The sequence below is a fragment of the Pseudomonas sp. NPDC077451 genome, assembly GCF_044543345.1.
In the GTDB taxonomy this organism is placed as follows: Bacteria; Pseudomonadota; Gammaproteobacteria; order Pseudomonadales; family Pseudomonadaceae; genus Stutzerimonas.
Genome location: NZ_JBITVX010000012.1, coordinates 1 through 54,883, shown reverse-complemented (window position 1 = coordinate 54,883; position 54,883 = coordinate 1). Strand labels below are relative to the sequence as shown.

Annotated in this window: 57 protein-coding genes and 1 riboswitch (1 of these 58 cut by a window edge); of the genes, 29 read left to right on the top strand and 28 right to left on the bottom strand. The window is 60.4% G+C overall.

What is annotated here, in order from left to right:
* On the top strand, positions 1–191 hold the 3' portion of the coding sequence (locus ACIGHL_RS17600; protein ID WP_446697706.1) for a hypothetical protein. 88 nt of this gene lie to the left of the window's left edge; only the last 191 of its 279 coding nucleotides appear in the window; its start codon lies off the left edge, out of view; its stop codon occupies positions 189–191.
* A 25-nt stretch (positions 192–216) separates the two neighbouring features.
* Here ACIGHL_RS17600 and ACIGHL_RS17595 read toward each other — a convergent pair whose 3' ends face one another.
* Positions 217–1,383, bottom strand: coding sequence for a 1-acyl-sn-glycerol-3-phosphate acyltransferase (locus ACIGHL_RS17595; protein ID WP_128121022.1), 1,167 nt, complete (start codon positions 1,381–1,383; stop codon positions 217–219).
* A 197-nt stretch (positions 1,384–1,580) separates the two neighbouring features.
* On the opposite strand from ACIGHL_RS17595, the gene ACIGHL_RS17590 reads away from it, so the two are divergent.
* From ACIGHL_RS17590 to ACIGHL_RS17575, 4 genes are all read left to right on the top strand, one after another.
* The gene (locus ACIGHL_RS17590) at positions 1,581–1,763 is read left to right on the top strand and encodes a CPXCG motif-containing cysteine-rich protein (protein ID WP_128121023.1); all 183 of its coding nucleotides are present in this window, start codon (positions 1,581–1,583) and stop codon (positions 1,761–1,763) included.
* Positions 1,764–2,024, top strand: coding sequence for a putative signal transducing protein (locus tag ACIGHL_RS17585; protein WP_128121024.1), 261 nt, complete (start codon positions 1,764–1,766; stop codon positions 2,022–2,024).
* 62 nt (positions 2,025–2,086) lie between these two features.
* Positions 2,087–2,707, top strand: a complete 621-nt coding sequence (locus tag ACIGHL_RS17580; protein WP_128121025.1) for an SOS response-associated peptidase — start codon at positions 2,087–2,089, stop codon at positions 2,705–2,707.
* 132 nt (positions 2,708–2,839) lie between these two features.
* Positions 2,840–3,649, top strand: coding sequence for a M48 family metallopeptidase (locus ACIGHL_RS17575; protein ID WP_128121067.1), 810 nt, complete (start codon positions 2,840–2,842; stop codon positions 3,647–3,649).
* A 20-nt stretch (positions 3,650–3,669) separates the two neighbouring features.
* Here the strand turns inward: ACIGHL_RS17575 and ACIGHL_RS17570 are convergent, their stop codons facing one another.
* The 4 genes from ACIGHL_RS17570 to ACIGHL_RS17555 form a co-directional block, all read right to left on the bottom strand.
* Entirely contained in the window at positions 3,670–4,113 is a 444-nt protein-coding gene (locus ACIGHL_RS17570) for an ester cyclase (protein WP_128121026.1), read from the bottom strand.
* An 84-nt stretch (positions 4,114–4,197) separates the two neighbouring features.
* Positions 4,198–4,785 carry a TMEM165/GDT1 family protein gene (locus ACIGHL_RS17565; RefSeq protein ID WP_128121027.1) on the bottom strand — a complete coding sequence of 196 codons (588 nt, stop codon included), beginning with the start codon at positions 4,783–4,785 and terminating at the stop codon, positions 4,198–4,200.
* Positions 4,786–4,893: 108 nt separating this feature from the next.
* A riboswitch (yybP-ykoY riboswitch) is annotated at positions 4,894–5,000 on the bottom strand.
* Positions 5,001–5,035: 35 nt separating this feature from the next.
* The gene (locus tag ACIGHL_RS17560) at positions 5,036–6,034 is read right to left on the bottom strand and encodes a methyltransferase (protein WP_128121028.1); all 999 of its coding nucleotides are present in this window, start codon (positions 6,032–6,034) and stop codon (positions 5,036–5,038) included.
* 57 nt (positions 6,035–6,091) lie between these two features.
* On the bottom strand, positions 6,092–7,054 hold the full coding sequence (locus tag ACIGHL_RS17555; RefSeq protein ID WP_128121029.1) for a 2-hydroxyacid dehydrogenase: 963 nt from the start codon (positions 7,052–7,054) through the stop codon (positions 6,092–6,094).
* Positions 7,055–7,114: 60 nt separating this feature from the next.
* On the opposite strand from ACIGHL_RS17555, the gene ACIGHL_RS17550 reads away from it, so the two are divergent.
* The 5 genes from ACIGHL_RS17550 to ACIGHL_RS17530 all read left to right on the top strand — a co-directional run bounded on the left by ACIGHL_RS17550 (position 7,115) and on the right by ACIGHL_RS17530 (position 16,515).
* Positions 7,115–7,744 carry a LysE family translocator gene (locus tag ACIGHL_RS17550; protein ID WP_128121030.1) on the top strand — a complete coding sequence of 210 codons (630 nt, stop codon included), beginning with the start codon at positions 7,115–7,117 and terminating at the stop codon, positions 7,742–7,744.
* Between the two features lie 153 nt (positions 7,745–7,897).
* Positions 7,898–9,580, top strand: a complete 1,683-nt coding sequence (locus ACIGHL_RS17545) for a fatty acid--CoA ligase (RefSeq protein ID WP_128121031.1) — start codon at positions 7,898–7,900, stop codon at positions 9,578–9,580.
* Between the two features lie 186 nt (positions 9,581–9,766).
* Entirely contained in the window at positions 9,767–10,423 is a 657-nt protein-coding gene (locus tag ACIGHL_RS17540) for a YiaD family glycine zipper/OmpA-like lipoprotein (protein ID WP_045429589.1), read from the top strand.
* 152 nt (positions 10,424–10,575) lie between these two features.
* Positions 10,576–14,280, top strand: coding sequence for a CHASE domain-containing protein (locus ACIGHL_RS17535; protein ID WP_216706951.1), 3,705 nt, complete (start codon positions 10,576–10,578; stop codon positions 14,278–14,280).
* A 93-nt stretch (positions 14,281–14,373) separates the two neighbouring features.
* On the top strand, positions 14,374–16,515 hold the full coding sequence (locus tag ACIGHL_RS17530) for a putative bifunctional diguanylate cyclase/phosphodiesterase (RefSeq protein WP_128121032.1): 2,142 nt from the start codon (positions 14,374–14,376) through the stop codon (positions 16,513–16,515).
* 15 nt (positions 16,516–16,530) lie between these two features.
* On the opposite strand, the gene yihG is transcribed toward ACIGHL_RS17530, so the two are convergent.
* The 3 genes from yihG to ACIGHL_RS17515 form a co-directional block, all read right to left on the bottom strand.
* Positions 16,531–17,451, bottom strand: a complete 921-nt coding sequence (yihG, locus tag ACIGHL_RS17525; RefSeq protein ID WP_064481673.1) for a 1-acylglycerol-3-phosphate O-acyltransferase, YihG family — start codon at positions 17,449–17,451, stop codon at positions 16,531–16,533.
* A 125-nt stretch (positions 17,452–17,576) separates the two neighbouring features.
* On the bottom strand, positions 17,577–19,673 hold the full coding sequence (pta, locus tag ACIGHL_RS17520; RefSeq protein ID WP_128121033.1) for a phosphate acetyltransferase: 2,097 nt from the start codon (positions 19,671–19,673) through the stop codon (positions 17,577–17,579).
* A 100-nt stretch (positions 19,674–19,773) separates the two neighbouring features.
* Complete coding sequence (locus ACIGHL_RS17515) at positions 19,774–20,961, bottom strand: acetate kinase (protein ID WP_128121034.1); 1,188 nt, start codon at positions 20,959–20,961, stop codon at positions 19,774–19,776.
* A 241-nt stretch (positions 20,962–21,202) separates the two neighbouring features.
* Here ACIGHL_RS17515 and ACIGHL_RS17510 point away from each other — a divergent pair, with 241 nt between their 5' ends.
* From ACIGHL_RS17510 to ACIGHL_RS17495, 4 genes are all read left to right on the top strand, one after another.
* Positions 21,203–21,688, top strand: coding sequence for an FKBP-type peptidyl-prolyl cis-trans isomerase (locus tag ACIGHL_RS17510; RefSeq protein ID WP_045429574.1), 486 nt, complete (start codon positions 21,203–21,205; stop codon positions 21,686–21,688).
* Between the two features lie 102 nt (positions 21,689–21,790).
* A complete protein-coding gene (locus ACIGHL_RS17505; RefSeq protein WP_128121035.1) occupies positions 21,791–22,273 on the top strand; it encodes a glutathione peroxidase in 483 nt (160 codons plus the stop codon).
* Positions 22,274–22,407: 134 nt separating this feature from the next.
* Entirely contained in the window at positions 22,408–23,004 is a 597-nt protein-coding gene (locus ACIGHL_RS17500; RefSeq protein WP_181690023.1) for a TetR/AcrR family transcriptional regulator, read from the top strand.
* Between the two features lie 60 nt (positions 23,005–23,064).
* Positions 23,065–24,174 carry an NADH:flavin oxidoreductase gene (locus ACIGHL_RS17495; protein ID WP_128121037.1) on the top strand — a complete coding sequence of 370 codons (1,110 nt, stop codon included), beginning with the start codon at positions 23,065–23,067 and terminating at the stop codon, positions 24,172–24,174.
* Between the two features lie 62 nt (positions 24,175–24,236).
* Here ACIGHL_RS17495 and ACIGHL_RS17490 read toward each other — a convergent pair whose 3' ends face one another.
* The 4 genes from ACIGHL_RS17490 to ACIGHL_RS17475 all read right to left on the bottom strand — a co-directional run bounded on the left by ACIGHL_RS17490 (position 24,237) and on the right by ACIGHL_RS17475 (position 26,522).
* The gene (locus ACIGHL_RS17490) at positions 24,237–24,848 is read right to left on the bottom strand and encodes a flavodoxin family protein (protein ID WP_128121038.1); all 612 of its coding nucleotides are present in this window, start codon (positions 24,846–24,848) and stop codon (positions 24,237–24,239) included.
* Between the two features lie 54 nt (positions 24,849–24,902).
* Positions 24,903–25,661, bottom strand: a complete 759-nt coding sequence (gene cysZ, locus ACIGHL_RS17485) for a sulfate transporter CysZ (RefSeq protein WP_046162779.1) — start codon at positions 25,659–25,661, stop codon at positions 24,903–24,905.
* 211 nt (positions 25,662–25,872) lie between these two features.
* Positions 25,873–26,232, bottom strand: a complete 360-nt coding sequence (locus ACIGHL_RS17480) for a HopJ type III effector protein (protein WP_128121039.1) — start codon at positions 26,230–26,232, stop codon at positions 25,873–25,875.
* Positions 26,229–26,522, bottom strand: coding sequence for a DUF1244 domain-containing protein (locus ACIGHL_RS17475; RefSeq protein ID WP_045432104.1), 294 nt, complete (start codon positions 26,520–26,522; stop codon positions 26,229–26,231). Before ACIGHL_RS17475 ends, ACIGHL_RS17480 begins: the two co-directional genes overlap by 4 nt.
* 148 nt (positions 26,523–26,670) lie before the next feature.
* Here ACIGHL_RS17475 and ACIGHL_RS17470 point away from each other — a divergent pair, with 148 nt between their 5' ends.
* On the top strand, positions 26,671–27,042 hold the full coding sequence (locus ACIGHL_RS17470) for a sensory rhodopsin transducer (protein WP_206606872.1): 372 nt from the start codon (positions 26,671–26,673) through the stop codon (positions 27,040–27,042).
* A gap of 10 nt (positions 27,043–27,052) precedes the next feature.
* Here the strand turns inward: ACIGHL_RS17470 and folX are convergent, their stop codons facing one another.
* The 3 genes from folX to ACIGHL_RS17455 form a co-directional block, all read right to left on the bottom strand.
* Positions 27,053–27,427 carry a dihydroneopterin triphosphate 2'-epimerase gene (gene folX, locus ACIGHL_RS17465; RefSeq protein ID WP_128121041.1) on the bottom strand — a complete coding sequence of 125 codons (375 nt, stop codon included), beginning with the start codon at positions 27,425–27,427 and terminating at the stop codon, positions 27,053–27,055.
* Positions 27,428–27,443: 16 nt separating this feature from the next.
* A complete protein-coding gene (gene folM / locus ACIGHL_RS17460; protein WP_128121042.1) occupies positions 27,444–28,154 on the bottom strand; it encodes a dihydromonapterin reductase in 711 nt (236 codons plus the stop codon).
* 138 nt (positions 28,155–28,292) lie between these two features.
* Positions 28,293–28,940: a PilZ domain-containing protein gene (locus ACIGHL_RS17455; RefSeq protein ID WP_128121043.1), complete on the bottom strand. Its 648-nt coding sequence runs from the start codon at positions 28,938–28,940 to the stop codon at positions 28,293–28,295.
* Between the two features lie 232 nt (positions 28,941–29,172).
* Between ACIGHL_RS17455 and ACIGHL_RS17450 the strand changes: the two genes are divergently transcribed.
* Positions 29,173–29,625, top strand: coding sequence for a flavodoxin (locus tag ACIGHL_RS17450; RefSeq protein ID WP_045429547.1), 453 nt, complete (start codon positions 29,173–29,175; stop codon positions 29,623–29,625).
* 34 nt (positions 29,626–29,659) lie between these two features.
* Here ACIGHL_RS17450 and ACIGHL_RS17445 read toward each other — a convergent pair whose 3' ends face one another.
* From ACIGHL_RS17445 to olsB, 3 genes are read right to left on the bottom strand one after another with little or no spacing between them, the layout of a single operon-like run.
* Positions 29,660–30,232: an acyl carrier protein phosphodiesterase gene (locus ACIGHL_RS17445; protein ID WP_127838587.1), complete on the bottom strand. Its 573-nt coding sequence runs from the start codon at positions 30,230–30,232 to the stop codon at positions 29,660–29,662.
* A 39-nt stretch (positions 30,233–30,271) separates the two neighbouring features.
* The gene (locus tag ACIGHL_RS17440) at positions 30,272–31,048 is read right to left on the bottom strand and encodes a lysophospholipid acyltransferase family protein (protein WP_128121044.1); all 777 of its coding nucleotides are present in this window, start codon (positions 31,046–31,048) and stop codon (positions 30,272–30,274) included.
* Positions 31,049–31,795 carry an L-ornithine N(alpha)-acyltransferase gene (olsB, locus tag ACIGHL_RS17435; protein ID WP_128121045.1) on the bottom strand — a complete coding sequence of 249 codons (747 nt, stop codon included), beginning with the start codon at positions 31,793–31,795 and terminating at the stop codon, positions 31,049–31,051.
* 186 nt (positions 31,796–31,981) lie between these two features.
* Here olsB and ACIGHL_RS17430 point away from each other — a divergent pair, with 186 nt between their 5' ends.
* The 4 genes from ACIGHL_RS17430 to ACIGHL_RS17415 all read left to right on the top strand — a co-directional run bounded on the left by ACIGHL_RS17430 (position 31,982) and on the right by ACIGHL_RS17415 (position 35,192).
* The gene (locus ACIGHL_RS17430) at positions 31,982–32,884 is read left to right on the top strand and encodes an acyl-CoA dehydrogenase (protein ID WP_128121046.1); all 903 of its coding nucleotides are present in this window, start codon (positions 31,982–31,984) and stop codon (positions 32,882–32,884) included.
* A gap of 204 nt (positions 32,885–33,088) precedes the next feature.
* Positions 33,089–34,249 carry a phospholipase D-like domain-containing protein gene (locus tag ACIGHL_RS17425; protein WP_128121068.1) on the top strand — a complete coding sequence of 387 codons (1,161 nt, stop codon included), beginning with the start codon at positions 33,089–33,091 and terminating at the stop codon, positions 34,247–34,249.
* A gap of 51 nt (positions 34,250–34,300) precedes the next feature.
* Entirely contained in the window at positions 34,301–34,885 is a 585-nt protein-coding gene (locus ACIGHL_RS17420) for a DJ-1/PfpI family protein (RefSeq protein WP_177327086.1), read from the top strand.
* An 82-nt stretch (positions 34,886–34,967) separates the two neighbouring features.
* Positions 34,968–35,192, top strand: a complete 225-nt coding sequence (locus ACIGHL_RS17415) for a VF530 family protein (RefSeq protein ID WP_045429526.1) — start codon at positions 34,968–34,970, stop codon at positions 35,190–35,192.
* A 78-nt stretch (positions 35,193–35,270) separates the two neighbouring features.
* On the opposite strand, the gene ACIGHL_RS17410 is transcribed toward ACIGHL_RS17415, so the two are convergent.
* Positions 35,271–36,794, bottom strand: coding sequence for a fumarate hydratase (locus tag ACIGHL_RS17410; protein ID WP_128121048.1), 1,524 nt, complete (start codon positions 36,792–36,794; stop codon positions 35,271–35,273).
* A 326-nt stretch (positions 36,795–37,120) separates the two neighbouring features.
* Between ACIGHL_RS17410 and ACIGHL_RS17405 the strand changes: the two genes are divergently transcribed.
* Both ACIGHL_RS17405 and ACIGHL_RS17400 read left to right on the top strand, forming a co-directional pair.
* Complete coding sequence (locus ACIGHL_RS17405; protein ID WP_128121049.1) at positions 37,121–38,251, top strand: GGDEF domain-containing protein; 1,131 nt, start codon at positions 37,121–37,123, stop codon at positions 38,249–38,251.
* Entirely contained in the window at positions 38,244–39,185 is a 942-nt protein-coding gene (locus ACIGHL_RS17400; RefSeq protein WP_128121050.1) for an iron-sulfur-binding ferredoxin reductase, read from the top strand. The genes ACIGHL_RS17405 and ACIGHL_RS17400 overlap by 8 nt, the downstream gene beginning before the upstream one ends.
* 68 nt (positions 39,186–39,253) lie before the next feature.
* Here the strand turns inward: ACIGHL_RS17400 and pyk are convergent, their stop codons facing one another.
* Positions 39,254–40,705 (bottom strand): pyruvate kinase, encoded by a 1,452-nt coding sequence (pyk, locus tag ACIGHL_RS17395; RefSeq protein WP_128121051.1) that lies wholly within the window; start codon positions 40,703–40,705, stop codon positions 39,254–39,256.
* A 177-nt stretch (positions 40,706–40,882) separates the two neighbouring features.
* Here pyk and ACIGHL_RS17390 point away from each other — a divergent pair, with 177 nt between their 5' ends.
* Genes ACIGHL_RS17390 through ACIGHL_RS17380 form a run of 3 tightly spaced genes read left to right on the top strand, consistent with a single transcriptional unit; the run spans position 40,883 to position 42,208 of the window.
* Positions 40,883–41,260, top strand: a complete 378-nt coding sequence (locus tag ACIGHL_RS17390; RefSeq protein WP_128121052.1) for a tetratricopeptide repeat protein — start codon at positions 40,883–40,885, stop codon at positions 41,258–41,260.
* A gap of 37 nt (positions 41,261–41,297) precedes the next feature.
* Positions 41,298–41,723, top strand: a complete 426-nt coding sequence (locus tag ACIGHL_RS17385) for a DUF4124 domain-containing protein (protein WP_128121053.1) — start codon at positions 41,298–41,300, stop codon at positions 41,721–41,723.
* Positions 41,724–41,773: 50 nt separating this feature from the next.
* The gene (locus ACIGHL_RS17380) at positions 41,774–42,208 is read left to right on the top strand and encodes a PilZ domain-containing protein (RefSeq protein ID WP_128121054.1); all 435 of its coding nucleotides are present in this window, start codon (positions 41,774–41,776) and stop codon (positions 42,206–42,208) included.
* Between the two features lie 69 nt (positions 42,209–42,277).
* Here ACIGHL_RS17380 and ACIGHL_RS17375 read toward each other — a convergent pair whose 3' ends face one another.
* The 6 genes from ACIGHL_RS17375 to ACIGHL_RS17350 are packed head-to-tail and all read right to left on the bottom strand — an operon-like array spanning position 42,278 to position 49,055.
* Positions 42,278–43,609, bottom strand: coding sequence for a DUF58 domain-containing protein (locus ACIGHL_RS17375; protein ID WP_128121055.1), 1,332 nt, complete (start codon positions 43,607–43,609; stop codon positions 42,278–42,280).
* A gap of 25 nt (positions 43,610–43,634) precedes the next feature.
* On the bottom strand, positions 43,635–44,648 hold the full coding sequence (locus ACIGHL_RS17370; RefSeq protein WP_128121056.1) for an AAA family ATPase: 1,014 nt from the start codon (positions 44,646–44,648) through the stop codon (positions 43,635–43,637).
* Positions 44,645–45,820 (bottom strand): DUF4350 domain-containing protein, encoded by a 1,176-nt coding sequence (locus ACIGHL_RS17365; RefSeq protein WP_128121057.1) that lies wholly within the window; start codon positions 45,818–45,820, stop codon positions 44,645–44,647. Before ACIGHL_RS17365 ends, ACIGHL_RS17370 begins: the two co-directional genes overlap by 4 nt.
* Positions 45,813–47,378, bottom strand: coding sequence for a DUF4129 domain-containing protein (locus tag ACIGHL_RS17360; RefSeq protein WP_128121058.1), 1,566 nt, complete (start codon positions 47,376–47,378; stop codon positions 45,813–45,815). Before ACIGHL_RS17360 ends, ACIGHL_RS17365 begins: the two co-directional genes overlap by 8 nt.
* A complete protein-coding gene (locus ACIGHL_RS17355) occupies positions 47,365–48,348 on the bottom strand; it encodes a stage II sporulation protein M (RefSeq protein ID WP_128121059.1) in 984 nt (327 codons plus the stop codon). The genes ACIGHL_RS17360 and ACIGHL_RS17355 overlap by 14 nt, the downstream gene beginning before the upstream one ends.
* On the bottom strand, positions 48,345–49,055 hold the full coding sequence (locus ACIGHL_RS17350) for an RDD family protein (protein WP_128121060.1): 711 nt from the start codon (positions 49,053–49,055) through the stop codon (positions 48,345–48,347). Before ACIGHL_RS17350 ends, ACIGHL_RS17355 begins: the two co-directional genes overlap by 4 nt.
* A 252-nt stretch (positions 49,056–49,307) precedes the next feature.
* On the opposite strand from ACIGHL_RS17350, the gene sbcB reads away from it, so the two are divergent.
* A complete protein-coding gene (gene sbcB / locus ACIGHL_RS17345) occupies positions 49,308–50,732 on the top strand; it encodes an exodeoxyribonuclease I (RefSeq protein WP_128121061.1) in 1,425 nt (474 codons plus the stop codon).
* 76 nt (positions 50,733–50,808) lie between these two features.
* Here sbcB and mvaT read toward each other — a convergent pair whose 3' ends face one another.
* Complete coding sequence (gene mvaT, locus ACIGHL_RS17340) at positions 50,809–51,186, bottom strand: histone-like nucleoid-structuring protein MvaT (protein WP_045429487.1); 378 nt, start codon at positions 51,184–51,186, stop codon at positions 50,809–50,811.
* A gap of 466 nt (positions 51,187–51,652) precedes the next feature.
* On the opposite strand from mvaT, the gene purU reads away from it, so the two are divergent.
* Genes purU through ACIGHL_RS17325 form a run of 3 tightly spaced genes read left to right on the top strand, consistent with a single transcriptional unit; the run spans position 51,653 to position 54,254 of the window.
* A complete protein-coding gene (purU, locus tag ACIGHL_RS17335; RefSeq protein ID WP_128121062.1) occupies positions 51,653–52,504 on the top strand; it encodes a formyltetrahydrofolate deformylase in 852 nt (283 codons plus the stop codon).
* 27 nt (positions 52,505–52,531) lie between these two features.
* Positions 52,532–52,750, top strand: a complete 219-nt coding sequence (locus tag ACIGHL_RS17330) for a hypothetical protein (RefSeq protein WP_128121063.1) — start codon at positions 52,532–52,534, stop codon at positions 52,748–52,750.
* Between the two features lie 37 nt (positions 52,751–52,787).
* Positions 52,788–54,254 (top strand): helicase HerA-like domain-containing protein, encoded by a 1,467-nt coding sequence (locus ACIGHL_RS17325; RefSeq protein WP_128121064.1) that lies wholly within the window; start codon positions 52,788–52,790, stop codon positions 54,252–54,254.
* A gap of 77 nt (positions 54,255–54,331) precedes the next feature.
* Here the strand turns inward: ACIGHL_RS17325 and ACIGHL_RS17320 are convergent, their stop codons facing one another.
* Positions 54,332–54,541, bottom strand: a complete 210-nt coding sequence (locus ACIGHL_RS17320; RefSeq protein WP_128121065.1) for a hypothetical protein — start codon at positions 54,539–54,541, stop codon at positions 54,332–54,334.
* Positions 54,542–54,883: the final 342 nt, after the last annotated feature.

The window sequence follows — 54,883 nt, the reverse complement described above, 5'->3', positions numbered from 1 at the left end:
GGCTGCTACTGGCGACGCGCTGGCGTCGGCAGCTGTCGAGGGCCGAGACCTCCCTTGCAGGTGCTCGTCTCTCTGCTGCTGAGCAGGGTGGCTTGGCAGCTAGCCGGCGTCTTGACCGGTTTTTCTATGGCTTTGGATTCAGCAGTCTGGGACTGGCGTGCCTGCTTTCGTCGCTAACCCGGCTGACCTGACGGCCAGTCGGGTTTGTGTTGAGTCTTAGAGACTCAAGCCAGCTTTCAATCGATACTGGTTACGCACCGGCATGGCGTATTGCTGGATGAGGTAGGGCTGCTGCACGCTTGGGCATGCCGCGAGGCGCTTGCCCCATTCGGCCTCGGCGCGTTCGATTTCCGCACGGCTGAACAGCTCGCTGAGCTCGGGTATCTCAAGCGCCGGGTCGCGATGCTCCCACATCCGATGCGCCAGGAAATTCACCGGAAACAGACGGTAGTCCGTCAGGATTTGCCGGTCGATATCGGCCGCCAGCTGCTTTGCATCCTCGGGTACCTCGCTGATGGGTGTACCGAAGCTGACATGCACCCGACCTTTGTAGCCGGTGATGCCGAGGGCGATGCTGGTGTCATCCTCGCCAGGCGCCTTGGTGTAGCTACCGGTGCTGGCCCGAATGTAGAGCTCGCGTGCCTTGGCCTGATCGCAGGGGTCGTACTCATAGCTGATCGACACCGGCGTCGGACGCAGGGTCGCCAATGTGTCGGAGAAGGATTCTTCCTTGCGGCTCATGTGCAGCATTTTCAGAATCGCCGAATCGGTACGATCGTTACCGTCCTTGGCCCGCCCTTCGGCCTGGGCAATCCATATTGATTCACCGTCGGTGCGGATCGAGTGGTTGATGTAGGCGGACAGCAGCTGGTACGCCGCAAGCTTTTCACGTCTACCAGTGACCGAGCGGCGCACGATGAAGCTTTTGTTGAGCCGCATCAGATCGCTGACGAAGGGTCGCTGCAGCAGATTGTCGCCAATGGCGATCCGCGGCGTGCGCATCTTGGCTTGAAATACCGCATAGTTGACGAAAGCCGGGTCCATCACGATATCGCGATGGTTGGCGATGAACAGATACGCGCAGCCCGGCCGTAGTTTTTCCAGCCCTGAATAGGTAATGCCATCCGTGGCGCGCTCGATGGTGCGGTCGAGGTACATCTCGATTCGCGCCTGCAGCGTGTCGATCGAATGGATAGTGGCGAATTCGCGTCGCAGTCGTTGCGCTATGAGGGGTTTGAGCATCCAGCCCATTGGGCCGGCCAGCCGCGGGAAGCGGAAGTGCGCCAGAATATCGAGGAATTCCCGGTCGGCGAACAGCCGCGCCATGACAGCAGGGACCTCGGCATCGGCGTAGGGTCGGATGGCTTCGAATTCGTCCATCATGTTCTCTGTAAGGGTAACAACTGAATAAACCCAGTTACTCAAGGGTCAAAGTTAGGTCTGTGGATGCTTAGTCGCGATCACTGCAGGCTTGGATAAAGCCATGTTGCACCGGTCGGGCCCGCGCATAAATGCGCACTGGAGGCATCTCTACAGAATCCGGACGGCGATTATAGCGGCAAGTCACGCAGGAGACGCTGATGCTGGAAACACAGGACTACCAATGCCCATATTGCGGCGAAGGGGTGGAGGCGCTACTCGATCTGAGCGGTGGCGATCAGCAGTACATCGAAGACTGCTCAGTCTGTTGCCGGCCGATCGTGTTCGATCTGCGTACCGACGGCAGCGATTGGCAGCTCGATGTTCGGCGGGAGGATGAGTAGATGCAGCGGATATACGAGCCGCGTGATCTGCTCGAGGCGGAGATGCTACGCGGCATGCTGCTCGCCGAAGGTATCGACGTGCATCTGAATGGGCGACATCTGATCGGCGCGGTCGGCGAGTTGCCTGTGTCCGGTTTGCTCGGGCTGATGGTCGCCGATGGTGAGGCTGATCGCGCGATGCAGTTGATCGCTGCGTACAATGGCGCCGAACCGTTGCCCGGCGACGAGCCGGAAAGCTATCCGGGTGAGCTCATCTGCTGAATGCGGACCGAGTAACGTCGCGGTAGCTGCCTTGATCCTTTTTCCCATCGAGTCCTTTGTTCATGTGTGGCCGCTATGCCCTGTTTCGCTGGAGTCCCGCCTTTGCCGCGCTGCCCGGTTTTCCGTCTGATCAGCAACCGCATTGGAGCCTGGCGCCTGGCGCCTCGGTACTGCTGCTGCGGCAGGTCGAAGATGCGCTGCAGCTGAGTCGCGTGCGCTGGGGGCTGACCCCGGCGTGGCTGAGCGATTTTACCCGCACGCCGGCACAGGCCCGGGCGGAAACGCTGGCCGAGCAGCCGATGTTTCGAGACGCCTTTCGCCTGCGCCGAGGCGTACTGCCAGCGAACGGTTTCTACGAGTGGAGGGGAACTGCACGTAAGCGACCCTACTGGATGACAACGGAAGACTCGCTGATGTATTTCGCCGCGATCTGGGAGGCTTATCCGGTTGAGGGCCACAGCTACCTCAGTGCGGCGGTGGTGACGCGTCAAGTAGCGAACCAGCGGCGCCCGCTGATGCTGGACCAGGCCGGCATGACCGCCTGGCTCGACCCGCAGACCCCGCTTGAAGTGCTGCAGGTGTTGCTGACCGGACCTCAACCGGCGCTGCGCGAACGGCCCTTGGCGACGTTCGTCAATGATCCCAAGCTGGACGCGCCTGAGTGCCTGACACCAGTGAACTAGGCATTGGCCGCTGCCATCGAAAGGGGACTCAACACTCTTATCAGGCGGGCGACGAGGCGGTGGGCTGTTAGTCGGTTGCCCGGTGCGCTGGCACGCTCTAGCATACGGCGCAGAATTCACGGGAGACGCGACATGTTCAAGCTGCATTCACTCAGCCTTTTTCTGGCGGCCGCCGCGCTTGCCGGTTGTCAGGCCGTCAACACCACCAGCAGCGGTGCTGTTGGCGTCGATCGCAAGCAATACATGTTCAGCATGTTGTCGACCGAACAGGTCAATCAGATGTATGCGCAGTCTTATCAGCAAACTGTGTCGGAAGCGAAGAGCAAGGGTGTGCTCAAAAATAACTCGCCGGTGGCTCAGCGAGTCAATCGAATCGCCAGCAAGCTGATCGCCGAGGTCAAGGCCTTCCGGCCCGACGCAGCCGAATGGGATTGGGATGTGAATGTGATCGACAGTCCGGAACTGAATGCCAACGCCGGCCCAGGCGGGAAGATCATTTTCTATACCGGTCTGATCGAAAAGCTAAACCTGACCGACGACGAGATCGCGGCGGTCATGGGGCATGAGATAGCCCATGCGTTGCGTGAGCACGGCCGCGAAGCCATGTCCAAGGCCTACGGTGTGCAGATGGCAACCCAGATTGGCTCAGCAGTCGGGATTGGCGACGGCAGCCTGCAGCTCGCCAATATGGGGGTGCAGTATCTGATGACGCTGCCCAACAGCCGCAGCAACGAAAACGAGGCTGACCTGATCGGTCTGGAACTGGCTGCGCGGGCTGGGTACAACCCGAATGCCGCGGTCAGTCTGTGGCAGAAGATGGCCGCGGCCGGCGGCTCCGCTCCGCCGGAATTCCTCAGCACCCATCCCTCGTCAGGCAGCCGTACGCAGGCGCTGCAGGAAACTATTCCGAAGGTGATGCCACTGTATAAACAGGGCCGCTGATGCAAATGCCGCTGGCGCTTTCAGGTCGGCGGCAGCTTGATGGGAAGTGGGCTTTCCAGGCCTAGCTGGCTACGGGCACTTTCCAGGTCAAAGAGGGTAGTGATTTCCTCTATGTCGCCGCTCGGATTGAGCGTCCATATCGACATCGCGGCGACCGTGAGGATCTTGCCGCTCGGTGCGAGGCCAAACACGGGTTTCTCCAGCGTTCCGAACAGGGTGCTGGAGGTCACGACGCGGTTACCTTCGCTGAGGCACTCGTCTACCGCGACCTCCAGGTCCGGAATGGCTTGGCGGATCTCTCGCACGATCAGACCGAAACCGGCACTGTTGACCGGCTGCGAGATGAACGAACTTCTGTAGCTGAAGTAGCGGCTCTGAAGCTGTTCAGCTAATGCCAGTCGACCTTTGCTCCAGCTCAGGTCGATATGCTGCCGAACCCGCCGTTTTCGTTCCTCCGGTGACATGCCGCCTGCTCCCCTCGAGTGCCGCCAGAATGCGGTGAATACGCACTCTAACAGTACCCGTAGTGTGGCAATTTGCGCTGCGTATCAGACTGGAAGCATGCCGCTCAAGCTCAGCGCCTGATACACGGCGTACAGTGCCAAGCCGGCAAATCCGATGGCGGCGATTCGGCGGATCAGCGTGAGCGGCATGCGATCAGCGGCGAAATTGCCGGCCAGTACCACCGGCACATTGGCGATCAGCATGCCCAGGGTGGTGCCGATGATCACCAGGATGAAGTCGGGATACTGGGCTGCAAGCATGACGGTCGCAACCTGCGTCTTATCGCCCATTTCGGCGAGGAAGAACGCGATCAGCGTCGCCACGAAGGGGCCGAAGCGTCGCCCGCGAGAAGCTTCTTCTTCCTCGAGTTTGTCGGGGACCAGCGTCCACAATGCGACGGCGGCGAAGGATGCGGCGAGAACCCAGCTGAGTATGGCGGGTGAGACCATCGATGAAACCCAGTTGCCGACGGCTCCGGCAGCCGCATGATTGACCAGCGTGGCCACCACGATGCCCCAGATGATGGGTAGCGGTCGCCGGTAGCGGGCAGCCAGCAATAGCGCGAGCAACTGCGTTTTGTCGCCGATCTCGGCGAGCGCGACGATCAGGGTGGGGATGTAGAACGATTCCAACGGACTTCCTTGCGGGGGCGGGTCGACTAATCACCATGACACGCACCGCCTGCCCGCCCCGGGTCAGGTGTACGTGTCATGGGTCTTGTCAAACCGAGCGCTGCTGCCGAAGCAGCCTGCGCGGGTCGCGTGCGCCATGGTCTGTGGACCAAGTATGTTGACGCATGCCGGGCGGGCTGGGTGCTCGCCGGAGACTACTCCCCCAGGACGGGCGCGAGTTTGCCCGCGCATGGCGCGTTGTGCAAGTCGGTCAGGCACGCTGCGCGCGGTAAATGCGGAAGCCGTCGGCAGTGATCAGCGTTTCGCAGCGGCCCAGATGAGCTTCGATCAGCGGCGGATACTTCAAAAATGCATTGGCCACCAGCCTTAGCTCACCACCGGGCCGGATGTGGCTGGCAGCGCGTTGCAGCAATGCTTCGCTGGCCTCGTAGTGGGTGTGTACACCCTGGTGAAACGGCGGGTTGCTGATGATCGCCGCGCAGTCTTCTGGAGCAGCGTCGATACCGTCGCCAGCAATCACCTGAGCCTGTAGCCCATTAGCGGCGAGGGTCATGCGACTGCTTTCGACAGCGAACGCATCGACATCCAGCATCACCACTTCGCTCTCTGGATAACGTTTTTTCAGGGAGGCGCCAACGATGCCCGCGCCGCAGCCGAAATCCAGCAGCTTACCGGCGGGCAGTCCATCGAGTTGATCCAGCAGCAGCGCGGTCCCGCGATCGAGACGACCATGGCTGAACACGCCAGGCAAGCTGATGATCTGCAGCGGTCCGTCCGCAAGCGAGAGTTCGAAGCGTTGAGCCAGGGTCGGCAGTTCTGGAGCCGGCGGGCTGTTTGTAACCTTGACCTGCCAGAGCTGGCAGTGCCGCGCACTATCGAGCTTCCGCGCTTCGCCGAATGGGGTCAGTTGCTTCGCGGCGCGCTCCACGCCAGCACGTTTCTCACCCACTAGATACAGCAAACGGCCCGGCAATCTGGCAGCCAGTGCATTCAGCAGGAAATCGGTCAGTTCTCGTGACTTGGGCAGAAACAGAACGGCACTATCGAATGGGGCCGTGGGCGGCTCGACACCAAATGTGCAACGACCGGCGAAACGAGTCTGCAGGCTGTGCTGTACTCCGGCGTGCCAACTCCAGCCGACTGCGCCCGGTAACTGTCCAAGCAGATCGTCAGCCGGTAGCCCGGCGAGCAGCAGGTCACCACTGAACAGTTCAGCCTGGCGCAGCAGTACTTCGCTTCGAGGATCCATGATGCCTCCGGACAAAAGCTGGCGAGCTTACCAGCCTTGGCCCCGGCTGCAGAAGCGTCAGCCCACCTGGCGCTTTGGAGTACCAGCGAAGAAGGCTTCGGCATTCTCACGCAGCTGGCCCACGATGCGCTGTCTGGCTTCGCGACTTCCCCAGGCACTGTGGGGCGTCACGATCAGGCGCGGTACGTCTGCAGCCAGCAGCGGGTTATCGTTGCTGGGGGGTTCGTTGATCAGCACATCGGTGGCGGCGCCGCCCAGGTGGCCACTACGCAGGGTGTCGGCCAGTGCTTGCTCATCAATAAGGCCGCCACGGGCGGTATTGATGACGAACGCCGCGGGTTTCATCAGTTGCAGTTCGCGAGCCCCGATGAGGTTGCGTGTCTGCTCGGTGAGCGGGCAGTGCAGCGTCAGCGCGTCAATCTGCGGTAGCAACTCGTCCAGCTCCAGCCGGTCCGGGCGAGGCGGGCGCCCGGGCAGGTTGCCGGTCAGCACGCGCATGCCCAGCGCTTCGGCGAGCTTAGCCACCGCGCCGCCCAGCTCACCGTGGCCGAGTACGCCGAGGGTCTTGCCGGCCAACTCGATAATGGGAAAATCTAGCAGGCAGAACTGCCCGCTTTCCTGCCAGCGGCCACGGGCGACGGCGGCCTGATAATCGGGTAGTCGCGTAGCCAGCGCAAGCAGTAGCATCAAGGTGTGCTGCGCCACGGTGGCCGTGCCGTAAGCCTGGCAGTTGCAGACGGCGATCCCTCGCTGTTTGGCAGCAACCAGATCGATGTTGTTGACACCGGTCGCCGCTACCAGAATCAATTTCAGGTCCGGGCAGGCGGCGAGCGTGGCATCGCTCAAGGCGACCTTGTTGACGATGGCGATTTCAGCGCCCTGCAGCCGAGCGACGATTTGCGTTTCGCTGGTCTGCGTATGACAGATCAACTCAGCAAAGGCAGACTGCAAGGGGGTCAGGTCAAGGTCGCCCTGGTCGAGCGGTGATAGATCAAGGAATACAGCGCGGTACTTGCTCATGGACTTTACTCGTATGAATCAGCGGGCGGACGTCCCGCCCCGGAATAACGGAGTCGCTAGATGTACTGGATGGAGTTTCTCACTGTGGCGCTGGTTCACTTGCTTGCTGTCGCCAGTCCCGGGCCCGACTTCGCGGTGGTCGTGCGGGAAAGCGTCGCCCGTGGTCAGCGCAGCGGCAGCTGGACGGCCATCGGAGTAGGCAGCGGCATTTTGGTCCACGTGGTTTATTCGCTGCTCGGGATTGGCTTGATCGTCTCGCAGTCGATCATGTTATTCAATCTTTTCAAATGGTTAGCGGCCGGCTACCTGTTCTATCTCGGTTTTCAGGCACTGCGCGCCAAACCCGTCGCAGTGGATAATCTTGAATCATCCGCGCCCAGTGCTGCGATTAGTCCACGGCGCGCTTTTACCGTTGGGTTCGTTACCAACGGCTTGAATCCCAAGGCGACGTTGTTCTTTTTGTCCCTATTCACCGTGGTTATCGACCCCCATACCCCGCTCGCCGTTCAGGCGGCCTATGGGTTATATCTGGCATGCGCCACTGGGTTGTGGTTCTGCCTGGTGGCCTGGTTGTTCAGCCGCGAGCGCGTACGGGCCGGTTTTGCTCGCATGGGGCACTGGTTCGACCGCGTCACGGGCGCGGTATTGATTGGTCTTGGCGTTCGGCTGGCGGCAAGCGAGATCGCCTGATCGGCCGCGCCTGTCCTTGCGTGGAGTTTGTCTCCGCAGGTTGAACAACTGTGCAGCCAGATGTCCGAAGAGGACAGCGGTACGGCCAGGTCGCGTAAACGGCCCGCGCCAACAGCTAGCGAGCGTCTCATAACATCAATAACAGGAAGCCCTATGTTGCAGACACGAGTGATCAAACCCGCCGCCAACGCCTACCAGTACCCCCTGTTGATCAAAAGCCTGCTGTTGTCGGGGCAGCGCTACGAGCGCACCCGTGAGATCGTCTATCGCGATCAACTGCGTTTCGACTATCGCACCCTGGGCGAGCGCATTGCCCGGCTTGCCAACGTGCTGACCAACGCGGGGGTAAAGGCGGGCGACACGGTGGCGGTGATGGATTGGGACAGCCATCGCTACCTCGAATGCATGTTTGCGATTCCGATGATCGGGGCGGTGGTGCATACCATCAACGTGCGGCTATCGCCCGAGCAGATTCTTTACACCATGAATCATGCTGAAGACCGCTTTGTTCTCGTCAATAGCGAGTTCGCGCCGCTGTACCACGCAATCGCCGGGCAGCTGACAACGGTCGACAAGACACTGCTGATCACCGATGCCGACGACAAGCAGTGCGATTTGCCGAACTGCATCGGTGAATACGAGAGCTTACTGGCGGCCGCCGAGGCCAAGTACGACTTCCCGGACTTTGACGAAAATTCGGTGGCGACCACGTTCTACACGACCGGTACCACCGGTGACCCCAAGGGCGTCTATTTCACGCACCGTCAGCTGGTCCTGCACACGCTGGCCGGTGCGGTGACGGTCGGCTGTCGCGAGAACCCTCAGCTGATGGCAGCGGGCGACGTGTATATGCCGATTACGCCGATGTTCCATGTACACGCCTGGGGCTTGCCCTATGTGGCGACGATGTTGGGCCTCAAGCAGGTTTATCCGGGGCGCTATGATCCGGAGCTGCTGATCGAGCTCTGGCGTCGAGAGAAGGTCACCTTTTCTCATTGCGTACCGACCATCGTGCAGATGCTGCTAAAAGCCAAGGCGGCGCAGGGCACCGACTTCGGCGGCTGGAAGATCACCATCGGCGGCAGTGCGCTTACCCGTGGCCTTTACGAGTCGGCTCGGGCATGTGGCATGCAATTGGTGGCGGCCTACGGGATGTCGGAAACCTGTCCATTGATTTCCGGTGCCCATATCAACGACGAGCTGCGCAACGCCAGTGAAGACGAACAGACCACCTACCGCCTCAAGGCCGGGATCCCGGTGGTGCTGGTCGACGCCGCAATCCAGGCGGCTGACGGCAGTTTTCTTCCGGCCGATGGCGTGTCCCAAGGTGAGCTGGTGCTTCGGGCCCCCTGGCTGACGCAGGGCTATGCGGGCAATCCGGAGAAGAGCGAAGAACTGTGGGCAGGCGGTTGGCTGCATACTGGTGACGTCGCCACTCTCGACGAAATGGGCAACATCGACATTCGTGACCGCATCAAGGACGTCATAAAGACGGGCGGTGAGTGGATTTCATCCTTGGCGCTGGAAGGTCTGATCAGTCGGCACGATGCCGTGCGCGACGTGGCGGTGGTAGGCGTGCCAGATGAGCGCTGGGGCGAACGACCCTTCGCCTTGCTGGTGCTCTGTGAAGGCAAGCAGCTAGACGCGCTCGCATTGCAAGCGTTCCTTGAGCCAGCAGTGGAGCAGGGGCAGCTCAACAAATGGGCGATTCCGCAGCAGATCGCCGTCGTTGAGGATATTCCCAAGACCAGCGTCGGTAAGCTTGATAAAAAGCGTATCCGTTTGGACATTGCAGGTTGGTTGGAAGAAGGCAGCAGCGCCATCTCTTCGGTGTAGGTTTGGCTGTTCTGGCTCGACTAGCGTCGCCTCGGGGTGAAACGCGGTCGAGTTGGCTTCCTGTGCTTGAGCTCACGGCTTCGTCGGGACGTTCCGGTTCTGCGGGCGGACGGGGTGTTACCCTAGCGAGGAATTTTCAGCCTGTGCGTTCGGCAGGTTGGCGTCCCGTAGATGAAGGAAGTAAACATGAAATCGATCAGTAACCTAACCGCACTTGCCGCCACCCTTGCGCTGCTGGTTGGCTGTACCAACAATCCTTATACCGGTGAGCGCGAAGCTGGTAAGGCCGGTATTTACGGCGGCATCGGTGCGGTCAGTGGTGCGGTAATCGGCGCAGCAACCTCCAGCAAAAAGGACCGTGCCAAAGGCGCATTGATCGGAGCCACCGTCGGTGGGGCCGCTGGCGGCGGCTATGGTTACTACGTCGATACCCAGGAAGCCAAGTTGCGCCAGACGTTGCAGGGCACAGGCGTACAAGTGCAGCGCCAAGGCGATAACCTGACGCTGATCATGCCCGGCAACATTACCTTTGCAAGCAATTCAGCTGACATTTCCAGTAGCTTCTATCCAACGCTTAATTCATTGGTTCAAGTATTCAAAGAGTTCAATAAGAACGGTGTCGACATCATCGGCCATACCGACAGTACCGGCTCGCAGCAACTGAATCAGGACCTTTCAAATCGCCGCGCGCGTAGCGTTGCCAATTATCTGGAAGGCAACGGCGTGCCCGGTTCACGTATCTCATCTTATGGTGCCGGCTCGAGCCAACCGATAGCCAGCAACGATACCGCTGCCGGGCGCGCACAGAACCGTCGTGTAGAGATCAATCTGCGCCCGCTGTAAGCGGCTAAGCGCAAGCGAGACTGCCAGGGCTCGCTTGCGTCATTCGGGTGGCGTCAGCTTTACGGCTGATTTTCGCTTCTATTGAACCTCTGAACGATCTACGACTCTGAAGCTTGTGACAGCGAGCCATGTAGTGGCACTGAGGAGGTCGAATGGATGATCGTTCCGCTCTCCATTCTCGTAAGCCTTGGCTGCCATTGGTAGTGACGCTGGCCCTGATGGTAGGGCTCGGAGGATGGGTTGGCTGGCAATGGCATGTTCAGGAAATGCGGGTGCGCGCTGAGCAGGCCCAGCGATTCAATCTGGCGGTCAATGACGTTGAAAGCACTCTGCGTGAGCGTATGCGCGCGTACGAGATGGTTTTACGAGGTCTGGCGGGGCTTTTCGTCGGGAGTGATGCAGTCAGCCTTCAGGACTGGAATCGGGCTTCCGATCAGCTTCAGCTCCAGGATTTCTACCCCGGCATCCAAGCCATTGCTCTGGCCCGCTATGCGCGCGCAGAGAACCTGAGCGTTCTGCTCGCGAAGATTCGCGAGGGAGGGCGTGATTTCCGCATCTATCCCCGGGGTGAGCGCGGCGAGTACCTGATCGTGGATTACATCCATCCGCTTGATTGGCGTAACCGTCGAGTGCTGGGTTTTGACATGCTAAGTGAGGAAACGCGCAGGCAAGCCGTCATGGCGGCGCGCAACATCGGCACTCCGATGCTCACCGGCCCGTTGCGGCTCAAGCAGGAAACCGAGCAGAACGCGCAAGTAGGCATTCTGTTGTATCTCCCTCTTTACCGGGCCGGCGCCCCCATCACCACGTTGGAAGAACGCCAGGAAGCCTTTGCCGGAACCCTTCACGGTGCCTTCCGGCTAACCGACTTAATGGAGGGGGTGCTGGGTTCGCGTAGCAAGCTGTTCCAGTTGCAGCTGTTCGACGCCGCCGCCCCAGACGAGCCCTTGCTGGTCGGACGAGCGCCGGTGAGTAGCGACGCCAGCTTCCATCGCACCCGCAATATCTACATGTACGGCCGTAGCTGGCAGCTGGAAGTTGCCAGCACACCAGAATACGAAGCCATCCTCAACCGGGTGGGCCGGGCCTTTAATCTGGTTGCTGCGCTGACTGCTGCTGTGCTGTTTTCGCTGTTGATTGGCGGCTATCTATATTTGCGTGAACGGGCTTTGCGCAACAGCCAGACGCTTGGGGCGCAACTTCAGGAGCGCGAGGCATGGTTTCGACAGCTGATTGAGCAGCTGCCAGTGGCCACTGTGCTTTGCAGTGATAAAGGGCGGATCGAACTGGCCAACCAGAGTGCCGCTACGCTGCTTGGTAGCAGTGCTGGCCTGCTCGCTGGCGAGCGTCTCAGTCGCTACGTTCCGGGGGCGCTTGACGAGACCGCGAGCGGGCCACAACTTGAAGCCGATCAGCGGGAAAGCCAAGCGTTGCGCGAAGATGGCTCGCCGGTCCCGGTTTCGCTCAGCCTGACCAGTTTCAAGCGCGACAAGTCCGTTCACCATCTGCTCAATCTGGTCGACCTGCAGCAACGCAAGCGGGACGAAGAGCGTTTTCGTAATGTGGTCGAAGCCTCGCCAAACGCCTTTGTGCTGTTCGATCATGACGGCCGAATCGTGATGGTCAACCGCCAGACTGAGTTGCTGTTTGGTTACAACCGGCAGGAGCTGCTAGACCAGCCAGTCGAGATGCTGATTCCGGAGTCGATGCGCAAGACCTACCTCGAAGTACGGCATCGTTTCGGTCAATCCCCTGAGTCGCGTCGGTTGGGTGAAAACCGCGAGCTTTTCGGACGCCACCGGGATGGTCATCTCGTGCCTGTTGAAGTTGGCTTGTCGCCGCTGCGTAGCGGGGATGAGCATCTGGTGCAAGCTGTGGTGACCGATATCGCTCATCGCAAAGCTGCAGAGCGGCGACTGCGCGATCAGGCTAACGAGTTGATGGTCGCCAATCGCTACAAGTCCGAATTCCTCGCCAACATGTCGCACGAGCTGCGCACCCCGCTGAACAGCATTCTTATCCTCAGTGATCAGCTGAGGCAGAACGCTGCGAGCAACCTGACCGAGAAGCAGGTCCGCCATGCCGACATCATTCATCGGGCCGGTCACGATCTGTTGCAGCTGATCAACGATGTACTCGATCTGGCCAAGATCGAGGCTGGGCATATGCAGATTAAGTCGGAGCCGCTGGACCTCGGCGAGTTGCTGGCGGAGCTGGTTGCGAACCTCGAGCCTATGGCCGCCCAGAACGGGCTGACCCTCAAGGCCCGGATAGACGAGGGAGTTCCTGCTTCGCTGGTTAGTGACCGGGCCCGGCTTCAGCAGATTTTGCGAAACCTGATTACCAATGCTCTGAAGTTCACCGAACACGGTTCCGTTGATATTCACGTGTCCAGCCAGCAGGCTGAAAGCGCTGTCGATACAGAAATGCTGCAGATCTGCGTAACCGACACCGGCATCGGTATTGCCGAGGATCAGCACGAACGAATCTTCCAGGCGTTCCAGCAGATCGACGGCTCCATCAGTCGGCAATACGGCGGCACCGGGCTGGGGCTGGCCATAGCGCGTCAGCTTGCAGAAGTGCTCGGTGGTGGAATCCGGCTTAAAAGCGCGCCAGGCCAGGGCTCGAGTTTTACGGTCGAACTGCCCTTGAAAGTTGCCGCAACTCCAGAAATCCGCACGCTGCGGCCGCTGCAGCGGCGTGGCCAGGGTGGCGGTCTGCTGATTGTCGAGGACGACGCCGATTTCGCCTCGGTAGTGGCCGAGGTGGCCCAGTCCCACGGATTCTCCAGCGTTGTCTGCGGGACCGGACAAGAAGGGCTGGATGCGCTAGCTCGGGACCATTTCGCAGCGGTGATTCTGGATGTCCTGCTGCCTGATATCAGCGGTTGGCAGGTCCACCGGGTGCTGCGAGCCGACCCCAGGCACCAGGACACGCCGGTGTACATCATTTCCTGCGTGCCACAGCCGCAGGGCTGGTCGGATGACGGTTCACGCTACCTGGTCAAACCCGTGGCTCAGTCGGAACTGGAGCGCCTGTTTGTCGATCTGTCGCAGCAGGAAGGTAATTCGACGCGGCTTCTGCTGGTGGAAACCGAGCCGGATCGGCGCCGTCAGCTGCGGGAGCATTTCGAGCGGCTCGGCTACCGGGTCAGCGAATGCCAGCGCAGTGAAGAGGCCCGGCTGGCCTATGCTGAGCACAGCTACGCGGTGCTGATCGTCGACTTCGACCTCCCCGGCGAAGACGGGCTCGACCTGCTGGACGCACTGGACCGCCTGCGGCCCCTGAAAGACGTCAGGGTGATCTTGACCAGTCGCGAGGCGTTATCGGAAAAGAATCTGCAGCGGCTTAAGCGTTATTCATCAGTTGCGTTGTCGAAAACAGAAGGAATGGAGCATATGGAAGATGCACTGAAGCCCGACGGGGTAGAAGCTGCAACGTGGGCAAGGGAAGAACTGGAGCATCCCCTTTTGGGGCAGCGGGTACTATTGGTCGATTCGGATGTGCGGGCGATTTATGCCATCAGCGCCATGCTTGATGAGCAGGGGCTGCAGGTGGTGCCAGTCACGACCGGTTCCGAGGCGCTAGAACGCTTCGATCATGATGCCTTTGATCTTGCGCTGGTGGACCTGTCCATGCCGGATAATGGCGGTCCCGAACTGATCCGTCAGCTCAGAAACGACTATGGTTGTCAGGTGCCGATTGTGGCAATGGCGGTCGGCTCTGACACGGCTTCTGCAGAACAGAACCTCCCGGCCGGTGCTGACGATATCCTGTTCAAACCGGTCGACGGCACCAGACTGGCCGAGCTGCTTCGGCGTCTGGAACGTACTGATGGCCCTCATGCAAGTCCGTAAGGAGAAGTGTGTGACGCATCGTTCAAGCCGAACTGACGTCCCTGCCGACGTCGGTAGCGCAAGCCAAATCATGCTGTGTTGGGGGCTCGGCTGATGGCATGGTCGCAACCCCAATCAAAGCCTCGGACCCGGACATTGTTGGTCGTCGATGATCGCGAGGCGAACCTGGTAGCCATGGAGGCCCTGCTCGGCGACGGCGACTGGCAGGTCCATACGGTTAATTCTGGTGAAGCCGCGTTGCAGGCGTTGCTCGATCTGGACGTCGAACTGGTGTTGCTGGACGTCCAGATGCCAGGCATGGACGGATTCGAAGTGGCGCGCCTGATGCGCGGCAGTCCGCACGCGCGCTACACGCCGATCATCTTCGTATCGGCCATTGCGCATACGCGTGAGTCGGTTTTGCGTGGTTACGCGACGGGTGCGGTGGATTTTATTCTTAAGCCGTTCGATCCGCAGGTGCTCAAACACAAGATCAATACATTGCTCAGCCATGAGCATAATCGGCGTGACTTGCAGCTGCTCAGCCAGCAGCTCGACAGTGCAAGGGCGTTTAACGCTTCCGTACTCAACAACGCTGCCGAAGGCATTCTGGTGGTAGGTGAGGACGGATTCATCAACTTCGCCAACCCGGCGATCGCCAAAATGCTGCACGCCAGCGTCGATGATCTGCAAGGTACCGCGCTGATCAAGCATCTGGCCTCGCCGCAGATGCCGATGGCCTGGCGCGATACCGATTTCTACCAACATTGGCGTAGCGGCAATACCTATCGTCTTCATGAGGCGCAGCTGTTCACCGCCAACGGAGACACGCTGCCAGTGGCACTGTCTTCATCGCCGCTGCCTCGTCAGCAGCGCTCAATGGTCGTGATCGCCCTGGACATGTCGGTGGTGCGCAGCCTGCACGTGCAGCTGGAAACCCAAGCGGTAACCGATTCGCTCACGGGCCTGCTCAATCGTCGCGGTTTTCATCAGGCGCTGGATTCGGCTTTGGCGCGGGTCGATCGCAACGGCAAGCGCATGGCCATCCTCTATATCGACCTTGATGGTTTCAAGCGCATCAACGATTCGCTGGGGCACGATGCCGGCGACGAGATTCTCTGTCGCGTAGCGCGCGTATTGGAAGCCTGCATGCGTCCATACGACATCATCGCCCGAATGGGAGGTGACGAGTTCACTGCGTTGCTGGACTCTCTGGATCATCCGGAAGATGCCGCCAGGGTGGCGGAAAAGCTCATCGAGTTGATTTCGGTTCGACATACCATCGACGGCACGGATGTCACGCTCGGTGCCAGTATTGGCATTGCGAATTTTCCGGATTGCGGCCAGAGCGTCGAAGAGTTGCTTCGCTCGGCGGACATGGCCATGTACGAGGCCAAACGCAACGGCCGGCAGCAATATCGCTTCTTCTCCGGTGAGATGAACGGGCGGGCCCACGCGCGCCTGATGATGGAAGAAAACTTGCGTAGCACCATCGAGCGCAATGGTTTCGCTTTGGCCTATCAGCCGCAGGTCGTGCTCGAGACCGGTGAGCTGCGTGGGTTCGAGGCCTTGCTGCGCTGGAATTACGCAGGGCGCGGTTCGGTGGAGCCGAGTGTATTCATCCCCTTGCTGGAAGAAACCCGGCTAATTGACCGGGTCGGCGAATGGGCGCTGCGCGAAGGCCTGGCCCAGTGCCGCGACTGGCGTGAGCGATTCGGCGACAAGCTGGTGCTGAGCTTCAACGTCAGCCCGGTGCAGTTCCGCCGGGCCGGATTGATCGACGAGTTGCGCCGGCTGCTCGATGAGTATCAGCTTGATCCCCGACAGTTGGAGCTGGAGGTCACCGAGGGCGCACTGATGGAGGACCTGGAGCAGAGCTGCGACAAGCTTCGTCAGCTGCGTGAGCTGGGGGTCAGGGTGGCGGTAGATGACTTCGGCACCGGTTACTCATCGCTGGCTTACCTGCGCCATTTCGATCTGGATACGCTGAAGATTGATCGATTGTTCATCGCCAACATGCTCGATTCGCCCCGCGATGCGGCAGTGGTCAGCACCATTATCGATCTGGGGCGGAACCTGGGACTGGAGGTGATTGCCGAGGGCGTTGAAACGCTGGCCCAGCGCGAGTGGCTGATCGATCATGACTGCCACGTGATGCAAGGGTTTCTGGTCGCGCCAGGGCTGGCTGTTGAGGACGCTCTGGAATTTCCGCGAACAATCGACTGGCTAAATCTTGAATATCGACCGGCCGGCTAGTGCCGGCCTGTTGGGCTAACCCGAAGCGCCATGACGAGGCGGGTATTGATGATGTAGCTTTTCGAGCTCAGCATCCTTGTCGCTCCAGAGCTCATTGACCCACTCCTGAAAGCTCAGCCGGTAGGCTTCGTCCTGGTCGTAGCTACGGTGTAGGAACTCGGCAGGGATTGGCTGCGAGTCGATGCGCATCACGACCCGGCCGATTCGGCCGCAGAGCAGGTCCCAGAAGCTTGAATTACCGTCCGGGTAGTGAATGGTGACGTTGATCAGTGCCGTCAGTTGCTCGCCCATCGCATCGATCACGAACGCAATGCCGCCGGCCCGGGGTTTGAGCAGGTAGCGGTAGGGCGATGCCTGTTCAGTGTGCTTGTCCTCGGTGAAACGAGTTCCTTCGAGAAAATTGAACACCGACACCGGGTTGGTCCGGTAGCGTTCACAGGCTTTGCGGGTGGTGGCCAGATCCTCGCCGCGCTTCTCCGGATACTTGGTCAGATATTCCTTGCTGAAGCGCTTCATGAAGGGAAACTCCAGCGCCCACCAGCACAGGCCGATGACCGGCACCCAGATCAGCTCCTGCTTGAGGAAGAACTTCAGGATGGGCATCCGCCGGTTGAACTGGTACTGCAACATCAGGATGTCAGCCCAGCTCTGGTGGTTGCTGGTGACCAGATAGGAGTGTTGCAGATCGACCTTTTCGAGTCCCTGCACGTCCCACTCGGTTCGCCGCACTTGATCCATCCAGAAGCTGTTCACGGCCATCCAGGATTCGGCGATCCAGTGCATGCCAAAGCGCAATGCGCGCTGAATACGCGGGACCGGTAGCGCAAGCTTGAGCAACGACAGGGCAAACAGCGGCCAGCACCAGAACAGCGTGTTCAACGCCAGGGTCAAGCCAGCCAGGACACCCCGTAGTGGGGCAGGAAGGACGCTCAGCATCGATTGGATCTTATATCCGTCAATAAAGGCGGCAAGAGTACCGATTGCGGGCTGAACTGCAAGGCAAAAAGTAGGGCCTGGCATTGCGAAGCGCCCGGCCAGACTGGCCGGGCGCGGGACGCAGGTTAGGCCTTCTGGTTGTCAGCCTGCAGAGCGGTCAACGCGATGGTGAACACAATGTCGTCCACCAGTGCACCGCGGGACAGGTCATTGACCGGCTTGCGCAGGCCTTGCAGCATCGGGCCGACGCTGATCACGTTGGCGCTGCGCTGAACCGCCTTGTAGGTGGTGTTGCCCGTGTTCAGGTCAGGGAAGATGAACACAGTGGCCTGACCCGCCACCAGGCTATTAGGCGCCTTTTGCTTGCCGACACTGGCGACCGATGCGGCGTCGTACTGCAGCGGACCGTCGATTGGCAGCGTGGGTGCGCGCTCCTGGGCGATGCGTGTGGCTTCAGCAACCTTTTCCACCTCGGCGCCACTGCCGGACGTGCCAGTGGAATAGCTGATCATCGCCACGCGCGGGTTGACGCCCAGCGCGACGGCCGATTCGGCGCTCTGCAGGGCAATCTCCGCCAGCTCGGTAGCACTCGGGTTCGGATTTACAGCGCAGTCGCCGTAGACCAGTACTTGATCCGGCAGCAGCATGAAGAACACCGACGAGACCAGGCTGTAGCCTGGGGCCGTCTTGATCAGCTGCAGCGCCGGGCGAATGGTGTTAGCGGTGGTGTGTATGGCGCCGGATACCAGACCGTCCACTTCGTCGAGCGCCAGCATCATGGTGCCAAGTACCACCGTGTCCTTGAGCTGCTCACGCGCATCGTCCGGAGTCAGGCCCTTGGCCTTGCGCATTTCGCACATCGGCTCGACGTATTGGTTGATGATCAGCTCCGGATCGAGAATCTCCAGGCTTGCCGGCAGCTGAATACCTTGCTCGCGCGCAACTGCCTGGACTTCTTCCGGCTTGGCCAGCAGTACACAGCGCGCGATGCCGCGCTCCTGACAAATGGCCGCGGCGCGGATGGTGCGCGGCTCGTTGCCTTCCGGCAGGACGATGCGCTTGTTAGCTTGCTGTGCGCGCTTGACCAGCTGGTAGCGGAACGCCGGAGGCGACAGGCGCAACTCGCTGCGGGGTACGCTGAGTCGGGTATGCAGCAGTTCGGGCTGCAGGTGCTGCGCAATGAAGTCAGTAACCTGGCTGGCACGCTCGATGTCGTCCGCTGGGGTTTCCTTGTTCAGCCCGAACAGGTTGGTCGCCGTATCGTAGGAGCCCGTCTGTACGGTCATCACCGGCAGGCCGCCATCCAGTGCCGCTTTGCAGAGCTCGAGAATCCGCGGGTCGGGCGCGAAGTCACTGCACAGCAGCAGACCAGCGAGCCTGACGCCATTGAGCGAGGCCAGGCTCGCCGCGAGGATTATGTCGTCGCGGTCACCCGGGGTGACCACCAGTACGCCCGGCTGCAGCAGTTGCACTGTGTTGGGGACGGCTCGGGCGCACAGGACGATCTGTTCGACGCGACGCTGCTCCGCTTCACCGGCGTGAAGGATCTTGGCGTCGAGCAACTCGGCAATGTCACGGGTCCGCAAGGCATTGAGTTTGTCGGCGAAGGGGATCGCGCCGAGCAACTGGAAGTCCGCGGTGCCCAGTACCGGCAGCTGGGCCTTGAGGCGCTCGATGAAGGCCGACGTGCCGTCCTCACTCTTGACCTTGTTGAGAATGACGCCCAGCACTTTCGGATCCTTGGCGCCACCGAACAGCTGGGCCTGGATCTCGATGCGCTCGGCCAAACGCTTGAGTGTGTCAGTTCCTTGCGCGGCGATCAGGATGACATCCGCGTCCAGGCTTTTCGCCAGATGCGTATTAATCCGCGACGTGTGGTTGAACTCACGCGTCGGCACCATGCCTTCCACGATGACCACGTCCTTGCCCGCAGCAACGTCCTGATAGCGGCTGACCACGTCCTCGAGTAGCAGGTCGAGTTCTCCATCGGCCAACTGGCGCTCGACCTGCTCCAGCGGCAGCGGCTCGGGCGACACGATATTCAGGGTGCGCTCTACCAGGACACAGGAGCGCTCTCGGCCTTGGTCATGCGGAAAGGGCTGGGCGATGGGCTTGAAGAAGCCGACCTTCAGCCCGGCACGCTCGAGCGCGCTGATCAGGCCAAGGCTGATGGAGTTGAGGCCGCCACCAAAACCGCAGGGGGCGAGGAATAAGGTATGCATGATGATCTCCTATCGGGCGAAGGGCGATGCCAAGTAGACGAAACCCGACGCCGTGTGCGGTCGTCGGGTTCGTGCGGTGCGTCTGGCTGTCGGCGCGCTATCAGGCGTCGAGCAGCGCCAGCGTGTCCAGCGCGATCTGACGTTCTTCGTTGGTCGGTACCACCAGCACACGGGGGCTGCCTGCCGCTTGAATCTCTCCACCAACACCGCGCGTGCAGCGTGCGTTGGCATCTTCGTCCAGCGTAAAGTTGAACAGTTTCAGGTGTTCGAGGGTGCGGGTACGCACGGCCATCGAGTTCTCGCCGATGCCGCCAGTGAAGATCAGTCCATCGAGTTTCGGCAGGGCGCAGGCCATGCTTGCCAGTGATTTGGCCAAGCGGTAGCAGAACACTTCGAATGCCAGGGTGGCGCCGGCATGCCCGGCGACACGGGCCTCCTGCAGGGTGCGCAGGTCGTTGGACAGCCCGGAAAGACCTTTCAGGCCGCTGTCGTGATTGAGCATGCGATCGATCTGCTCCAGGCTCCAGCCCAGGGTGCGGTTCAGGTAGCTGTGCAGGTTGGGGTCGACATCACCGCTGCGAGTGCCCATTACCAGACCTTCCAGTGGGGTCAGCCCCATGCTGGTGTCGCGGCTCTCGCCGTTGACGATGGCGCACGTCGAGCAGCCATTGCCCAGGTGAGCCGTCAGCCAGCTGCTGTCATCGACCGGGAGCCTGGTCATCTCAGCGGCACGCTTGCTGACGTAGTTGTGGCTGGTGCCGTGGAAGCCGTAGCGGCGGACGCTGTGTTCCTTGTAAAGGAATTCCGGCACGGCGTAGCGGAACGCACGTTCCGGCATGGTCTGGTGGAAGGCGGTATCGAACACGCTGACCTGCGGCAGGCCAGGGAACAGGGCCATAGCCGCATCGATACCGACCAGGTTGGCCGGGTTGTGCAATGGCGCCAACTGGGCGCTGTCGCGAATCGCCTTCAGCACCGGCTCGTCGATCAGGCTGGAACCGGTGAAATGCTCGCCACCATGGACCACACGATGGCCGATGCCGTCCAGTTTGCCGCCTGCGGCCTCCTGGGCCACCGGCAGCAATTTTTCGAGCGCGGCACGGTGATCGGCACCCGGAATGTTCAGGCTCTGCTTGGTGTCCCCCAGCTGCCAGTGCACCACGGCTTCGGGGGAGCCGAGACGTTCGGCCAGGCCCTGCAGGGGGAAAGTGGCTTGGGCTTCGTTGACCAGTGCGAATTTGATCGACGAGCTGCCGCAGTTAATCACCAGGATGTTACGAGCTGACATCGGTGCTCCTTGGATGCGAAATTAATTGTTGAAATAGGTCGCCTACATTTACTGGCGTGGATTCTTGCATAACCTTGAGAGGCGCGATGCTCTCCAAAGGTTGTATTCGGCACCGCCCTGGGCACGAATCCGCGTGGAGCAAGCCAAGCTGCCGATGGTCCCCTAAATCGTGCGTCGGTTCGCAATCAATGCAGCTCGCGGTTAGACTTTCACATACATTCCCCAACAAAGGTTTTGCCTCATGCAGATTGCCGCTAACAAGGCTGTGTCAATCGACTACACACTCACCAACGATGCCGGTGAAGTGATCGACAGCTCGGCCGGCGGCGCGCCGCTGGTCTATTTGCACGGTTCGGGCAACATCATTTCCGGTCTGGAAAAGGCCCTGGAAGGCAAGCAAGGCGGTGACGAAGTGAAGGTCGCCATCGAACCGCAGGATGCCTACGGTGAGTACAGCCCGGAGCTAGTCGCCACTCTCAATCGTGCGATGTTCGAAGGCGTCGACGAGCTGGAAGTCGGCATGCAGTTTCACGCCTCCGGCCCGGACGGCGGGATGCAGATCGTCACCATTCGTGATGTCGAAGGCGACGATGTGATCGTTGACGGTAATCATCCGCTGGCCGGGCAGCGCCTCAACTTCGAAGTCAAGATTGTTGATGTGCGTGAAGCCAGCGAAGAAGAAATCGCTCATGGTCATGTGCATGGCGAAGGTGGTCACCAACACTGATTGGCGCCCGCAAGCGGCTGGTCAGCGAGAAGCCCGGATCGAACGGGCCATGGAAGCGCTTCGGTTCTGCCGGAGCGCTTTTTTACTCTGGAGTAGAAACACATGAGCGCGTTTCACGAGTTGGTTCTGCCCGGCCTTGCGGGCCAGGAACTTCCCCTAGCGCCGTTGAAATCCCAGGTGACACTGGTGGTCAATGTGGCTTCCGAGTGCGGTCTTACGCCTCAATACGCAGGCTTGCAAGCGCTGCATGAGCGTTACCAGGATCGTGGTTTCGGCGTACTGGGCATCCCCTGCAACCAGTTCGCTGCTCAGGAGCCGGGCAGCAATGCGGAAATCCTGCAGTTTTGCGACGAGAATTACGGCATCACTTTTCCAATCAGCAGCAAGCTCGAGGTCAACGGCTCGCAGCGTCACCCGTTGTACCGCCTGTTGGCAGGAGAGGGCGCTGACTTCCCAGGTGACATCAGCTGGAACTTCGAGAAGTTTCTGGTGGGCAAGGACGGACGTGTGCTGGCGCGCTTCTCGCCGCGCACTGCCCCGGATGATCCTGCGCTGATCCAGGCCATCGAAAGCGCGCTCGCCTGAGCGCGCGATCTCCTATCAAAGCCGTGTGTTGTTGCTGACGGCTTCTCGAAGTCGATATCGCGACAGCATGGCTCTGCAATAAGTGTCGTGGATGATGGTGTTCGGTCTAGACGACCGGTCATATCCTCGGCGCCATGAGCAATCAAGCCCGCAACGACAAGCGTGACCTGATCCTGGCCAAAGGGGCACAGGTGATGACCCGTCGTGGCTACCACGGCACCGGCGTGCTGGAAATCGTCCAGGCTGCCGGCATTCCCAAAGGTTCCTTCTATCACTACTTCGCCAGCAAGGAAGACTTCGCCTTGCAGGCGCTGGAGCATCTTTACCTGCCTCGGCTGGAGCGCTATCAGGCGGCGCTACTTGAGTCTCCGCTGAGCCCCCGGGCGCGCATTCTGGGTTATTACGCAGACCTCATTGCGCACTTCGCTCGGCAGGAATGCCCGGAATACCATTGTTTCATCGGCAGCCTGAGCTTCGAGATGGCTGAACTGTCACAGCCCATCGGCCAGCAAGTCGAGGCGATTTTGCTGCGTTCGGTCAGAGTGCTCGCCGACTGCCTCGAACAGGCTTGCGCGGCCACCGAGCTTGATGCCGATACCGATTGCCTTGCGCTGGCTGAATTCATCGGCAATGCCTGGGAGGGCGCCTTGTTGCGCATGAAGGTTGGCCGCAGTGTCACGCCGTTGAAGATATTTCTGACCCAGCTGGAGCGTCTGCTGACGCCCCGCTGATTTTTTGTGGCGATCGGCGAGACGACCGGTCGCTTTTGCTTCAAGCCAGAGGAGACAGCAATGACTGCAGCCGTGAATGCCCTGTTCCAACCCTTCCAACTCGGTAGCTTGCAACTGCCAACGCGTGTCGTGATGGCGCCGATGACCCGTTCCTTCTCTCCTAACGGAGTGCCAACCGCGGACGTCGTCGAGTACTACCGCCGTCGTGCCGCGTCGGGTGTGGGGTTGATCATCACCGAGGGCACCACGGTCGGCCACAAGGCGTCCAATGGCTATCCGCAAGTGCCGCGCTTCTACGGCGAAGCCCCGCTGGCCGGCTGGAAAGCGGTGGTCGAGGCCGTGCACGCGGCCGGCGGCAAGATCGTTCCGCAGTTGTGGCACGTGGGCAATGTTCGTCACAAGGGAACCGAGCCGGAGCCGGAAGTGCCGGGTTACGGCCCGATGGAGAAGGTGAAGGATGGCGAGGTCGTGGTGCACGGCATGACCAAACAGGATATTCAGGACGTGATCGCAGCGTTCGCCCAGGCTGCCAAGGATGCCCAGGCCATCGGCATGGATGGTGTCGAGATCCACGGGGCGCACGGCTACCTGGTTGACCAGTTCTTCTGGGAGGGCAGCAACCAGCGCACCGACGAGTACGGTGGGAGCCTGGCCAATCGCTCCCGCTTCGCCATCGAGCTGATCGAGGCGGTACGCGCGGCGGTAGGACCGGACTTTCCGATCATTTTCCGCTTTTCTCAGTGGAAGCAGCAGGACTACTCAGCGCGCCTGGTCACCACGCCGGAAGCGCTTGGCGAATTCCTCGAGCCGCTTTCTGCGGCGGGTGTGGACATCTTCCATTGCTCGACTCGCCGATTCTGGGAGCCGGAGTTCGAAGGTTCCGACCTCAACCTCGCTGGCTGGACCCGTCAGCTGACTGGCAAGCCCACCATCACCGTCGGCAGCGTGGGGCTCGATGGAGAGTTCCTGCAGTTCATGATCAAGACTGACAAGGTGGCGCAGCCAGCCAACATCGAGGGGTTACTCGAACGTCTGAACAAGCAGGAGTTCGATCTGGTGGCGGTAGGACGCGCACTGATTTGCGATCCGGACTGGGCGTTGAAGGTGAAAGAAGGGCGTATGCAGGACATTCTGCCCTTTAGTCGTGAAGCGCTGAAAACGCTGGCCTGACGCGCGACGCAATCTCTAGCTGCACAGAAGCCATCCTAGGGATGGCTTCTTTTTGCGCATCGTTATTGCGAGGCACCGGGATAACCGGCCTGCTTCAGCAGCTTGGCCAAGTGCACGGCGTTGCGCGCCAACATCGCGTTGGTCTTGCCGATCTTCTCGCCAGGATCTTCCACATCCTTGTAATCCGTCGACCCCATCGCCGGTCCGACCCAATAGGTGCAGCCGTTGGCAGGGATGGTGAAGCCTACGTCATTCAGTCCCTGATAGAGACTGGCAACCACATGATGGGCGCCATCCTCGTTACCCACCACCGCGACGCAAGCAACCCGCCCGTACGAGACCATCCGCTGCTCGTCGTCCACTTCACCAATGAACGCGTCCAGGCGCTCCAGTACGCGCTGACAAACGCTGGATGGATGGCCGAGCCAGATCGGCGTGCCGAGAATCAGGATGTCCGCTGCAAGCAACTTTTCCCGAATCATCGGCCAGTCGTCACCTTCGCCTTCGTCTGACGTCACGCCGGGCTTGATGTTGAAGTCCACTGCGCGGACCTGCTCGCAGCTGACGCCGAGTTTTTCCAGCTCGCGCTGAGCCTGGCTCAGCAACACGCTACAGGACGACTGTTGGGGCGACGCCTTGAGGGTACAGTTGATTGCGAGGGCGGTCAGCGCCATTGCGGGTCTCCCGGTGTGAGGTGTTCGAATCTAGACACCTCAACGGCTCGCAGTTCACGGATCGATCACGGTTGGCATTGTCGATTTGCCGCCCTCGCGCACCCAGAACAGCGTTGCGGCTGCCACGGCTGCCGGCATGATCAGGAGATTGACGAAAGGAATCAGCAATGCTGCGTAGGTCACCGCGCCGAGACTCAGGCTTTTCCAGCGGCGCTGGCGCAGCCAGACCATCATTTCGTCCCAGCTCAGCTTGTTGTTGTCCGCTGGATAATCGATGTACTGCACCGCCATCATCCAGACGCCAAACAGAAGCCAGAGTGGCGCTGCGACCAGATTGACCACCGGAATGAATGACAGGATCAGTAACACCAGCGCACGGGGTGCGAAGTACGCCAGTTTGCGTGCCTCGCGTCCGATGGTTCGCGGCAACATGGCCAGCAGCTCGCTCCAGCTGAACGGTGGGGCGCTATCGACTCCGCGTGCCACGGTTTCCACCTTTTCGGCGAGAAAGCCATTGAAAGGGGCGGCAACGATGTTGGCGAGCATGGTGAAAGTGAAGAACACGATCAGCACCACCAGCACTACGAACAGCGGCCAGATGATGTATTCGAGGAACATTAACCACTCGGGGAGGTTAGGCATGAAGGCGTCGACCCAGCCGCCAAACTGGCGCACCGCCAGATATATCAGGCCGCAGAACAGCAACAGATTGACGGTCAGCGGCAGAATGACGAACAGCCTGAGGCCGGGACTAAGAATCAGCTTCAGGCCTTCACGTAGGTATTGGGGGCCGGATAGGGCAGCGACGGGCATTGACGATACTCCGGAAAGGACGGTCCGGACCTTACCGGCTTTGTCGGGGTGGGAAAAGCGGCATCACAGTCGATAGGACTGGACTATTAGGCCGATCGGCTTTATGCAATAGCCAGCGTTGCGCTTGGCTTTTAGGCTAGCCCCGAAATCTCCTTTTGGTTTTCAGGGCCGTCCGCTTCAAGCCTTCCCCAAGTGCCTGGCCGGCCCTTTTTTATTTCTCTTCGAAATTCACCGGTTTGCGCCTCAGCGGCTGCTGATCAAAGCGCACGCCCGGGAGTCCGGTATCCATCAGGGCGCGGATGTTCAAGTGGTCGGATCCACTGGGGTTCTCCAGCACTGATTGATAGTGCTCCCCGAACGCAAGCAAGGCTTCTTCTGTAGTGAAGCCTTCCAGCACGGCCAGGCCCAACGTTTTGCACGAGCCCTCGTTCTGCCCGGCAGCGTTTTCAACGCTGCCATTGAAAAAGCGGGTTGGCTGGTAGTCATAGGCGCTGGCGATGAATGCCAGCGTCTCGCTGAATGGGTGGTTTCGGTTGCGCAGACTGGCGCGAAAGTCCCTGAGGCTGCTCATGGTTTTTGGGCCTTGTCGAACGCAGCCTGTTGCTCAGGCGTCGCGTCCTTTTGATAGCGTTTCTTCCAATCCGCGTATGGCATGCCGTAGACCTCTTCGCGAGCCTCATCGAGGCTGACTTCGATATCCAGGTCATCGGCGGCGGCCTTGTACCATTTCGACAGGCAATTGCGACAGAAGCCGGCCAGGTTCATCAGGTCGATGTTTTGTGCGTCCGGGCGGCTGCGCAGGTGCTGGACTAGGCGGCGGAAAGCGGCGGCTTCGAGTTCGGTGCGTTCTTGTTCATTCATTTCAAGGGTCTCGGCGTTGCAGACTTCGGCGGGATCATAACCTCGACGCAGGCCGTGGGCCAGATAGCGGCGGGGAACTTTAGCGGCTTGAACCGCCTCCGCTAAACAGGATGGCCGGCCGGCCATCCAGCTGTCGAGGAGACTGGATGTGATTGGGAAAAAACACTGGGTGATAGCCGAAGGGTACCTGCCGGCGTTGGGACCGAAACCCGATGAGCCGGCGCTGCGCAGCCATGAGACGGCGTGCATTCTGAACGCTGGCCCGTTGGAGGCGGTAATTGAGCTGACGCTGTACTTCGCTGACCGTGAGCCGATCGGGCCCTACGCGATACGGGTTCCAGCGCGTCGAACCTTGCATCTCCGTTTCGATGACCTGCAGACACCCCAGGCAGTGCCGCGTGAGACTGACTATGCCAGCGTATTCATTTCCACCGTACCGGTGGTGATTCAGCACACTCGGCTGGACGCACGCAGCGGTGACCTTGCGCTGATGACGACCCTGGCCTATGGCAGCGATTGACGCGCGAAGGTTAGTCCCGATGTGCGGCGAGGGTAATCGATACCGACTCGGCAAAGCGCAGAGCGTGCGGCTTGTCCACTTCGACTTCGGCGTAACGCACTTGCGGATGCGCCATGACTAGGTCGAGGATTTCCTGAGTGAGCCGTTCGAGCAGGGCGAAACGGTTGTCCTCGACGTGTTGGATGATCGCCTTGGTGATGGTTCGGTAGTTCAGTGCATGGTCGATATCGTTGTCACGCACGGCCTCGGCCGCAGGATAAAGCATCGTCAGATTGATCAGGACATCCTGCTTGTTGAGGATTTCCTCTTCCTTGATACCGATGAAGGTACGTAGTCGCAGGTCTTTGACGCGGATGCGCGCCATGGCAGGTTCCAGTCGGGGCATGGGGTTCCTTCGCGTGTCAGATCAGGTGGCGGCCACCGTTAACGCTCAGCGTGGTGCCGGTGACATAGGGATTATCCAGCAGATAGCGCAGGCTCTGGTAGATCACCTCGGCGCCGGGCTCGATGCCAAGGGCGGATTTGGCAAGCGCCTTGCGCTGGTAGATCTCGTCATCGCCTTCGTTGAACTGTATCAAGGCAGGCGCGATGCCATTGACCTTGATCGCCGGCGCCAGCCTAGCTGCAAACGACAGCGTGAGGTTGTCCAAACCGGCTTTGCTGGCTGCATAAGCGATGTGCTTTTTGCTGCCGACGCGGGTGACGTCGTCACCGATGTGGATGATGTCTGCCGGACCGCCATGCTGCAGCAGTTCAGTGCAGTGAAGATTGATCAGATAAGGCGCGAGCATGTGCACCTCGAACATGCGCTGGAATGTTTCAGCCTCTTCACCCGGCGTCTCCGGGTGCCAGTCCGATGCGTTGTGAACGATCGCGCGTAGGGCGCTGGTGTGCTCCTTGAGTACAGCGATAAAGGCGTGGATGCCCGCTGCAGCGGAAAAATCGGCATGCAAGGTCAGCGCACCACGCTCACGAAGCCGAGCCAGACTTGCGCGAGGGGTGCGGTAGCTCACGATTACCGGCTGGCCTTCATCAAGCAAACGTTCGGCGCAATGCAGGCCGATGCGCTGGCTGGCACCGGTAATCAGTATCGGGGCCGTCGGCTGGGTCATGCTGGGATACCGAGTGGGACGGGGAAGGTCGCGCGGCCTGTGCAAGGCAGCAGTGCCTTGCCAGCTTACACCAGGGTGCGCAACGACCCTACTATGCGGGCATTTTCGTGCGTGGAAAGGCTGGCGTCTAAGGTGCTGCTAAGGGGTCTCGGGCGCGTCGGAGGTGGCCTGTGTAGAAAGCTCTGGCTGCAGCTCGGGATGCAGACGCTGATGCTGCTCGTACAGATAGGAGCGGATGCGTTCGGCATCTTTGCCCTGCGGGTATTCGACTTCGTAGGCAGTCATTCCACCTTCGGCATGGCGGATCCGATGCGCGTCGATCTGAAACGAGTCTTCGCCCGGCAGTGCCAGGCGCATGTGCAGATGTTTGGGCGCCTGATGCTTGGCTCCGGCGTCCACCAACAGGCCGTTGGGTGACAGCTCGTGCACGCTCAGCGCGGTTTCGTTGCCATCGTCGGAGAGTAGTGGCAGCGGCTCGTCCAAGTGCAATCGCCAGGCGCGAAGTACCGGTCCGCGTTCATAGATGGTCGGAGGCGCGAGCTGCAATTGCACCGCCTGGAATTCGTCCTGCTTCAGCTGCAGCGGGAACGACATGCAATAGTCCTCGAGCTCCGCTTCGAGGGTCAGGTTGGCCTTCGCAGCCAGTTGCAAGAGTAAGCCGTTGGCCTTTTCTCCGCCGTCGACACGGAAGCCAGCCCGCGTTTCGCCCGGCTCTGCAGACGAGCCACTGACAAGTTCGTTGATATAGGCCAGTTCGGCACTGGTCAGATCAGTTTTGCTCGGCATCCCGATTTCCCTCTCAAGGCATGGGCAGACCCGTCTGCCCATGCCTAAACGCTCCAGAGTGCAGCACAGACCTCTACGAGATCCTTTACCACGTCGGCACTGCGACAACATATGCTCGATGTAATTCCCTTGCGCCTGGCGGCGGGCCGTTTTGAAGTGTAGAACCGCTCGGTCGGGATGAGTGTGTCGGATGCGGCATAATGCTCGGCTTTAATCTAAAACGGAGCTCATCATGAAAGTGGCCATCCTCTCCGGTACTGTCTATGGCACAGCTGAAGACGTTGCCCGCCATGCTGCGACGGTACTCAAGGCGGCGGGGTTCGACGCCTGGCATGATCCGCGCGCGCAGCTAGCGCAGGTCCTGGACTTCGGACCGCAAGCATTGCTGGTGGTGACTGCCACCACCGGGATGGGCGAGCTACCGGACAGTTTCGTCCCGCTCTACACGGCGATTCGTGATCAATTTCCGGCCTGGCAGGGCTTGCCCGGCGGGGTGATCGCACTGGGGGACGCCAGCTATGGCGATACTTTCTGCGGTGGCGGTGAGTTGGTTCGGGAGTTGTACGCCGAGCTGGGCGTACGCGAAGTGCAGGAAATGCTGCGCCTTGATGCCAGCGAAACGGTAACGCCGGAGACCGACGCCGAGCCCTGGCTGGAAAGCTTTGCCGCAGCTCTGCGTGGCTGATAAGTAGGCAAGGCCGGCGGTGGCCTGGCGGCGGTCAGTCTGCCCGGCGAGCGAAGGCTTGCAGGTGCGGATAGAACGCTTGGAAGTCCTGCAGCAGCGGCTCATATAGCCGTTCCATTTCCTCGACACCGCCGAGCAGCCCTTCGGGGCGTGACAAACGCCGGCTCATGCCGGCCACAACCTGCTCCATCACGGAAAACTCCCGATAACTGCCGAGCCAGTCCTGAGCGGCCATGCGCGGCGCGATTAGCGCCAGCGTGCCGGGGAGCTCGGCTTCCTCAAGCAACACCTGATACACCCGCGCGGTGAAATGCTGAAGGGGCTCTTCGGCGTAGTGGGGCCAATGCGCCGCCAGGCAATGATCGAAAAAAAGATCGACCAATATGCCTGCGTAGCGTCGTCGCTCGCGGGGAAAGCGCTGCTTGGCTTGAAGGACAATCGGGTGGCTATCGGTAAATACATCGATCTGTCGGTGCAGGCGAATGCCCGCTTCGATATCGGCTGGCCATCGGTCCTGTAAGGGCCCTTTGACGAAGTCGCCATAGAGACTGCCGAGCAGCTGCCCGGGCCGCTCGCCGCCGAGATGAAGGTGCGCAAGATAGTTCATGAGGCGAGTCTAGCAGCGCTTGCTTGCGCTCAGCTTGCATCAGGCAGCGTTGGCGATCGGCATCAGCTGCGAAGGACCGTACAGCGCTTCGGCGATCGCATTGTGGCAACGACGGGCGAGTGGGTTACGTTGCGTGTCATGGCTGGATAGCGGGGCCAGCAGCTGGATTTCCACCACTGCTGTATCTTCCGCCAGTAGCCGAAACAGATGTGAAAGCAGATCGTCGTCGCCGATAAAGGGGGCTATCGGATCGTTAACGCCGTTGCGCAGATATCGAATCGCAACGGGCTGTACCGGCACACCCGTATCGATCGCACAGGCTAGCAGTCTTGAGTGGAATGTGCGCAGCGAAGTGCCATCGGTTGTGGTGCCCTCGGGGAAAATCAGCACGCTGCTTCCTTGCCCCAGTTCCTCGCTCATCTGCTGGCTGAGCAACGTACTGTCGCTACCGCCGCGCTGGATGAAGCGGGTTCCAGCCTCGGTTGTTAGCCAGCCAATCACCGGCCAATGACGGATCTCGGCTTTGGCGAGGAAGGTCATCGGTTGCAGCAGGCCCAGCAGGGGGATGTCGGTCCACGATAGGTGGTTGGCGACCCACAACATCGGCTTATCTGGCAAATCGCCTGTCACACGAATCTGAAATGGCAATGCCGCTGCGAGCCGCCCCAGAAACGAACGGCACAGCTGCTGACGCGCAGCTTGAGCTGGATTAAAGCCCAGCACCGTGCGCAGTTTCAGGCTGCAGGCCAGTACCAGGCCGTAGAGAATCACCATGGCCAATCTCAAGAGACGAAAATACAACCTGATCCTGCGCATTCAGACCGCTGCCTTGAAGTGCCGGGCGTAACGTGGGCACAGCTCGTCGCGCTTGAGGAGAATGAAGAGGTCTGCGACCTGAAAATCTGGATCCCAGCAAGGTTCACCGCAGATCTTTGCACCCAGTCGCATGTAGGCCTTGAGCAGCGCAGGTGTCTCAGCGATGACGTTGTCGGGCAACGCGAGCGCTGGTAGCGGGTTTTTAGGGCATGCGTGTAGCAGCTCCGTCGAAAGATGAAGTTCGCGCAGTCGCTGCATGATGGCCTGGGCCTGGACGCCGCCGTCGCGCATTGGAATGCTGGCGCAGCCCATGAGATATCGATAGCCACCCTGGTTGAGCACTTCAGCCAGTTCCGCCCAGAGCACGGCGATGGTCGCGCCGTTGCGGTAGGCCGGATGAACGCAGGTCCGGCCAATCTCCAGGATCGGCCCTTCAAGTTTCGCCAGGCCTTGTAAGTTGAATTCGTTTTCGCTGTAGAACCGTCCCAATCCACGCGCCGTCTGGTTATCGAGCAGGCGCGTGGTTGCGACAAGCTCCCCGCTGCCTGAGTCGCGTACACCGATATGGCTGCAGTAAGCGTCAAACTCATCGCTGTCCAAACCGGCCTCGCTGCCCTGTAACTGAGCGCCATACTCGCCGTTGAATACCTGATAACGCAGCGCCTGAGCCTCACGTAATGCATCGTCGCCGAGCAGGCGTACCGCCTGCAGTTGTCGCGTCACGCGGGGGAAGGCAATGGTGGTCATGCTCGATCTCCTGGTCAGCCTGGCAGTGGCAATGCATCCGGAGCGCATGGTTGTTATGGTTGGCGTTCCGTCAGTCCGTGATGCCAGAGGCTAGGCAGGGGCGGTGTCACGGTTGTTACGGATCCGTGATGCTTGGATGACGGCATTCAAGCCCCCAGAACCAACCGAATCTGCTGGAGAGAACCGATGTCTTGGCACACCGTGCTTGGTCCGATTGAACGCTTGCCGCAGCCTGCGCAGCTGGACGATTGGTTTGGCGAGATACTGGCCAATGGAGGCGGTGACCCATTCGAATTGGCCGTGCGCGGCGGCCGGCAAGCCGCCACGCCTGGTCTGGCGTTTCTGGCCGGCTATCAGGCCGCGTTGCGGCGGCTCTGGCCGTCGGCGCCAGCGGGTATCGGTGCGCTATGCGCGACCGAGCAGCGCAAGCTGCGTCCGGCGGATATGCAGACTCGGTTGGATAGATTGACGCTCACCGGCAGCAAGGACTTCGTCATTGCTGGATCGGCGGCGGCCTGGTTGTTGGTTCCGGCACGAGACGAGGCGCCAGGCGAGCCGGCAAGGCTCAGCCTGTGCGTCGTGGGTTGCGGTGATCGGGGCGTGACTATCGAGGACAGGCCGCCGCTGCCGCTGGTACCGGATATCGTGCATGGGCGCTTGCGCCTCGAGCGGGTGCCATGTCAGCGGTTGGCGGGTGACGGCTGGGACGATTACGTCAAGCCGTTTCGCACGCTGGAAGACCTGTACGTGCTCGTCGCCATGGTCAGCTGGTTGTATGGAATCGCCTTGGAGTGCGCATGGCCGCAGGCGCTGCAGCTCAGGTTGATCGGTCTGCTGGCGGCTGCAGCCGAAGTATCGCGCCAGCCGCCCGCTGAGGTTTCGACGCAGCTGTTGCTGGCTGCGCTCGATGCACAATGGGCCGCAACCTTACCTGCGCTGGATACGGCCCTTGATGAAGGTCCGGGCCATTGGGCCGAGCTATGGCAGCGCGATCGCGGCATATTGCAGTTGGCGCGTCAGGCACAGGCCAAGCGGCTGGACAAGGCCGCGGCGGCTTTCGCACTGACGCCTCAGCGTGACCGGGACTGAACGATGCGATAAAGCCACCGAGGCGGGAACTCTGCACGGCGGCGCGAACCTATAACAGGCGTGCCATCACGGCTTACGACAGGAGCCGCTGATCCTGGCGAGGTACATTCCGTGCCTGAGTGTTTACCGGACAAGGATTTCAATGGCTTCCAGCTGTATCCGTAGTTGCTTCCCCGCGTGCTCTGCCCGAGGCATGCAAGCGTGATGCTCGCCGGCGAGGTGTTTCCATGGCGCGAAGGTAATCGTTTTCGGTTGCTGCTCGACGGCCCACAATTTTTTCCACAGATATTGCAGCGTATCGATACTGCGCAGCAGCGTGTGGATATCGAGCTTTATCTGGTCGAGGACGGGCTCTGTACCGATCGGCTCGTCGACGCCCTGATTGCAGCATCCGGGCGTGGTGTACGCGTGCGCTGCCTGTTCGATGGCTTCGGTTGCTTGAAACTCGGGCAGAAGACGCGTCAGCGGCTGCTCGACGCAGGGGTCGACCTGCGCCAATACAACCCGCTCAAGCTACAGCTGAAGTTCCGCAACCTTCATCGCGATCACCGCAAGCTGATCCTGATCGATGATCTGTGCTGTTTTGTTGGAGGCGCCGGTGCGACAGACGAGTTCTGGAATCCGGACAAGCCGGACGAGCATTGGCATGAGGCGATGGTGGAAATCAGCGGGTCGGTGATGGAGGACTGGCAGCGCCTGTTCGATGTGCAATGGACCCTGTGCCTCAAACGCCGGATCTGGCAGCTGCCGTTGCCTCGGCAGCTGCCGAAGATACCCGCCGCGCCCGATGCGCTCGACGGAGCAGGGCGAGTTGCCTATTCCGCTGCGCGTCAGCATCGAGACATTCTCCACAGCCTGTTGCGCAATCTGCGAAGGGCTGAGCGGCGTATCTGGCTGGCAACTCCGTATTTTCTGCCGACGGGCAAGGTCCGGAGGGAGCTGATGCGCGCGGCTCGCCGCGGCGTCGAGGTTCGACTGCTGCTGACCAGCCGCAACACCGACCATCCGTCCGTGCGCTATGCCGGGCAGCGTTTCTATCCAAGATTGCTTCGCGCAGGCGTGCGGATTCATGAATATCAGCCACACTTTCTGCACCTGAAACTCGTTTTGGTCGATGACTGGGTGAGTGTCGGCTCGTGCAATTTCGATCATTGGAATCTGCGCTGGAATCTTGAGGCGAACCTGGAAGCGGTCGACTCGCAGCTAAGCGCCGACGTTGCCAAGAGCTTCGAGCACGACTTCAATCAGAGCCTCGAGATTGACCTGCAACAGTGGCACGCGCGCCCCCTTTACCTGCGGATGTATCAGCGGCTGTGGGGCCTGCTCGACCGGCTCGTGATCAATATATTCAACCGAAGCGGCTGACGGCACGGGCCGAGCCGTTTATAAAGTGTCCAACTGAAAAGGGAGAGCGTTCTGATGGCTGCGAAGAAAATTCTGATGCTGGTCGGTGACTACGTCGAAGATTACGAAACCATGGTGCCGTTTCAGGCGCTGCAGATGGTCGGTCATACCGTGCATGCGGTCTGCCCGGACAAGAAGGCTGGTGACACCGTGCGCACAGCGATCCACGATTTCGAAGGCGACCAGACCTATAGCGAAAAGCCCGGCCATAATTTTGCGCTGAACTTCGATTTCGCCGAGGTGCGCGCTGAGGACTATGACGCATTGGTGGTGCCGGGAGGCCGCTCGCCTGAGTACCTGCGGCTCAACGAGCAGGTGATAAAACTGGTGAAGGCATTTGGTGAGGCGAAAAAGCCGATTGCCGCGGTGTGCCACGGCGCTCAGTTGCTGGCTGCCGCTGATGTGCTGCGCGGGCGTGCGTGTAGCGCTTATCCCGCCTGCGCGCCGGAGGTTCGGCTGGCCGGTGGTGAATTCGTCGATATCGGTGTCGACGAGGCGCATACCGAGGGCAACCTCGTGACCGCTCCGGCGTGGCCGGCGCACCCCGCTTGGCTGGCAGCATTCCTCGAGCTGCTCGGGACCCGCATCAGCCTGTAATATGCCGCTCCGTTCGAAGGCCCGCTCCGGCGGGCCTTTTTATTCACCCGCAGGCGCTGCCTGCTCAAGCTCCGAGGCCGCAATGTCCCAACCCCAAGACCCGCTCCATGGCGTGACGCTGGAGTCGATACTCGTCGAGCTGCAGGCTCACTATGGCTGGGAAGGGCTGGCGGAGCGGGTCGATATCCGCTGCTTCAAGAGCGACCCCAGTATCAAGTCGAGCCTGACGTTTCTGCGTAAGACGCCATGGGCGCGGGCGAAGGTGGAGGGGTTGTTCGTTCAGCTGCGCCGGAGCCGGCGTGATTAGTTGATGATTTGCGCTGCAACTGGCGTCCTGTAAGCAAAAAGCCCGGCAATGCGCCGGGCTTTCTATTGGCGCAATCGGTTATTGCACCTCTACAGCCAGGTTTTCCGCGATCTTCTTCTGCCAGATCGCCGGCCCGGTGATGTGCACCGATTCGCCGTTGGTGTCGACCGCGACGGTGACCGGCATGTCCTTCACTTCGAACTCGTAGATCGCCTCCATTCCAAGTTCGGCGAACGCCAGCACCTTGGACTTCTTGATCGCCTGGGCGACGAGATAGGCCGCGCCGCCGACCGCCATCAAGTACACCGCCTTGTTGTCCTTGATGGCCTCGATGGCGATCGGGCCGCGCTCGGACTTGCCGATCATGCCCAGCAGGCCGGTGCTCTCGAGGATCTGACGGGTGAACTTGTCCATGCGCGTCGCGGTGGTCGGGCCGGCGGGGCCAACCACTTCGTCGCCGACTGGATCGACCGGACCGACGTAGTAAATGAAGCGACCCTTAAGGTCCACCGGCAGCTCTTCTCCCTTGTTCAACATGTCGACCATGCGCTTGTGCGCGGCGTCGCGACCGGTGAGCATCTTGCCGTTGAGCAGAACGGTTTCGCCCGGCTTCCAGCTCTGCACTTCTTCCGGCGTGATGGTGTCGAGGTTGACGCGACGCGCGCTCGGGCCGGCTTCCCAGACGATCTCGGGGTAGGCATCCAGCGGCGGTGGGGTCAGTTCGGCGGGGCCGGAACCGTCGAGCACGAAGTGTGCATGACGGGTGGCGGCGCAGTTGGGGATCATGCACACCGGCAGCGACGCAGCGTGGGTCGGGTAATCCATGATCTTCACGTCGAGCACGGTGGTCAGGCCGCCCAGGCCCTGCGCACCGATACCCAGTTGGTTGACCTTCTCGAACAGCTCCAGACGCAGCTCTTCGATGCGGTTCTGCGGGCCGCGGGCCTTCAGTTCGTGGATGTCGATGGATTCCATCAGCACTTCTTTGGCCATCACCGCGGCTTTCTCGGCGGTGCCGCCGATGCCAATGCCAAGCATGCCCGGCGGGCACCAGCCGGCGCCCATGGTCGGCACGGTCTTCAGCACCCAATCGACGATCGAGTCGGACGGGTTGAGCATGGCCATCTTCGACTTGTTTTCCGAACCGCCACCCTTGGCCGCTACGTCTACTTCGACCTTGTCGCCCGGAACGATGGAGTAGTGGATGACCGCCGGCGTGTTGTCTTTGGTGTTCTTACGGGAACCTGCGGGGTCGGCGAGGATCGAAGCCCGCAGAACGTTCTCCGGCAGGTTGTAGGCACGGCGGACGCCTTCATTGATCATGTCGTCCAGGCTCATGCTTGCGCCGTCCCAGCGTACGTCCATACCCACGCGCACGAATACGGTAACGATGCCGGTGTCCTGGCAAATCGGGCGGTGTCCGGTGGCGCACATCCGCGAATTGATCAGGATCTGCGCCATGGAATCACGGGCTGCCGGTGACTCTTCACGCAGGTAGGCCTCGTGCATCGCCTGGATAAAGTCGACGGGGTGGTAGTAGGAGATGAACTGCAAAGCGTCAGCAACGCTTTGTATCAGGTCGTCTTGCTTGATCACGGTCATGCAGCGCGTCCTCTTGGCGGGGCGGAAACAGCGCGTATCGAGACAACGACCGACACGCTCGGGTAAAAATGCGCGGCAGTATAACCTGCCGTACAGCAGCGAACACAGACGGACCAAAGGTGAAGGGATGCACAGGGGAAACTGGTATGACGCTGCCTGCGATTGGGCGTTGCGCGAAGGGCTGAGGCATCGGCTCGGCATTGGCGCGATGACAATAACGACGGCCCTGTTTGAGGTGATAGTTCGCTTGCCCAACACAACTGCATATAGGTTTTTTACAAGGGCCGGCGTAAAGTGTGACGAATTGCCACTATGGGAAGGATTCCATGCGCGCCAGTCGTGACGAGAGCGAACAGCAAGCGCTGCAGTTACTGGTGACCAAGCGCTTCGGCATGGCGGCCGCCACCTACGGTCTGGCGTTGCTGCTTACCTGGATCACTGTGGCTGCCGGCTTCTATCAGGCGCCGGTCGAGACAGCAATCGCGGGGTCAGTGATGATTGCGGCCAGCCAGCTGATCTTTTTCTGGGTTTTCTATCGAGGCCATAACCTGCGCTTTCGCGACCCCAGCCTGACCGAGCCACAGGTGCTGGTTGCCCTGGTCTGGCTGACCTTCTTTCTGTTCAATCTCGGCGACAACCGTGGATCGCTGCTGGTGCTGTACGTACTGGTGTTGATGTTTGCGGTGTTTCTGCCACCGAAAAACTTCCTCCGTTACGCCGTGTTAGCACTGTTCAGCTTCGTCGGCATGGTGTTCTTCGACGCGCAAATGGGCTACCTGAACGACCCGCAGACGGCACTGCTGCAAACCGGCGTGCTGTTGGTGACTCTGGTCTGGATGTGCTTGTTCGTCGGCTATGTCTACAGGTTGCGTCAACGCATGCGTCAGCGCCGCTTTGCCCTGCAGGCGCATCAAGAAACGCTGCGCGGCATGATGCGACAGCTGGAAGACCTGGCCTCGACCGACGAACTGACGGGTCTCTACAACCGTCGGCATTTCCTGCGTAAGGCGGAATCCGAGCTGAGCCGGCTGCGGGCGGGGCATCAGTCTGGCCTGGCCCTGATCGATCTCGACTACTTCAAACGGATCAACGATCTGCACGGGCATGCGGTGGGCGATCGTGTTTTGCAAACCTTTGCGTCCGTGGCGCGCTCCTGCCTACGAGACGACGACATACTCGCCCGCTACGGGGGCGAAGAGTTCGTTCTGTTGTTGCCGAACACCGATGCCGAGCAATTCCGCGCCTGTTGCGAACGCTTGCGCGAGGCCTTCGCCAATGCCCAGCCGCCGGAGGGAAATATGCAGGCCGGTCATTTGAGCCTTTCCGTTGGTTTGACTCTGCTTCATGAAGGCGATGATCTGGACGAATCTTTGCAGCGTGCCGACGACGCGCTGTACCGGGCCAAGGGCAACGGTCGGAATCGGTGCGAGACCAGCTGGGCGCCGGTGAATGCCTGAGATCACCCACGGTGGGCGGACTTGGCGAGTGGCGAACGGCAGCAATCTGCTCGATGCGCTCAATGATGCCGGCTTGAACGTGCCGTTCAGCTGCCGTGCGGGCAGTTGCCATGCCTGCCTGGTGCGCTGCCTGCAGGGCGAACCACAGGATGCACGCCCGCAGGCACTTGACTCGGCCCGGCGATCGGAAGGTTGGAGGCTCGCGTGTCAGTGCAGCGTGACCGGAAATCTTGATGTAGCAACGTTCGATCCTGCGCGCGAGGGGCTTCCGGCACGGGTAGAAGGATTCGACTGGCTAGATGATCGAGTTCTGCGATTGCGCTTGATCCCTGAGCGACCGCTGCGCTACTACCCAGGCCAGCACGCGCTGTTGTGGAACAACCATGGAGTCGCCCGGCCCTATTCGCTGGCGAGCGTGCCTTGGGACGAGCATTGGCTTGAGTTTCACCTCGATTGCCGGCACAGCGGTGCGTTCTGCAACTCAGCTCGCACCCTGATCGTTGGTGACAGTCTGCGCCTGGGCCAACTGCATACGGGGGCGCTGCGTTACGAGCCCGAGTGGCACATGAGACCTTTATTGTTGTTGGCCGCCGGTACGGGACTTGCCCCGCTTTGGAGCTTGGTGCGCGAAGCACTGCAACAAGGGCACCAGGGGCCGATTAGGCTGCTGCACTTCTGCCGGGGCGGGTCCTATCTGCGAGAACCGCTTGAGAATCTTGCGGAGCTAAATGGCAACCTGAGCGTTGAATGCGTCGATTGGGAGCAGGCAGGCAGCCGCCTTCAGTCGCTGCAGGCCACGTCACGCCAGGAGATTGCGCTGATCTGTGGTGGAAGGGCTTTTGTCGAAGATTGCGCCAAGCGCATGTTTCTGGCGGGATTGCCGCGGGGGCAGATACTGAGTGACGCTTTTCTTACGCGTCAGTCCGGAGTTTAAAGGGGTTCGGAGGCATTGACCTCGCTAGGGAAAAGGTGCGCCAGGCGGTACCTGGCGCGCCGCGCCGATCAGGTCAGGGAATCGCCTACACGCAAGATTTTCATGGTGTTGGTGCCGCCCGTGCCGTGATAGGTGTCGCCCTTGGTCAGGATCACCCAGTCGCCAACATTGACGATGTTGCGCTTGAGCAGCTCGTCCACTGCCGACTGGCTGACCTTGTCAGCGGGTAGGGCCGCCGGATCGAAGGGAATGGTCTGCACGCCGCGGATCATGGCGACTCGGGCCTGGGTTTCGCGATGGGGCGAGAAGGCGAAGATCGGTACCGACGAACGAATCCGCGACATGATCAACGGGGTGTAGCCACTTTCGGTCAGGCTGATGATCGCCTTGACCCCTGGGAAGTGGTTAGCGGTGTACATGGCCGCCAGCGCAGTGCTTTCGTCGCTGCGCTCGAAGCGCTGACCCAGGCGATGGCCGGATTTGGTACTGGTCGGATGCTTCTCGGCACCGACACACACGCGCGCCATGGCCTTGATCGCTTCGACCGGATACTCGCCAGCAGCGCTTTCAGCTGAAAGCATCACCGCGTCGGTGTAGTCGAGCACGGCATTGGCTACATCGGACACTTCGGCGCGGGTCGGCATCGGGTTCTGGATCATCGACTCCATCATCTGGGTCGCGGTGATCACCAACTTATTGTTGCGGCGCGCATGCAGAATGATCTTCTTCTGAATGCCCACCAACTCGGCATCACCGATTTCCACACCAAGGTCGCCACGCGCGACCATCACGCCGTCACTGGCACGGATCAGGCCATCCAACGCTTCGTCATCGGCCACGGCTTCGGCGCGCTCGATCTTGGCGATCAGCCAGGCGCTGGAGCCGGCTTCGTCTCGCAACCGCCGAGCCAACTCCATGTCAGCCGCGTCACGCGGGAAAGAGACGGCGAGATAGTCCAAGTTCATGTCGGCGGCCAGCTTGATGTCGGCCTTGTCCTTGGCAGTCAATGCCGGCGCGGTCAGGCCGCCACCGCGACGGTTAATGCCCTTGTTGTCAGAAAGCGGCCCGCCGATCAGTACGGTGCAGTGCAGCTCATCGGCTGTGCTGCTGTCCACGCGCATGACCACGCGACCGTCGTCCAGCAGCAGTTCGTCGCCAACACTACAGTCCTTCACCAGATCCGGATAATCGATGCCGACCACTTCCTGGGTGCCGGCGTCGCGGGGGTGGGTGACGGAGAAGCGAAAGCTGTCGCCTTCGGCCAGTTCGATGCGCTTGTTGGCGAACTTGGCGATACGGATCTTCGGTCCTTGCAGGTCACCCAGCAGCGCAACGAATCGACCGTGCTTCGCGGCGATATCCCGTACCAGCTGCGCCCGGGCGCGGTGCTCATCTGGCGTCCCGTGGGAAAAGTTCAGGCGGGCCACATCGAGCCCGGCGGCGATCATTTTTTCCAGCACCTCAGGTGAACTGCTGGCTGGACCCAGCGTGGCGACGATTTTGGTACGGCGCGAAGTCATTCAATGCTCCTTTTTCAGAATGGCCGCGAGGCTACTATGCCGGGCGGCTGTAGTCATCGTTGGGCTGCACTACTCTTTCTGCAGAGCTTGAAGAGGCGCGCAATGGACATTTAGCTGGACGGATGGACTGCAGTTTTCGCAACGACGGTCGATAATTCGGCATCGGAGGAGTCACCCATGCGCACCCTGTTTATCCTTGTTCTGGCCACCCTAAGCGTAGGCTGCAGCAGCAGAAATGCCCTTGATCGCCATCTCGACGCGGCCTATACGCAATACGAGTTGGGTGATTGCGACAAAGTCATGCTCGAACTCTCCCAGGCCGAGCGGCGCAGCCGACCACGGGATAATCTACAACCGGAGATATCGCTGTTGCGCGGTCAGTGCTTGGAGCGTCAGGGGCTGTTTGTCGACGCGGCACAGACCTATCAGTTCATTCAGTCGCGCTATCCAGCCAGCGAATACGCCTTTCGCAGTCGTGCCAGGCTGGAGACGCTGCGTCAGTTGGGGCACTATGAGCCGGAGGAACGGGTGGTGATCCACGCCGTCAAACCCTGACACGACGCCGGCTAACAGACCGGCAGGGAAGGACCCCATGCGTATCGCAGTACTGATAGTCAGCGTTTTGTTGGCCCCTCTGGCGGTCGCCGATATCTACCGCTGGGTTGATCCCGGGGGCAATGTGCATTTCAGCGCGAAGCCGCAGCCGGGTGCGGAGCCGGTCGAGGTTCGGCCGCAGGTGATCGATAGAGACGACGCGACCCGCGAGCGCCAGGCGCGCACGGAGCGCTTCTTCGAGGCTCGTCGCGAAGAGCAGGAGGCGGCCAATGTGGCGGCGAGCGCTAGGCAGGCGCAACGAGAGCGCGAATGCCAGCAGCTGCAAAACCGTTTGTCACGCCTGTCTCATGGCGGGCGCTATTTCAGTGCCGATGCAAAGGGTGAGCGCGTCTACTACAGTGATGAAGAAATAGGGGCGGCGCGGCGGCAGTTGGCCAGTCGTATTAGTCAGAACTGCAGCTGAGTGGCCGGAGACGGCGGCAGCGATAAAACTTGGCGGCAGGCCCGCAATCGATGGACATGCACAATCAACGCAGTATTCAACGGCATCAATTGCCGTATTACCTCAACGTATTCAACCGTTTCACGGAAAAGCCGTTGGGTTTCATTGGCAACCTGTCCGAGTCCGGGCTGATGCTCATCAGCCCCTATCCGATGATGACTGACATACGTTTCGATATGCGTCTGAAAATTCCGGGCCAGCATAGCCAGCTGCGCTACGTCGATTTCAGTGCGATCTGTCGCTGGTCACGCGAAGACGTTACGCCCGGCAGCTTCGATTCAGGTTTCGTATTTGTCTCACCGCCCCGTGAAATTCGCGAAATGATCGATGCGCTGCACCACTACTTCAGCTTTCGTCCCATGCAGCACATTCCACCGGCGCGACTGCCGCGTATCGAGTCAGCCGGTAACAAGGCCGCCGATCAGGATTGCTGCCAAGGTACCTGAACGCCATCTGCACTACGGCCAGCTGTGCGAGGCACAAGCGCTTTCTGCTTGAAAGTGAGTACACATCGGTTACAGCACGCCACCTTTCTTCCACGCCAGATAACGGCTGATCAGTTCTGGTCCCAGCTCGTGCGGGCGGGCATCGAGCACTGGCACGCCGTGGGCGAGAAGCTGTTCATGAAGCCGGCCCCGAGCGCTGAGGTAGTCGAGCGTGCCGCAATAATCGAGGGCGTCCTGAAAGCTGCGGACAGGTTGCTGACGCAGGTTGTCTAGAGCCGGCTCGCGCAGGCTCACGACCAGTACCCGATGGCGACGGGAAAGCTGTCGGACGGCGCCGAGCAGTGTCTCGTCGTCCTCGTCGCGTAGGTTACTCAGGATGATCACCAGTGCGCGGCGTTTCTGCAGCGTCAGCACATCGTTGGCGGCAGATGCGAAATCGGCCGGTCGCTGCGTGTTGGCCAGGTCATAGACGCCATTGAGCAACGCGTTGAGTTGCGTCTGGCCTTTGGCTGGGGCGAAGAAGCGCCGTTGCTCGGTGGCGAAGGTGTAAAGACCCAACGCGTCACCCTGGCGTAGGGCGACATACCCCAACAGCAGGCTGGCATTGAGCGCATGATCGAAGTGCGTGAGCGGACCGTCCTGGCTACGCATGCGTCTGCCACAATCAAGCATGAGCAGAATCTGCTGGTCGCGGTCGTCCTGATATTCGCGAACGATGGGTGCGCGTATACGGGCTGTTGCCTTCCAGTCGATCTGGCGCAGGGTGTCGCCTTCCCGAAATTCGCGCAGTTGGTGGAAGTCCATGCCAAGCCCCCGCCTTGGCTGCTGGCGCACACCCAGGCGGCTCAGCCAGCGGTCCACCGCCATCAAGGGTGCACCGTGCAGCTGGGTGAAGTCGGGATATACCTTGGTCTGCGATTGCAGCGGCAGCAGACGGCGTTCTCGCCACAGCCCCAGTGGGCTGAACAAGCGAATTTCGCAGTGCTGGAAATGGAAGTGGCCGCGCCGCATCGGTTGCAGGCGGTAATTGAGCTGGCAGTGCTGCCCCGCAGGTAGCTGCACCTGCTGTGGCAACTCCTGCACGTCGAGCCCGGCCGGCGCATGGTCGAAAATCTCGGCATGCATGGCTTGCGCCTGCGGATGTCGAATCTCGAGCTGAACGTCATGCCAACGGCTCAGGGCGAGATTGCCAGCCAGCACACGTCGCAGCTCAGGCGAGGGCAGGCGGCGCAGGCGCAAGGCGTCGACAGTGGCCACAAATCCAAGGCACAGCAACAACCCCCACCAAGCCGTATGAGCACCCGTGAACAGGGGGCTGCCGAGCGCCGCTGCGATACCTAGCAACAGTCCTAGGCAGAGCAGGGCGGCGATGGCGTAGAGCAATCGACGTGACGGATTCATTGAAGGGCTCGCAGGCCGGTTGGCGTCACAGCCGCGGGGCCGCGATCTGCTCGAGCAGCTGCTGGATCAGCTGGTCCACCGAAGTGCCTTCGATGTCGAGTTCAGGTGAAAGCCTGACGCGATGCCGCAAAACCGCCAGGGCGCAGCCTTTTACATCGTCCGGGACGACGAAATCGCCGCCGCGCAACAAGGCGCGTGCGCGGGCGCAGCGCACCAGCGCGATCGATGCCCGTGGTCCGGCCCCCAGCGCCAATCCAGGCCAGTTGCGGGTGGCTCGGGCCAGCCGGACGGCATAGTCGAGCACCTGATCATCCAACGGCAGGTCACTGGCAATTTTCTGCAGCGCCTGGACATCCTTTGCCTGTAGCAAAACCCGCAACCCACTGACATCGAGAATGTCGGTGCGAACTGATCGAGTGACCTGACGAACCAGGGTCAACTCTTCTTCCGCCTGGGGATAGTCCATGCGCAGCATCAACATGAAGCGGTCGAGCTCGGCCTCCGGCAACGGATAGGTGCCTTCCTGCTCGATGGGGTTCTGCGTGGCCATCACCAGAAACGGCTGCGGCGCGGCGAGCGCGCGGCCTTCGAGGGTGACCTGACGCTCCTGCATGACTTCCAGCAGCGCCGCCTGGGTCTTGGCGGGGGCACGATTGATCTCATCGGCCAATAGCAGGTTGGTGAACACCGGGCCCTTGCGCAACTTGAACTGTTCGCTGGCCAGGTCATACACCGCATGGCCGGTGATGTCGCTGGGCATCAGATCCGGCGTGAACTGGATGCGCGCAAAGTCGCCACCAAAGCACCGTGCGAGGGCCCGCACCAGTAGTGTTTTGCCAAGCCCCGGTACGCCTTCAACCAGCACGTGACCGCCCGCGATCAGCGCTGTGAGCACGCCGTCCACCACGTCCTGTTGACCAATGACGGCTTTATGCAGCTCCTGGCGTAGCGCCTGTGCAAGTTGGCTGGCGCGCTGGCGCTGCGTGTTCGGGCTCGTATTCGGAGTCACGTCGTTCGGTTCCGGTGTTGTATCGCTCATAACGCATTCCTGAGGCTTTGCAGGCGGGCAACCTGACGGGTGAAATCGGCATTACTCATCTTTCTATCCAGCGACGACCGCATGGCATGGGTAACGGCTTCAATGGGAGTTCTGCTTAGCTGCGCGAGGACCTTGCACAGGCCCGCATGGTCGAGCGCCACCAGGTTGGGATGACGGTGCTGAGCCTGACGGAGAATGTCGTTCTGCAGGGTGGCAATCAGGTGCCGCTGTCCGGCGCGCCGGTAGAGAAAATCTGCACTGCCTCGCAAATGCTCTCGAAGCTGTCGGCGGCCTCGGTTGGCGGGTTCCAGCAGCGGGCCTTGGCGCTGCGCTGCGTGCCAGCAGCCCAGCAGCAGTAACAAAAGTGCGGCGGACAAGGCTTCAGGAAAATAACGCAGCAACCGTTGCAGCAGACCGTCATGGTCGGTGCGATAGATCAGCGTCACGTCGCGGTCCTGGGTGAGATACCACAGCAGCCAGGCATGGTCGTACTGGGCAATCGCGTCGTTCTGCCAGATCCAGCTGTCGGTGAGTGCGGTGATCAGGCCGCTCCCGTGCCGCAGTTGCAGCATGTGCGTCGCGCTGGCGCTGTTGGCCCATGCATGCGCACTGCCACCGGCGTCGTAAAGGTGATAGTTGGTGTCGAAAGCGAGATAGGCGGGGGCGTTTTCGTTCTCCAGATAGAGGCGGGTCAGCACGGGGCGCTTCTCTGCATTGGCAGCACCATCGGCGACGTGGCTGTCGTCGGGTTTCTCGCTGGCTTCGTGCTGCTGGAGGTTCAGCGCATCGAGTAGCAAGTCGCCGCTGCTGCCGGCGTTTTCGTCCCAGATCCGCTCCGCGACAAACACCAGGTGGCCACCCTTATCAACCCAATGCAACAGGCGTTCGGCCTGGGCGGGCGTCATGGTGCTGCGCTCTCCAAGCAATAAAAGCACCTGCCGACTGTCCTTGGTTTCGGTAAGCCCGCCGATGCCTTGTGCATGTTCGACGGCACGCCCCTGGTCGGTCAGGAAGCGCTCTGCAGCGAGATACGGATTGCTGCGCACTTCCGGCGCCGGTCCATGCTCGATCGTTTCTTCGTAGGGGGTCGCCCTGCTGATTGCAAAAAACAGCATCAGGCCAAGCAGCAGCGCGCCCGCTACCAGCAGCAAAAGACGACGCGGCCTAGTCATGCGAGGCCTCACTGCCAAACACAGTGCGCCAGCGCTGGCAAAGCTCGTCTCGAGTCGCAGCGGGAGGCAGCTGATTCCCGTAGGCCAGGCCAAGCCAGTGGCGGGTCAAGGCCTCGGCGTAGTCGAGCAGCTGTGGCTGGGCCTCGTGCCGCAGCAGTTCGAGTATTTCACCCTCGGTATGCGAGCTTTTCAATGGCAGCTGCCGCTCGTGCAATAGGCGGCTGAGAAAAGCCCGGTAGAGCAGGCCGAGCGCTTCGCGTGGATGATCGCTCCAGAGCCGCTGCACCTCGGCGATTACGTCCGGCGGAAGGCTTTCAGGTTGCACGTCCAATCCGAACAGTGCGGAGGGCGCAGGTTGCCGCTGCCTGAATCGCAACGTCTGACGCGGGTTCACGTACAGCTTGATCCAGTCCCGATAGCGCCATAGCAGCCACCCGGTCAGGATGAACAATGCGGCCCAGAGGAGCGCTTCGATCACGCTTGCCAGGCGGTCGGGGCGCTGTGCCACCAGCTCGCTACGTAGCAACCGTTCAAGCAGGCGTGCGAACCAGCCCGGCTCGCCATCTGCCTCTTCAGTGAAGCGCCAGCGGGTAACGGTCTCGCGGTTTCGGAACGGCGGCTGGTCGAGCAACTCACTGATCCGCTCACTGGCTGCTCTGCTGGTCAAGGGCTGCTTGAGCAGGCGATCACTTTGTGGGCCGGAGGCCTCTTTCGTCTGAATCGTTTCGTCTGCATCAGGCGCAGCCAGGGCCGCGTTGGGCACCGGCAGCAACCACAGCCCCATTCCTACTAGCAGTACCGGAAGTAAGGTCTTTACGCGCGCCTGCAGGCGGCGAAACGTCAGTTCGACATCCCAGGCTTCAAGGGTGGTTCTGCGGTTCAGATACAGGCTGAAACCGCTGGCCACATAGATCGGCTCCCAGACCACCAGCACAAGCGCATACATCAAGTTGGACAAGTGTTCGAGCCATAGCCAGTCGCCGCTCATGCCGAGCAGGTCCTGCCAGTTCCAGTCGGCCAGCATTTGCTGTGGGATGAGCATGTACATCAGCGCGAGGGCACCTAGCCACAACCCCATCTCCAGGTGCATGCCGACCAGGGTCAACCAGGATGCGGCCCGGCTGTCTCGTTGCCCCAGCACAGCGAGGCGCTGCTGGCGGGCCGAGCCAGTCAGTTGCTCGAGCTGGAGCACTGGAAGGTCGAAACTTCGAGTCACGCTGAAACGGCGCCAGGTCACGCTGGCAAACCACTGGGAGCGCAGCAGTTGCGGCAGCGCCCTGATGCTTTGTCGCAGGGTCGGTGTGTCGCCGAACAGCGCCCTCGACAGGATGAACAGCGGTAGTCGTTCATAGAGCGGCTTGAGCCACCAGAACAGCAACAAAGCAAGCGTCGGGTATTGCCAGAACAACAGGCTGAACAGGGCGAATATCGGCAGTGTCACCAGCGCCCAGCTGAGCATCAGCAGTGCGGCATGACGGCGTGCCAGTAGTACGCCGAGATCCAGCGCCTCCCAGGCGGAGCGAGGACGAATTGCCATGCTGGCATCATTCAGCTGCATGGAATCGCCGTCCGCTTTGTGTCAGATAGATGCCGATCAGCAGCCACAACAGCGCGCCCACGGCGTATTTGACCGGGGCTGAGGGATAAGTCATCGAAGACCAGTACGCCTCGATAAAGGCAGCAATCAACAGAAATAACGTGGCTCCCGCGATCAATTGCACTGCCGTAGCGGCTGCCAGGCGCAAAGCCTCGCTGCGTGTTTGGCGACCAGGCGCAACGAGGGCAGCGCCCAGCTTCAACCCGGCCGCACCCGCCAGGGTGATCGCCGTCAGTTCGAAAGCCCCATGGCCGATGACAAATGACCAGAACGGCTGGTCGTAGCCGATTCCGCTCAGATGGCCGGCAATCGCGCCGATGATCAAGCCGTTGAATAGCAGATAGAACAGGCTGCCAAGGCCGAACAGTAGGCCACCGGCAAAGGTCTGGAACGCGATGCCAATGTTGTGCATCACGTAATAGCCGAACATCACCCAGTCGTCAGCTGACCCATGCTCGCCGAAGCGACCGAGACGGCTGGCGTCGGGGTCGTACATGGCTTCCATTTCAGCGACCTGCTCGGGGCTGATCAGGCTATAGACCAGTTCCGGAAATGCCAGCACCAACCCGGCCATGCCCAGCAGGCTGCCGTAGAAAATCAGACTCGCGGCTGCCAGGTAGCGCCACTCTGCGCGAACCAGCCTGCCAAAACCACCCAGAAAGAAGCCGAGCAAGCGACCACCCAGCGGGCTACGGTGGCGATACAGTTGATAGTGTCCGCGTTGAACCAGCAGCTGCAGGCGCTCGACGAAGCGCATGCTGTAGCCGCGAGACTGCGCCAATGCCAGCTGCTGGCAGAGCCTTCGATAGGCCGCCGGAAAGTCAGCGATCAATATAGGTTGGTTGCCTTTGCCTCGCTCCAATGCTGCGAGGGTTTCAGCGAACGTCTGCCATTCAGTCTGGTGCCGGGTTTCGAACTGGCTCTGCTTCATGCCGGCCCCACCAGACTGCGAGCAATGCTGTGAATTCGAGTCTCTGCCTGCGCTGGCGCAACCTGCAGCGCTTCGGCCAGGATGGAGGCCAGTTCCAGGCGCCTTTCCGCAGACAGCGTCGAATGACGTTCGGCAAAGGCGATCAGGGCGTGCTGCTCAGCCAGCGTAAGGGGCAGCGGCGACGCGACTGCTTCAGCCGCCGGTAGTGCGGGCGCGCTGATGTTGTGCTCGCGGTACACGACCACCGTTCCTGCGGCGAGGTCGCCCAATCGTTTGAACGATGGATGCCAGAGGCAGCAGAGCGACCCGAGAAAGTAGCCGAAAGGCAGCATGTCGACGAAACGCAAAAGGTTGCGGGTCAGGGAAGAGGCCCAGCCGATCGGTGTGCCATCATCATGAACGACGCGCAGCCCCAGCCATTGCTTGCCCGGCGTACGTCCCTGGTTCAGCACTTCGAACAGCACCATGTACCACCACTGCACTATAAACAGCAGTAGCGCCCCAACGCCCATGCCGAATTTGCCCAGCAACGCGAATGCAACTCCCAAAGCCGCCAGAAGCGCGCCGCGTATCAACAGGTCCAGTGCAAACGCCAGCGCGCGAGGGACCAGGCCTGCTGGACGGAGCAGCAAATCTATACCTTCCGGCGTTTCGACGCGGAGCGTGTTATCCAGCAATGCAGTAGTGGCTGAAAGGGCGGATGTCACGGCGTAGGCTCGCTAGTGGGGGACTGGATGCTATGCGCACATCGCGCATCGAGCAACGGCCCGCGATGCCGCGCCCGGCGAATGAAACCATCGAATAGCATCTTCGGCCATAACCGGTTTGGCAGTTCCGATTGATATGCGGGCAGATTGCTCAGGTCTGTGTCGAAACTCCACTCGAACCAGAGCCCCGACCATTCGTTGAGGGCGGTCTGGCGCGCTAGACTGGGCGCGACAATCGAGAAGGAAGCTCCCTTGACCTCCAGCATCTTCTGGTACGACTTCGAAACAACCGGTATCTCCCCTCGCTGCGATCGGCCTGTGCAAGTGGCCGGTATTCGCACCAACGAGGCGTTGGAAGAGATTGGCGAGCCGCTGAACATTTACTGTCGTTTGAGTGACGACATTCTCCCGCATCCAGCCGCGTGCCTGGTCACGGGCATTACGCCCGCCACGCTAGCGGAAAAAGGCCTGTGCGAGGCGGAGTTCGTGGCCCGGCTGCACCATGAACTGGCTGTGCCGGGTACCTGTGGCGCGGGATACAACAGCCTTCGTTTTGATGATGAAGTGCTGCGCTACAGCCTATATCGCAACTTTTTCGACCCCTATGCCCGCGAATGGCAGGGCGGTAATAGCCGCTGGGACATCATTGACCTAGTGCGCACCGCCTACGCGTTGCGGCCGGAAGGGATTGTCTGGCCTGAAGAGGAGGGAAGGGTCACGTTAAAATTGGAGCGGCTCAGTGCAGCCAACGGTCTTGAACATTTGAATGCACACGATGCATTGTCCGATGTGCGGGCGACGATTGCCTTGGCTCGGTTGCTTCGTGAGCGTCAACCGCGGCTTTACGACTATCTCTACAAGCTACGTCGTAAACATGCTGTGATCGAGCAAGTCCAGCTGCTCAAACCAATGGTGCACATATCGGGTCGTTTTTCCGCGGCGCGTCATTTTCTATCGGTGGTACTACCGCTGGCCTGGCATCCTCGCAACCGTAACGCGTTGATTGTCTGCGACCTGAACGCCGAATGTGCGCCCCTTTGGGAGGAGCAGGCCCAGGCTATTCGCGAGCGCCTTTATACTCGTCGGGAGGACTTGGGCGACAAACTTCCGATCCCCTTGAAACTCGTTCACATGAACCGTTGCCCAGTGCTGGCACCAATGAGCGTGCTGCGCCCCTCAGATATCGAGCGGCTAGGACTGGATATCCAATGTTATGAGTCGAGAGCGGCCGAATTACGCGGGCGGGAACCCGAATGGCGCTGGAAGCTTGCCGACATCTATCAGGAGGATGCGTTTGTGGCGTCGTCGGATCCGGAGCAGCAGTTATATGACGGGTTCTTCAGTGAGCGTGACCGGCGTTTGTGCGAGCAAGTACGAAACGCGCCGCCGTTTGCGAGTGACGCCGCGCCACCGTTTGATGACCCGCGCTTGCCAGAGCTGCATTTTCGCTACCGCGCACGAAACTTTCCCGAGTGTCTATCGCCGGCCGAAGCCCAGCAATGGCAAGCGTTTTGTAGACAACGCCTGATGGTGCCCGAATTTGGCGCACCGAATACCTTGGAGCAGTTTGAGCAAGCGTTGCTGGCTTTATTGCCATCGGCAACAGCCGAACAAGCACGTCTGCTGCAACAATGGTCGCTGCATGCTCGCAGCTTGCGTGAACGTTACATGCTCTGAAGATGCTTGGTCAGGGAACAAAAAAGCCATCTGAGCAAGGCTGCGTCAGATGGCTTTTAGGGGTGTGGCGTAAAACTTAGCCCAACAGAGTGGCCCAGCTTTCAACCTCGTCGGAGCCCCATTGTGCTTTCCACTCTTTCAACGTCTTGTGATTGCCACCTTTGGTTTCAATCACTTCACCGTTGTGCGGATTCTTGTACTGCTTGACGCGGCGGGCGCGCTTGGTTGTGGCAGGCGCCTTGGATGCACGCTGCGGCTTGTTGCTGCGGGCATCCGGGTCTAGTAGAGCGATAATGTCGCGAAGCGACTTTTGATATTCGCCCATCAGCTCGCGCAGTTTGCCTTCAAACTCAAGTTCCTTTTTTAGCTTGTCATCTTCTGACAGCGACTTCAGGCGTTCCTGTAGTTCCTTGATAGCTTCTTCAGTAGCGCGGTATTCATTGATCAGCGACATGTCACTTCCTTGGTATAGGTTTGAACGCAAGTGACAGCAATCATAGACAGCTGCCGCGAACAAGTAAATGTTGGCCTGAGTAAAGTTTTGCTTGCTTTGTTTCATCGCGGTTGCAGGGCGATTCGAAGTGCCTATTTGAACCTGGCATCGGTGAAGTACTGCACATAATCGAAGGTCGCGACGGGTCCCGTCACGCTTAATATGCCGTCTCGATATTTGATAAAAATCGGCTCCCTATCTTTTGGCGGTGTTGTGTTCCCTTGCCCACTGGGGGCCAACGGCAACTTGGCCCTCCGATTATTACGGTTTTAATCGCAGTGTTTCTTTTCGCTCTACAGGGTCGACTCGATCCGCGTGCGGGCGGCAGTCCGTGCCATGCTTTGGTCCGGCTGAATAATATGGTGGTGGTTTTCTTCGCTGCGCTAGAATGCCCGGTCTTTATGGGTAAGCCGGAGTTAACTTAAAAATGCGCACATTCAGGCTGGTTATCGCCTGTCCCGACGGCGTCGGCATTGTGGCCAAGGTCGGTAATTTCCTGGCGACCTACAATGGCTGGATCACCGAAGCCAATCACCATTCCGATCATCAGAGTGGTTGGTTCTTCATGCGGCACGAGATTCGCGCTGATTCGCTGCCGTTCGATCTTGATGGCTTTCGCCAAGCCTTTGCGCCAATCGCGCGCGAGTTTTCCATGGAATGGCGCATTACCGACTCAGCTCAGCGCAAGCGGGTAGTGCTAATGGCCAGCCGCGAGTCGCACTGCCTCGCTGATCTGCTGCATCGTTGGCACAGCGGGGAACTGGATTGCGACATTCCTTGTGTGATCTCCAATCATGACGACCTGCGCAGCATGGTCGAGTGGCATGGCATTCCGTATTTCCATGTACCTGTCCAGCCGGGGCGCAAGGACGAGGCTTTTGCCGAGGTGTCGCGCCTGGTTCGCGAGCAACGCGCCGACGCCATCGTACTGGCGCGCTACATGCAGATTCTGCCGGCCGAGCTCTGCGAGGAATATGCGCAGCGGGTGATCAATATCCATCACAGCTTTCTGCCATCGTTCGTCGGGGCAAAGCCTTACCACCAGGCCTCGTTACGGGGTGTCAAGCTTATCGGTGCGACTTGCCATTACGTGACTGAAGAGCTCGATGCCGGGCCGATCATCGAGCAGGACGTGGTGCGCGTCAGCCATCGTGACAGCATCGAGGACATGGTTCGGCTGGGTAAGGACGTGGAAAAGATGGTGCTGTCGCGTGGTTTGCGCTATCACCTGGAAGAGCGAGTACTGGTGCATAGCAACAAGACGCTGGTATTCAACTGATCCATCACGACTGGCGCCGGAGGCGAGATGAGCAACCCGCTGGACAAGGCTGGCGCGAAGGCGCCACCGATTATCGGTAGTGGTTCTACCCAGCGCTACGACCCTGACCAGATGGGTCCTGAGCTGGGGACTGACTTTCCGGATGCCGAAACACTCTGGAAGCGTCATCTGAATGCGCTCGATGGCGCAGCCGGTGACACTCCAATTGACGATGCTGAACCCAGCAGCTCGATGCCGGCGGGCTAGCGAGGGCTGCAGACCATCCACTGCTCGTGAGGCTGCAATGAAACAGACAGGCCGCCTGGTTTTAGGAGCTGACGCGACGGGCGAACCCAGCGTCCACCCGTTGCATCTGGCCAATCGTCACGGTCTGATCGCCGGTGCGACGGGTACTGGCAAAACGGTGACCTTGCAGCGCCTCGCGGAACAGTTCAGCGAGGCTGGCGTCGCTGTTTTCGCGGCGGATATCAAAGGTGACTTGTGTGGCCTGGGTGCCGCTGGCGATCCGCAAGGAAAGATCGCCGAGCGGATCGCCAGCATGCCCTGGCTCGACCATCGTCCCCAGGCGTACCCGGTGGTCTTGTGGGACGTGCATGGCGTGAGTGGCCATCCACTGCGGACGACGCTTACCGAGATGGGACCGTTGTTGCTAGGCAATCTGCTGGAGCTGAGCGATAGCCAGCAAGCGGCGCTCTATGCGGCATTCAAAGTGGCCGATCGCGAAGCGCTGCTGTTGCTCGATCTGAAAGATCTCAAGTCGTTGCTTGCTCATTTGAAACTACATCCTGAAGTGCTCGGGGACGATGCAGCCTTGTTTACGAGTGCATCGTCTCAGGCGCTGTTGCGGCGGCTGGCGACACTGGAGCAGCAGGGAGCCGAAGCGCTCTTCGGTGAGCCGGCGCTGGCGCTTGAGGACATCTTGCAGCCAGTGCACGACGGGCGCGGACGGATCCATCTGTTAGACGCCAGCCAGCTCGTGCATCAGGCGCCCAAAGTCTATGCGACTTTCCTGCTGTGGCTACTGGCTGAGCTGTTTGAACAGCTTCCCGAGCGCGGCGATGCCGATCGACCTTTGCTCGCGCTGTTCTTCGATGAAGCGCACCTCCTTTTCAACGGCACTCCTAAAGCCTTGCAGGACAGGTTGCTGCAAGTGGTCAGGCTGATTCGCTCGAAGGGTGTGGGCGTGTATTTCGTCACCCAGTCCCCCACGGACCTGCCGGACGATGTGCTGGCTCAGTTGGGCCTGCGCGTGCAGCATGGGCTCAGAGCCTATACGGTCAAGGAACAGAAAGCCCTGCGGGCTGTAGCAGAAGGTTTTCGCACCAATCCGGCATTTTCGTCTCTGGACACTTTGGCCGGGCTGGGGATCGGCGAAGCGCTGGTCGGAGGTCTCGAGGACAGAGGCACGCCGTCGATGGCTCAGCGTGTTGCAGTCGCGCCTCCTCAATCGCGGATCGGGCCGCTAACTGAGCGCGAGCGACACGACTTGATCGCCAATTCACCCCTTCGAGGCCGTTACGACAGGCCGGTCGATCGTGAATCTGCTTATGAGATATTGCTCGAACGGGCGAAGCAGGCTGCCGATAACCAAACGCCAGTGAAGGCCGCTACGTCAAGAAACGAGGTCACCGATGCGCTGGGTGACGCTGCCGGGCGGGTATTCAAGAGCGCAATGCGCCAGGCTGCGACGCAGCTGGGCCGGCAATTGGCACGGGGGCTTCTGGGCTCTTTGTTGGGCGGTAAGCGGTGATTAGAAGCGATCAGTTGCGATGGCTAAGCTGCTGCTGACGGCAGGGCGTGCGGTGCAGATTATTACGACGCTGCGGGTTACTTGGCTTGAGCGGCTTGCTCTGACAACTCTTTTTCGATTTTCTGCAACTCCGCCTTGAATACCTGATCGTGAACGGTCGGCTTTTTACGCCATGGCTTCCGCTCGGGATCGGGTTGCGCGGCATAGGTCGTTATTTCCCCGCCATACACAGCCTGGAAACGGTTGGCTTGCTTCTCCAGTTCGGCGCGTAGTTCTTCTTTTGTCACGTCTTGTTTTGCCTCTTTGTTATAGGTCTATTTACAGCGCGGCGCGCTAAGGGGTGCGAGCTATAGGCTCGAATGAGGCCCGGCTCGGGTTGGGTGCGTGTGCGGTAGGGGAAACATTACTGCAAGCGGGCTAGGCTAAACAAGCGTGCCCGCAAAACTATCCGGTAGTAATGCAGTATTGAGTCATATCATGAAGCATGCCCGCGCAAGTTATCGCTAAAGGCGGGCTAGCGGTTTGAGCTGTAACAACAAGTTTTGCGGTCGGGGTGGTAATTCGAGCAGCCAGCTGGTTTAGCAATGTGTATCCACGGCAGGAGCTTACAAAAAAAACGCGCCTCATCG

Bases quoted from the DNA above. Each gene is read 5' to 3' on its own strand.
- ACIGHL_RS17595 (WP_128121022.1), bottom strand. From the start codon at position 1,383: ATGATGGACGAATTCGAAGCCATCCGACCCTACGCCGATGCCGAGGTC.
- ACIGHL_RS17590 (WP_128121023.1), top strand. From the start codon at position 1,581: ATGCTGGAAACACAGGACTACCAATGCCCATATTGCGGCGAAGGGGTG.
- ACIGHL_RS17585 (WP_128121024.1), top strand. From the start codon at position 1,764: ATGCAGCGGATATACGAGCCGCGTGATCTGCTCGAGGCGGAGATGCTA.
- ACIGHL_RS17580 (WP_128121025.1), top strand. From the start codon at position 2,087: ATGTGTGGCCGCTATGCCCTGTTTCGCTGGAGTCCCGCCTTTGCCGCG.
- ACIGHL_RS17575 (WP_128121067.1), top strand. From the start codon at position 2,840: ATGTTCAAGCTGCATTCACTCAGCCTTTTTCTGGCGGCCGCCGCGCTT.
- ACIGHL_RS17570 (WP_128121026.1), bottom strand. From the start codon at position 4,113: ATGTCACCGGAGGAACGAAAACGGCGGGTTCGGCAGCATATCGACCTG.
- ACIGHL_RS17560 (WP_128121028.1), bottom strand. From the start codon at position 6,034: ATGGATCCTCGAAGCGAAGTACTGCTGCGCCAGGCTGAACTGTTCAGT.
- ACIGHL_RS17555 (WP_128121029.1), bottom strand. From the start codon at position 7,054: ATGAGCAAGTACCGCGCTGTATTCCTTGATCTATCACCGCTCGACCAG.
- ACIGHL_RS17550 (WP_128121030.1), top strand. From the start codon at position 7,115: ATGTACTGGATGGAGTTTCTCACTGTGGCGCTGGTTCACTTGCTTGCT.
- ACIGHL_RS17545 (WP_128121031.1), top strand. From the start codon at position 7,898: ATGTTGCAGACACGAGTGATCAAACCCGCCGCCAACGCCTACCAGTAC.
- ACIGHL_RS17540 (WP_045429589.1), top strand. From the start codon at position 9,767: ATGAAATCGATCAGTAACCTAACCGCACTTGCCGCCACCCTTGCGCTG.
- ACIGHL_RS17535 (WP_216706951.1), top strand. From the start codon at position 10,576: ATGGATGATCGTTCCGCTCTCCATTCTCGTAAGCCTTGGCTGCCATTG.
- ACIGHL_RS17530 (WP_128121032.1), top strand. From the start codon at position 14,374: ATGGCATGGTCGCAACCCCAATCAAAGCCTCGGACCCGGACATTGTTG.
- yihG (WP_064481673.1), bottom strand. From the start codon at position 17,451: ATGCTGAGCGTCCTTCCTGCCCCACTACGGGGTGTCCTGGCTGGCTTG.
- pta (WP_128121033.1), bottom strand. From the start codon at position 19,673: ATGCATACCTTATTCCTCGCCCCCTGCGGTTTTGGTGGCGGCCTCAAC.
- ACIGHL_RS17515 (WP_128121034.1), bottom strand. From the start codon at position 20,961: ATGTCAGCTCGTAACATCCTGGTGATTAACTGCGGCAGCTCGTCGATC.
- ACIGHL_RS17510 (WP_045429574.1), top strand. From the start codon at position 21,203: ATGCAGATTGCCGCTAACAAGGCTGTGTCAATCGACTACACACTCACC.
- ACIGHL_RS17505 (WP_128121035.1), top strand. From the start codon at position 21,791: ATGAGCGCGTTTCACGAGTTGGTTCTGCCCGGCCTTGCGGGCCAGGAA.
- ACIGHL_RS17500 (WP_181690023.1), top strand. From the start codon at position 22,408: ATGAGCAATCAAGCCCGCAACGACAAGCGTGACCTGATCCTGGCCAAA.
- ACIGHL_RS17495 (WP_128121037.1), top strand. From the start codon at position 23,065: ATGACTGCAGCCGTGAATGCCCTGTTCCAACCCTTCCAACTCGGTAGC.
- ACIGHL_RS17490 (WP_128121038.1), bottom strand. From the start codon at position 24,848: ATGGCGCTGACCGCCCTCGCAATCAACTGTACCCTCAAGGCGTCGCCC.
- cysZ (WP_046162779.1), bottom strand. From the start codon at position 25,661: ATGCCCGTCGCTGCCCTATCCGGCCCCCAATACCTACGTGAAGGCCTG.
- ACIGHL_RS17480 (WP_128121039.1), bottom strand. From the start codon at position 26,232: ATGAGCAGCCTCAGGGACTTTCGCGCCAGTCTGCGCAACCGAAACCAC.
- ACIGHL_RS17475 (WP_045432104.1), bottom strand. From the start codon at position 26,522: ATGAATGAACAAGAACGCACCGAACTCGAAGCCGCCGCTTTCCGCCGC.
- folX (WP_128121041.1), bottom strand. From the start codon at position 27,427: ATGCCCCGACTGGAACCTGCCATGGCGCGCATCCGCGTCAAAGACCTG.
- folM (WP_128121042.1), bottom strand. From the start codon at position 28,154: ATGACCCAGCCGACGGCCCCGATACTGATTACCGGTGCCAGCCAGCGC.
- ACIGHL_RS17455 (WP_128121043.1), bottom strand. From the start codon at position 28,940: ATGCCGAGCAAAACTGATCTGACCAGTGCCGAACTGGCCTATATCAAC.
- ACIGHL_RS17450 (WP_045429547.1), top strand. From the start codon at position 29,173: ATGAAAGTGGCCATCCTCTCCGGTACTGTCTATGGCACAGCTGAAGAC.
- ACIGHL_RS17445 (WP_127838587.1), bottom strand. From the start codon at position 30,232: ATGAACTATCTTGCGCACCTTCATCTCGGCGGCGAGCGGCCCGGGCAG.
- ACIGHL_RS17440 (WP_128121044.1), bottom strand. From the start codon at position 31,048: ATGCGCAGGATCAGGTTGTATTTTCGTCTCTTGAGATTGGCCATGGTG.
- olsB (WP_128121045.1), bottom strand. From the start codon at position 31,795: ATGACCACCATTGCCTTCCCCCGCGTGACGCGACAACTGCAGGCGGTA.
- ACIGHL_RS17430 (WP_128121046.1), top strand. From the start codon at position 31,982: ATGTCTTGGCACACCGTGCTTGGTCCGATTGAACGCTTGCCGCAGCCT.
- ACIGHL_RS17425 (WP_128121068.1), top strand. From the start codon at position 33,089: ATGCTCGCCGGCGAGGTGTTTCCATGGCGCGAAGGTAATCGTTTTCGG.
- ACIGHL_RS17415 (WP_045429526.1), top strand. From the start codon at position 34,968: ATGTCCCAACCCCAAGACCCGCTCCATGGCGTGACGCTGGAGTCGATA.
- ACIGHL_RS17410 (WP_128121048.1), bottom strand. From the start codon at position 36,794: ATGACCGTGATCAAGCAAGACGACCTGATACAAAGCGTTGCTGACGCT.
- ACIGHL_RS17405 (WP_128121049.1), top strand. From the start codon at position 37,121: ATGCGCGCCAGTCGTGACGAGAGCGAACAGCAAGCGCTGCAGTTACTG.
- ACIGHL_RS17400 (WP_128121050.1), top strand. From the start codon at position 38,244: ATGCCTGAGATCACCCACGGTGGGCGGACTTGGCGAGTGGCGAACGGC.
- pyk (WP_128121051.1), bottom strand. From the start codon at position 40,705: ATGACTTCGCGCCGTACCAAAATCGTCGCCACGCTGGGTCCAGCCAGC.
- ACIGHL_RS17390 (WP_128121052.1), top strand. From the start codon at position 40,883: ATGCGCACCCTGTTTATCCTTGTTCTGGCCACCCTAAGCGTAGGCTGC.
- ACIGHL_RS17385 (WP_128121053.1), top strand. From the start codon at position 41,298: ATGCGTATCGCAGTACTGATAGTCAGCGTTTTGTTGGCCCCTCTGGCG.
- ACIGHL_RS17380 (WP_128121054.1), top strand. From the start codon at position 41,774: ATGGACATGCACAATCAACGCAGTATTCAACGGCATCAATTGCCGTAT.
- ACIGHL_RS17375 (WP_128121055.1), bottom strand. From the start codon at position 43,609: ATGAATCCGTCACGTCGATTGCTCTACGCCATCGCCGCCCTGCTCTGC.
- ACIGHL_RS17370 (WP_128121056.1), bottom strand. From the start codon at position 44,648: ATGAGCGATACAACACCGGAACCGAACGACGTGACTCCGAATACGAGC.
- ACIGHL_RS17365 (WP_128121057.1), bottom strand. From the start codon at position 45,820: ATGACTAGGCCGCGTCGTCTTTTGCTGCTGGTAGCGGGCGCGCTGCTG.
- ACIGHL_RS17360 (WP_128121058.1), bottom strand. From the start codon at position 47,378: ATGCAGCTGAATGATGCCAGCATGGCAATTCGTCCTCGCTCCGCCTGG.
- ACIGHL_RS17355 (WP_128121059.1), bottom strand. From the start codon at position 48,348: ATGAAGCAGAGCCAGTTCGAAACCCGGCACCAGACTGAATGGCAGACG.
- mvaT (WP_045429487.1), bottom strand. From the start codon at position 51,186: ATGTCGCTGATCAATGAATACCGCGCTACTGAAGAAGCTATCAAGGAA.
- purU (WP_128121062.1), top strand. From the start codon at position 51,653: ATGCGCACATTCAGGCTGGTTATCGCCTGTCCCGACGGCGTCGGCATT.
- ACIGHL_RS17330 (WP_128121063.1), top strand. From the start codon at position 52,532: ATGAGCAACCCGCTGGACAAGGCTGGCGCGAAGGCGCCACCGATTATC.
- ACIGHL_RS17325 (WP_128121064.1), top strand. From the start codon at position 52,788: ATGAAACAGACAGGCCGCCTGGTTTTAGGAGCTGACGCGACGGGCGAA.